Raw genomic sequence first — 57,671 nt, 5'->3', positions numbered from 1 at the left:
AACGATCGAGGGGCGCGAACGCTATCCCATCGTCTTGCGCTACCCCCGTGACCAGCGTGACTCGTTGCAGGCCTTGCAGGATCTGCCGCTGATCGCGCCAGGCGGTGTGCAACTGACCTTGAGCCAGGTGGCGGAGCTGTCAATCAGCCCAGGCCCGCCGATGCTCAAGAGCGATAACGGCCGGTTGGTGGGCTACATCTACGTGGATGTGGCCGATCGCGACTTGGGATCGGTGGTCCAGGACCTGCAAGCCGCGGTGCAGACCCAGGTGAGTTTGCCTGCCGGCTATGGTGTGGCGTGGTCGGGGCAGTACGAGTATCTGCAACGGGCATTGGCACGCCTGCAATGGGTGGTGCCCGCGGCGTTGGCGATCATCTTCCTGGTCATCTGGATGGTGTTTCGCCGGCTTAGCGATGTATCCATCATCCTGCTCAGCTTGCCCTTGGCGTTGGTGGGCGGTTTCTGGTTGATCTGGGGGCTGGGCCATGCGATTTCGGTGGCCAGCATGATCGGATTCATCGCCCTGGGCGGCGTTGCGGCTGAGTTCGGCGTCATCATGCTGCTGTACCTGCGTCATGCCTGGGAGCAGCGCTTGGCCAGCGGTGCGCCGGAAGATGTGTCTACCCTGCAAGAGGCTATCTATGAAGGTGCCGTGCAGCGGGTACGCCCCAAGGCGATGACGGTGGCCGTCATCCTGGCCGGCTTGTTTCCGCTGTTCATCGGTGCCGGTGCCGGCTCGGAAGTCATGCAACGTATCGCCGCGCCGATGCTGGGTGGCATGCTCACCGCACCGGTGCTTTCCATGGTGGTTATTCCCGCAGCGTTCTATCTGGTGCGGCGACGTGGATTGCGCGCGGGCCGGGGCAACCAATGAGCGGCAGACTGAGCACTTGAGGTCCGTCCCCACAAAAAGACGCCAGTCATGGAAGAAGGCATGACTGGCGTCAAAGGGGGAGAGTACCGCCTACGTGCTTATCAGTGCCCGGCGTGCGGGGAAATCTCAAAGCTGGGACGAGTGAGAGGGAAAAGTCCGGTACACGCGGCCCGCCGGTACGTTCGGCCGGCGGGGCTGCTTCAGATCTTGAAGTCATCGAAAGCCACCTGGCTGTCGGGTACACCCAGCCGAGTCAGCAACTCGCGTGTGGCCTTAAGCATGGCCGGCGGTCCGCACAGGTAGAACTCGCAATCGGCCAAGGCCTGATGGGCCTTGAGCAGGCGGTCATGCGCTACCTCATGCACCAAGCCCCGCAATAGCGCATCGTTGTTCTGCGCTTCATCCGACAGTACCAGATGCCAGCTAAAGTTCTCGTGTTGCTGGGCCAGGCGCTCCATCTCCTCGATGTAGGGCGCTTCTTTGAGACTTCGGGCGCCATACCAGAAGTGGATTCGTTCACCGCCCTGCCCCGCCAACAGCGTCCGAATCATCGCGCGCAGCGGGGCCATGCCAGCGCCGCCGCCGATGAACACTTTCTCCCGTCCATGGGGCTTGAGCGCAAAGTCGCCGAAGGGGCCGCTGAAGCAGACCCGGTCCCCGGGCGAGAGCGTGTAGAGGTAGGTTGAGCCCCTGCCAGGAGGATGGCGCTTCTTGTCCGATCGTCCGGGACTGAAGCGGGCCAGCAAGGTCAGTCGCCCCTGTGCCTGATCGACAGGCAAGGCGAGCGAGTACGCCCGACGGACCGGTTCGCGGTTGACCAACTTCTCGGGCAGGTCCACGCCCGCCCACTCCTGATGGTGGTGCTCGGGCCTCACCAGCTTGTGGACCGGTACCTCGTAGTTGGGCACATGCACCTGCAAGTAAGCGCCAGGTTGATATTCCGGCCCGGGGTCCTCATCGGGCTTGAGCACGATCTCGCGCAGGAAAGGCGTCACCGCATTTACCTGCTCCACGGTGGCGCCATACTCGGTCCACAGGCTGGCCCCGCCAGCCACCTCGACATCGGTGTCTTCCGTCACAGCCAGGTTGCAGGCCAGGCGATAGCCCATCTTGACCTTGCTGGCCCCCAGGTGGGCGCGATCGGCCGCGGTGGCTTTGGGCGCCGCGCCGCGGAAGCGCACTTCGCACAGGCCGCAGCTCTGCCCTCCTCCGCAGTTGGACGGCAATTGCACGCCTTCGCGTGCCAGCGAGACGTAGACGTTGTCGCCTGCCGACGCCCGGACGGTACGCAGCCTTGTCCCATCCGGACCGAATACCGACAACTCGCGGGCCGGACGCCAGCGGCGCGGCACGAACTCGCTCCAATGGAAGCTGGCAAACAGCAGCCAGATGCCGGTCAGCGCCAACCACAGACCGCCGATTGCGGCGGTGATCACCAGCGGATTGTTGAAGTTCTTGCGCCCGGTGTAATCCATGATGTGCAGCATCCAGAACACATCGAACAGGCGCCAAGTCTTGTTGCGGTGGTAAAGCACCTCGCCCGTCTGGGCAGACAGGTACACCGTGGTGTCCTCGCCATCGTCGGTATCCACGCGCCACAGTCGGCCTTCGTGATCGCGTACCTCACCACTCCTCTCCAACAGGCGCGGCGCTTTCAACGTGCCAGGGCCGGTATAGGAGGCTTGCGCCAGCCGTGTGGCCCAGGCCGCGTCCAAGGCAATGGGTTGGCCGGACACGGCGTTGGCCAAGGTAATGCCCTGGGTATCGGCCAACTGATAGACCGGGGTATCCAGCAACCAGCCCGAACTGACGCGACTGATCTTCTTGTTTCTAGCCAGGAAGCTGGCCGGCGAGCGGGCATTGGTAGGCCACTCATGGGCCGCATGCTCGTGGGCCTGGAACGCATGGCCTTGCACCTGATCGTGATCCAGCCAGCTCATCATCACGCCACTGGCCATCCAAAGCAGCAACTGCAGGCCGATGATCAAGCCGACCCATTTGTGCAGCGTTCTCATCCAGGGCGTCATGCTGCGGCCCTCCTGCGAAAGCTGTAGAACAGCAACCATGCGCCACTGAGCACGAACACCAAGCCAACCGCCGAGGCCACGCGCAACAAGGTGTTGTTGACGTCCGAACGGGCTTCGTAATCCATGATGTGGAACATCCACAGGAAATCGAACCAGCGCCACAGGCTGTGCCGCCGCGCCAGCAACTCGCCGCTGTAGGGCGAGAAATACAGGGTGGTTTCACCGGCATCGGCGTAGTGCACCGCCCACATGGGAACCGGGCGGGTGGCCACTTCTTGCGGTGCCTGGGTGACCCACTCGACCCGAGCTACGGGTGCCTGGCCCTGATAGACATCTTTCGCCAAGGCGATCGCCATCTGCTGATCGCCCGGGGAGAGCACCTCACCTGTTGTGGCGTCCAGCAAGTACACCTGATCGCGGGCATGGATCTCGTAGACATCCCGCTCAAGCAATCGCTTGAGCTTGACCTGCGTCATGCCCGGGTAGCGCCGCTGCAGTTCCTCACCGGACAAGTGGGTGGGTGCCACCAGCGGCTGCTGATGGGCATGGGCCAAGTGATCGCCATGGATGATATCCAGGGAGATGACCGTCATGTACACGCCACTGATCATCCACAGCAGCGCTTGCACGCCGATGATCAGGCCAATCCATTTGTGGGCCTTGCGTGCCCAGAAAGCCGATTTCATAGTGATCTCGTTCGACAAGAGGACAACGCCTGCTCCCGTCACCAGGACGGGAGCAGGCCAAGCAGGTCTTACCAGTGGTAACCCACGCGGGCGTACCAACGACGACCCAGCAGGTCATATGTCATCGTGTCGGTATTGGCGTCGGCGTAGCTCTGGATGAACGGCGCTTTCTTGTCGTACAGGTTGTCGATGCCGAAGGACACATCGAAGGTCTTGCCCGGTGCGTACTTGAGCTGGACATTGTGGTAAGTCACGCTGGGGGCGTGATCGCCAATGTCGCCGGGGCTGGCATTGATGTCATCGGCCTTGCCAATGTACTGCAGGCTGTAGGAGCCGGACCACGCTTCGCGCTCCATCGTCAGCGAAGTCAATGCGCGCCAGTGGGTAAAGCTGCCACGGCCGCCGGTGATCTTGCCGGCGTACTCGATCACATCCGCCCCTGGGAACGGACGCACGTCGTACTGATCCAGATAGGACACATCCACGCTCAGAGTGGAGTCGAAGCCTGCCACTGCGAATTCATACAGGCCTCCCAGATCGATGCCGCGAACACGCTCGTTGGCCGCATTGACCGGCTGGGACGACAGGAAGTCCACTTCACCGGTGATCGGATTGCGGGTGAAGTTGTCATTGCCGCAGAACGGATGCGCCAGGCCCGGGGTGTTGTAGCAGATCGAGAGCTTGGTTGAGCCATCGATACGCTGGATCGCGTTGTCGATCTTGATGTTGAAGTAGTCCACCGTCAGCGTCAGTCCCGGCAGGAAGCTCGGGGTCCAGACCGCACCCACGGTCAGGGACTTGGCATCTTCCGGCTCCAGGTTAGGATTGCCGCCAGAGGTGGTGAGGATCGTGTTGCCCGGCTGCACGTAACCTGCCGGCACACCGTACGACTGGCAGTTTTGACGCACTACCGAATCAGCCGGCAAGCTACTCCAGCCGCTACAGGGATCGGTCGTGGTCAGGTTGCCTTCGGCCACGCCGCCAAACAACTCGGGGATGTTGGGGATGCGGAAAGCCGTGGCGTAGTTGGCGCGCACTTTCAAGGACGGCACGATCTGCCAATCCAGGCCTACCTTGTAGTTCACGTCTTCCCCGAACAGGTCGTAGTCGGAGTAGCGCACGGCGGCATTGAGCGTCAGGCTCTCGGCGATCACGCTGTCCTGCAGCAGCGGCACGGCAAACTCGGCGAAGGCTTCCTTGGCCGTGTACTCACCGGCGATCGGATCCTGTTGGTTCGTGTTGGCGATGCCCAGCACCGTCAGCGGATCGGGATCACGCCAACCACGCTCTTTGCGGACCTCGATGCCCGAGGCAAAGCCCACCCAGCCGGCCGGCATCTCGAAGAGCTGGCCGCTGATGTTGGCCGTGAAGCTCTTCTGGTCGTTGCCGCCGTTGTCGCGCGTCCTGAAAAGGATGTAGTTGAGGACCTCGGGGGTCAGATCGCCGTAGCCGAGGTAGTCACCGCACGGAATCGCGGCACCGGGGGTGTTGCTGCACAGCGCGGTGTTGAGCGTGTCATCCACCCGGTCCAGATTGGCCACATTGGTCGAGCCATCCACACCGGTGTTGCGGCCCCAGTTCAGCGCGGCCGACCAGTCCCAGTTCATGCCGAGTTGGCCTTCGATGCCCGCGACCACGCGGAAGGTATTGGTTTCCTGGAAGAACTCGCGCGGACCGGCCTCTTCCAGACGGCGGCGCTGCAGCAGCAGGTCCTGTCCGGTCGGATTGGTCGGGTGACTGGCCGCAATGTTGATCGGGCGATAGACACCCAAGCTGCCGGGCGTGGCCAACTGGTCGGACTGGCGGTTGGTGAACATCAACTCGGTGAACACGCGCGTGGTTTCATTCACCGTGCTGTCGCCGAACAGGCTGAAGCTCAAACGCTTGATCGGATTGACGGCATTGAGATAGGGATTGCCGTTGTAGTTATGTTTGGCTGCCGAATACGGTTCATAGAAATCCCCGTCACCATTGGGATCCTGATTGAAGTTCACGCGCGAGCCGTCGGCTAGCAATGCGCGACCACCGATGGTGGCCGAGCTGCCCACACATTCTAGTTGCCCGTCGACCTCACCCAAGCCGCACGGTGCGCGTGAGGCCATGTTGACCGTGCCGGTCTCCGAGTAGTTGATGCCGGCCATCAACGAGCCGCGGTCTGACGTAATGCCCCAGGCGAAATCGAACGACTTTTCTTCGCCATCACTTTCGAAGGTCTGTCCATAACGCACTGCCGCCTCGGCACCGTCGTAGTTCTTCTTGGTGATGATGTTCACCACGCCCGCCACGGCATCGGCACCGTAGATGGCTGAGGCACCATCCTTGAGGACCTCGATCCGCTCGATCAGCGCTACCGGGATGATGTTCAGGTCCACCGAGCTGTTGGCACCGGTGCCACCATTGACCACACGACGACCATTGAGCAGAACCAGCGTGCGGTTAATGCCCAGGCCGCGCAGATTGACCTGAGTAGTGCCGTAGCCGTTCTCGGCCCAGTAGGCGTTGGACTGGCTGCCGGCAAAGCCGGCCGACGCCGGCAGGCGCTGCAGCAGCGTCTCCACCGAAGTGGCGCCGGAGCGCTCGATGGCTTCGGCATCAACCACGCTGACCGGACCAACACCGGAGAGCTGCAGTCGCTTGATGTGGCTGCCGGTGACCTGGACGGTGTCCAGCGTCTTGGCCGACTCGCTCGTCGCGCCCTGTTCAGCCTGCTGAGCCAGAGCCACCGTAGAAAAACCGGCGCACAGAAGGGCACCGACGGATACCGCCAAAGGATTGCGCTTGAAGTACATGGGTTCTCTCTCCCCCGAAGGGCAATGCATGCGTATGACCCTGGTGCCCCAGACGTGGGGGCCTATGCGACATCAGGGCGTGCGTAGACGTCGCCAATCAATGGCGACCAAGCAGCATTAGCCGATGGGAGGTCGGAACAGCCGGGATACCTGTCGTCGCAGCGGCGGCAACTCAGGCGTAGGTAGGTAGGTGCTCGTCAGAGCGTGCTGGGCGGCAAAGATGACCGGCACACGCCCGGCGAAGAAGGTGAGCACACAGCTGCAGTCGCAGGAGGTGGTGCTGCAGTCGCACTGATGATCGTTCTGATCACCCTGCCCGGCTTGCTTGCCACCGGGAAGAATTTTGTTGCAATCGTTACTAATTTTGGCGCGTTCATTAACACGCGCACCGCCATGCACCGAGTGAGTGCCGTTCACTGTACCTGGCGGAGGAATGTGCCGCACGGTCATCCGCGTAGTGGCCTGCGCGCTCAGGATCCCATCCGCGCAGAGCACGAGGATCAGGAACATACGCAGTAGCACGCGAAGCGACGGCATGAGCGTGTGGCGAACCCGCAGGTTGTCTATACCACAGCAATAGCACGAGGAAATTCTTAGTGTCAACTGCTTGTGCAGCACAGCATCGAAAGTGGTTGGACTGGTTGTATAGACATGTAATGCTTGGGTCATGGACGAACCCAAGCCGCACTACCAGAAGCTCAAGCACTTCATCCTGCGTCACATCACCAACGGCGACTGGCCCGCGCGCAGTCGCGTCCCCAGCGAGAACGAACTGACGGCCAAGTTCGGCTTGTCTCGTATGACAGTGAATCGAGCGCTGCGCGAGTTGACCGATGCCGGCGTGCTGACCCGCGTGCAAGGTGTCGGTACGTTCGTCGCCGGACCCAAGGCCGAATCGGCGATGTTCGAGGTGCGCAACATTCGCGAAGAGATTCAGTCACGCGGCCAGACACACTCGGTCCAGGTGCTGATCTGCGAGACGGTCGAAGCGCGTTCCAGTGTGACGACCAACTTCGGCCTGACACCCGGCACGGAGCTGTTCCACAGCCGCTTGCTCCACCACAGCGATGACAAGCCAGTGCAGTTGGAGGATCGCTTCGTGCAACCCAGCGTGGCGCCGGACTACCTGGACATCGATTTCCACACCGAGATTCCGCACCAGTACCTGATGCGCGTTGCGCCGCTGGAGCGCGCCGAACATGTGATCGAAGCCGAGACGGCAAGCAAGCGTCTGGCCGCGCAACTGAAGATCAACGAAGGCGATCCGTTGCTGGTACTGACCCGACGTACGTGGTCGCGCGGACAGGTGGCCAGCTTCGTGCGGTTGATTCACCCGGCGTCTCGTTACCGCTTTGTGGGCACCTTCCAGGTTGGCGCCCCCCTGACTCCCTGAGGATTTGATGGATACCTTGGAACGCTCCGCTTCCCCTGCGCGCACCGTGCGCGCTCCGATCGGCACCCAGCTGCACTGCAAGAGCTGGCTGACCGAAGCGGCCTACCGCATGATCCAGAACAATCTGGACCCCGATGTCGCCGAGCGCCCGGAAGACTTGGTGGTCTACGGCGGCATCGGTCGTGCTGCACGCGACTGGAAAAGCTTTGACCGCATCTTGGAAACGTTGCGATCGCTTGAGGATGACGAATCACTGCTAGTTCAATCCGGCAAGCCCGTCGGCGTGTTCCGCACGCACCCCGATGCGCCACGCGTGTTGATCGCCAACTCCAACCTCGTACCCCATTGGGCGACCTGGGAACACTTCAACGAGCTCGATAAGAAGGGCTTGATGATGTACGGCCAGATGACGGCCGGCAGTTGGATCTACATCGGCAGCCAAGGCATCGTCCAGGGCACGTACGAGACCTTCGTGGAGTTGGGGCGCCAGCACTACGCTGGCAACTGGACGAACAAATGGATCCTCACCGCGGGGTTGGGCGGCATGGGCGGCGCGCAGGCGTTGGCGGCGACCTTGGCCGGGGCCAGCAGCATCGTGATCGAGTGCCAGGAGTCTCGGATCGATTTTCGTATCCGCACGCGCTACGTCGATCACAAGGCCTACTCCATCGATGAAGCCTTGCAGATCATCGAACACAGCCCGACGCCGGTATCGGTGGGCTTGCTGGGTAATGCGGCCGAACTGCTGCCGCAGTTCGTCGCGCGCGCGCGCAATGGAGGTCCCCGCCCTCACGCCGTGACCGATCAGACCTCAGCGCACGACCTGATCAATGGCTACCTGCCCGCCGGATGGACACTCTCACAGTGGGAACAGGCCCGCAGCGGTGACGATGGCCAACGTCGCGAGCTGGCGCAGGCTGCCGCGGCCTCGTGTGCCACGCATGTGCGCGCGATGCTCGATTTCCACGCCATGGGCGTGCCCACGATCGATTACGGCAATAACATCCGCCAGGTGGCGCTGGATCAGGGCGTGGACAATGCCTTTGCCTTCCCCGGATTCGTGCCCGCCTGTATCCGTCCGCTGTTCTGCCGCGGCATGGGCCCGTTCCGATGGGTGGCTTTGAGCGGGGATCCCGAAGACATCTACAAGACCGATGCCAAGGTCAAAGAACTGTTTCCCGACAACACGCATCTTCACCACTGGCTGGACCAGGCCCGTGAGCGCATCGCCTTCCAAGGTTTGCCTGCACGGATCTGTTGGCTTGGGTTGGGCGAGCGCCACAAGGCCGCGCTGGCCTTCAACGAAATGGTGCGCACCGGCGAGCTCAAGGCACCGATCGTCATCGGACGCGATCACCTGGACTGCGGTTCGGTCGCCAGCCCCAACCGTGAAACCGAAGGCATGCGCGATGGCTCCGATGCGGTCTCGGACTGGCCGCTGCTCAACGCGCTGCTAGCCACCAGTGGCGGTGCCACCTGGGTGAGCCTGCATCATGGCGGCGGCGTCGGCATGGGCTTCTCGCAACACTCAGGCGTGGTCATCGTCTGCGATGGCACCGAGCAAGCCGACCGCCGGTTGGCGCGTGTGCTGTGGAACGACCCGGCCACGGGCGTGATGCGCCACGCCGATGCGGGCTACGAGCAAGCACTGGCCTGTGCCCGAGAGCATGGCCTGACCCTGCCGGCCATTTTGGAGTGAATCGCATGCTCACCCTGACACCGGGCCAGTTGTCGTTGGCCCAGCTGCGGCAGATCGCGCAAGGGGCTGATCCCATCGCCCTGGACGCAGATTGCTGGGACAACGTCCGCGCCTCTTCGCAGGCCGTGCAGGCCATCGTGGCCGCTGGCGAGCCGGCCTACGGCATCAACACCGGCTTCGGCAAACTGGCCAAGGTCCACATCCCACGCGAGCAACTGGAACAGTTGCAGACCAATCTGGTGCGCTCGCACGCCGTGGGCATGGGGTCATTGCTCGACGATGCCTGCGTGCGCCTGATCTTCGCCACCAAGATCGCTTCTCTGGCGCGTGGCTACTCGGGTGTGCGCGAGCAGACGCTGACCACCCTGATCGCGATCTACAACGCCCGAATCTGGCCCTGTATTCCCGCCCAGGGTTCGGTCGGTGCATCCGGTGATCTGGCCCCCTTAGCGCATCTGACCTTGGCGGCTATGGGCGAAGGCCAAGTACGCGTCAACGGGCAGATCCTGTCGGCCAGCCAGGCCCTGCAAGACGCCGGGATCGCTCCTATCCGACTGGCGGCCAAGGAAGGGCTGGCATTGCTCAATGGCACCCAAGTGTCCACGGGCATTGCGCTCATGGCGCTGTTTGCCGCCGAACAAGTCTATGCGGCTGCCGTGCTAACGGGCGCGATGAGCGTGGATGCGGCGTGCGGCTCCGATGCCCCTTTCGATCCGCGTATCCATGCCGTGCGTGGCCAGCCCGGCCAGATAGCGGTGGCCGCTCACTACCAGCGACTGTTGGCCGGCAGTGCCATTCGCCAATCGCACCTCCGCAACGACACTCGCGTGCAAGACCCTTACAGCCTTCGGTGTCAGCCTCAGGTCATGGGCGCGGTGCGCGATGTCATGCAGCACGCCGCCCACGTGCTGCTGACCGAAGCCAACGCAGTCTCCGACAATCCGTTGGTATTCACCGACACCGGCGAAGTGATCTCCGGTGGTAACTTCCACGCCGAACCGGTGGCCTTTGCCGCGGACCAGCTGACGATGGCGGTGTCCGAGATTGGCGCGCTGTCGGAACGGCGCATCGCCTTGCTCATCGATGCCACGATCTCCGGCTTACCCGCTTTCCTGGTCGCCAATCCGGGCGTGAACTCCGGCTTCATGATCGCGCACGTGACCGCGGCCGCCCTGGCAAGTGAGAACAAGACCCTCTCCCACCCGGCCAGCGTGGACTCCCTGCCCACCTCGGCCAACCAGGAGGATCACGTCAGCATGGCGACCTTCGCCGCGCGCAAGTCGCGCGAGGTGGCCGACAACGTGCGCAGGATCGTGGCCATCGAGCTGCTCGCCGCTTGCCAAGGCATCGAGTTCAGGCGGCCACTGGCGTCTTCGCCGGCATTGGAAGCGGTGCATGCACAGGTGCGTAGCGAGGTCCCCCGCTACGATGAGGATCGCTATCTGGCCCCGGAAATGCAGGCGATGGAAGCCTTGATCGAGCGTGGCGGTCTGCGCCCGTTCCTGGACTGGCCGCTGCAGGATCTGCGCGCGTGAATCTGGCGTGGCGCGGACGCGTGGACCTGCCGGCGAGCACCGATACACAACGCTGGCACCAGGGCGTGGCCCAGGACCCGCGTCCTGGCGTGCCCGGCATTGCCATGCTGGGCTTTGCCAGCGATGAAGGGGTTCGTCGCAACGCCGGCCGACCGGGCGCTGCACAAGGGCCCGGTGCACTTCGCCACGCCTTGGCCAACCTGCCCGTGCTCCACTGCGTTCCGCTCTACGATGCGGGCGACATCACTTGCATGGATCAGGCATTGGAACTGGCACAGGCCCGCTACTCCCATCGAGCGCAGCAACTGCTGGATCAGGGACATTGGGTGATTGGTCTGGGCGGTGGGCACGAGATCGGCTATGCCAGCTACGCTGCATTGCGTGGTCACCTGGGTGCGTCTAAGGCTCGCATCGGGATCTTCAACTTCGATGCACACTTTGATCTGCGTGAGCAAGGCAGTCCGAGCTCGGGCACGCCCTTCCTGCAGGCACTGGAGCATGCCCGCAGCAGTGGCTCCCCGCTGCAGTATCACTGCATTGGTGTAAGTCGATCCGGCAACACACCGCGTCTATTCGCCACGGCCGAGCGCGAAGGCGCCCATTACCTCACCGATGACGTGCTGTGCACCTGGAACTGGCTGGCACAGGCTGAGGTGCTGCGTGCGTGGTGTGAGGCGGTTGACGTGATCTACCTGACGCTGTGCCTGGACGTGTTGCCGCAGGCTGTGGCCCCGGGCGTGAGTGCCCCCAACCCACGCGGAGTGAGTCTGGAGGTCCTGGAAGCCCTGCTGGATCTGGTCATGGCCTCGGGCAAGGTACGTGTGGTCGACGTGGCGGAACTGTGTCCGCCCTTGGATCCGGATCAGGCCACCGCACGTGTGGCCGCGCGTTTGATCCACCGCATGGTCAGTGCGCACGCTCAATGGGGTGATACCGGCTGGCAAAAGGCAGTGAGCTAGCGGGAGCGCTCAGCCAACAGTTGCTTCATCTGCGCGATCTCCTGTGTCTGCGAGGTGATGATGTCTTGGCAGAGCTTCACCAACTCAGGGTCCTTCAGGCGATTCTCCTCGCACATCAGGATGGCGCCAGCGTGGTGGGGAATCATCGAACGGATGAACTGCTTGTCAGTGACCGCTGCTTGCGTGCGAATTCCCCACCAGCAGAACAGCATGAACGCGAGCGTCAGAGCAGCCAGAATCAGATTGCGTCGACGATCGGGGTACATGCTGGACATGAGCCACAGCTCGATCAGCAGCATGGGAGCGGCCATCAGGCCCGCCATGTAGAACTGGTTGACGTTGTTATAGACGTTGGCCCACTGATCGACCATGGCGTACATCAAGGCGTACATGGCCACGAAAGACAGGCCCATCATCAACAACAGGCGGCCATAGTGGCCTTGATGCCCTTGCTGGGCCTGGTGGGCAGGTGGGTGCGAGGCGTGCGGCTTTGCGTGCCGGGACTGCGGGTCGTGCGCGTTTTCGTGCGTACCGTGCGAAGAGGTCATAACAATCTCCGTGGGAATGGCAGAACGGCAGAAGAACCTGGGAGCCGCTGATGCGGCTCCCAGGCCGACAACACTTACATGCCCTTGCCGGCAGCGAATTCCTGCGGGCTCAGCTTGCCGTCCTTGTTGCTATCGAGCATGCCAAAGTGGGGTGCCAGCCTGTGCTTGGCCAGCTCTTCCTTGGACAACGAGCCGTCCTTGTTGGCATCGAGCTTAGTGAAGTCGGCATCGGCCGCGGCCGGCTTGTGCTGACCATGCTCCTGCTTCTTATGATCCATCGTCTTGTGCTGGCCGTGGTCGGTGGTGGGCGTGGTGGTCTGGCCACCGGCGAAGGCCGCGCCGGCCATCAGGAACAGGGCCATCATCGAGAGGGAGGCATAACGCTTCATTGCAGTACTCCTTGTGGGATATGAGCCATCAGTGACAGGAATGGCCGCGCGCAGGCTCATCGGCGCGGTCAGGGTGAGAGGTGGCAACAACGGTGGAGCCGGACAAACGCAAGGCATTGGTGACCACCGAAACCGAGCTCAGGCTCATGGCCAGGGCCGCCATCATCGGACTGAGCAAAAGGCCGAAGCTGGGGTACAGCAGGCCGGCGGCGATGGGCACGCCGATGGCGTTGTAGACGAAGGCGAAGCCCAGGTTCTGCTTCATGTTGGCCACTGTCGAAGACGAGATGGCACGGGCTTGCACGATGCGCCTCAAATCACCCTTGACCAGGGTGAGCTGGGCGCTGGACATGGCCACATCCGTGCCCGTCCCCATCGCGATGCCCACATCGGCTGCCGCCAGGGCCGGCGCATCGTTGATGCCATCGCCGGCCATGGCCACACGACGCCCTTGGGCTTTGAGTTGCTGGACCAGTTCGGCCTTGTCCTGAGGTTTGACGCCGCCACGCACATCGTCGATGCCCAGCGTGCGCCCCACGGCCTCGGCCGTGGCCTGTGCGTCACCGGAGGCCATCACCACGTGCAGGCCATCGGCACGTAGCAGGTTCAAGGCAGGCAAGGTCGTGGCTTTGATGGGATCAGCCACCGCAATGGCGCCGGCCAACCGCCCATTGACCGCCAGGAACATCACGCTGGCGCCTTCTTTGCGAAGACGCTCGGCGCTGCTCTGCAAGGGGGCTACATCGGCGCCAACCGATGCCATCAGGCTTTGGTTGCCGAGCACGACATCCTGATCGGCCACGCGCCCGCGAACGCCTTGGCCGGTGAGCGAATCAAAATCCTGGGCGGCCACCAGGTTCAAGCCACGTCGTTGGGCTTCAGCCACGATGGCCTCGGCCAGGGGGTGCTCACTGCCCTGCTCCAGGCTGCCGGCCAAACGAAGGATCTGATCGGCGTCGAAACCGGCGTAGGAGAGCGTGTCGCGAAAGGCTGGACGTCCCTCGGTCAACGTACCGGTCTTGTCCACGATCAAGGTGTCGATCAGACGTAGCTGTTCGATCGCCTGAGCGTCGCGGAACAGGACTCCGACCTGCGCAGCGCGGCCGGTGGCGACCATGATCGACATGGGGGTAGCCAAACCCAGGGCACACGGGCACGCAATGATCAGAACCGATACGGCATTGAGGACGGCAAAGGTCCATGACGGTTCGGGTCCAAACAGGCCCCATCCGAAGAAGGTAAGCACCGCCGTGGCCAGCACGGCCAGAACGAACCAGTACGCCACCTTGTCCGCCATACGCTGCATCGGCGCGCGAGAGCGCTGGGCCTGGGCCACCAACTGCACAATCTGCGACAGTACCGTCCCGGATCCGACTTTGTCCGCCCGGATGACCAGGGCGCCCGTCCCGTTGAGCGTGGCGCCTATGACGTGGTCACCGACAGTCTTCTCCACCGGAATGGGTTCACCGGTCAGCATCGACTCATCGACACTGGTGCGACCTTCAATGACTTCCCCATCGACCGGCACCTTCTCGCCCGGTCGTACGCGAAGCAGATCACCCACATGCACGTGATCCAGCGCAACGTCCTCTTCGCCCCCATCGGGCTTGACGCGGCGTGCCGTCTTGGGCGCCAACCCCAGCAGCGACTTGATGGCTGCCGAGGTTTTGGAGCGCGCCCGCAGTTCCAGCAGCTGGCCGAGCAGCGTGAGCGAGACGATGACCGCCGCTGCTTCGAAGTAGACCCCCACCCGTCCATGCTCGCGGAAAGAGTCCGGAAACAGGCCCGGCGTCACGGTGGCCACCACGCTGTAGCCAAACGCGGCGGCCACGCCGATGCCGATCAGCGTCCACATGTTGGGGCTGCGATTGCCGATGGACTGTAGGCAGCGAACAAAGAAAGGCCACCCCGCCCAGAGCACCACCGGGGCGCTCAGCACGAGCTCAATCCAGGTGCGCGCCTGCGTGGACAAGCCGGGCAGACGATGTCCCAGCATGGCCAAGACCAGGACGATCAACGTCAAAGGCAACGTCCACCAGAAGCGTCGGGTGAAATCGCGTAACTCCGGATTGTCGTCCTCCTCCAGCGACGGCATCTCCGGCTCCAGTGCCATGCCGCAGATCGGACAGGTGCCGGGACCTGGCTGACGAATCTGCGGATGCATCGGACAGGTATAGACCGTGGCATGGGTATCGCGGGGGGGAGCCACCGCTGCTGGGGCGGTCATTTCAACTTGCTGGGCAGCACCGTCCGTATAACGGTCGGGATTAGTGATGAACCGCTCTCGGCATCTGGCTGAGCAGAAGTGATACTTCGTTCCGCCATGCAGAGCGTGGTACGGCGTTCTAGCCGCGGAGACCTGCATACCGCATACCGGATCACGCACCGAGTCTGGACCATCGCTGGCACCCTGCGGCATCGCCTTGCCGGCTTCATCGTGGGAATGAGGGGACATGGATCACTCTGGGCTGGAAGAAGGGATCGCGAGCAAACTGTCAGCTGCGTTGACCGTGCAGGACGTAAGGCTGCGTGGTGCCATCGGGCAGTACAAATTCCACCGTATAGGGTTGAACACGTCCGTCGGGCATCTCCATGCCAGGAGAACCGGCAGGCATCCCCGGTAGCACTAATCCACGGCCTACCGGGCGCTCACGCAACAGGCGCAGGATGTCTTGCACCGGCACATGACCTTCGACGATGTAGCCATCGATCTCGGCGGTATGGCACGAGCCGCGTCCATAAGGAACGCCCAAGCGCGCCTTGATCGGGTTCAGGTCTTCGCTGTTGTGCACCTCAACCGTAAAACCTGCTTTCTCCAGATGCTCCACCCACAGTTGGCAGCAACCGCAGGTCGCACTCTTATGTACTTTGACCAACGGCAACGGACGCTGCGGTTGAGTGACCTGCTGCGCAGCCGCCGATGTCGGAGATTGGGCGTCCGATGCCGCCTCTGAATTGACAGCCGATTCGGGGCGCGCGCATGCGGTCAGCGACAAGGCCGTGGCCAGCAGAAAGAGACAGCTGCGTGAAGTGTTCATCATGCTTCCTTAAGAGATGCCCGAGCGCCGAGGCGCTCGGGCGTGGAGCCGGGGCAGCTCCATGAAGGGATCAATGCTGGTGATCGTGGCCGTCATCGGCCTTGGGAGCTGGCTCGGCTGGTTTGGCTGGCATGGAGCCGTGCTGATCGTGCTCGCCCTCGGACTTGGCCTGCGCAGGTTGCTTTGCCGGCTCGGCCGCATGCACGTGCGTCTTGCCGTCGGCATGCACATGCGTGGTGCCTTCCTTAGGCTTGCTCATGTCCATGCCCATGCCACCTGCTTCATGCCCCTGGCCATGGCCATGGCCATCACCCATCTCTTCGCTATCACCGCCGCCATGGTGATCTGCACCCGCTTCCTCGCCATGCGAGTGCCCGCCGGTCTCACCGCCACCGTGTGAATGGCCATCACTGCTGGCTACCAACGCCTGGTAGCCGGCCTTGTCCAGCTTGGGCAGCTTCTGCAGGAAGGCCGACATGTTCCAGATGAACTCATCGTCCATGCTGCCGCCCCACGCAGGCATGCCGCTGGCCTTGATGCCGTGCTTGATCACCCAGAACGCCTCAGCTGGACCCACCGGGTGCTTGCTTAGGTTTGGTGGCGCGGGGTACAGACCCTTGCTCATCTCGGTGGCCGCCGCATCTGGCGAAAGATGACAGGTCACACACATAGCGTTGTAGTTGCCCGCACCCTGGCGGATACGCTCAGGATCATCCAGGTTCGTGGGTACCTGAAGCTTGGCGGCGCGCACCTCAATGGAACGCTCACGCGCCGTTTCAAGTAGCGCATACACCGGGCGACTATGCGGATCATCAGCGGCCACGTTGTACACGCCCAGAGAGACCGCGGCGGTTGCGACCACCGCAACCAATGCCACGCCGGCGCCGAGCCATACCCACATCTTCTTGTTGGATTTCATTGTCAGTTCCCCTTAGAACCAGGTACGAAGGCCGATGACCAAGCGCGTGTCTTCAAAAGACTCGCCATGCTCGCGTCGCATGTCTGCGGTATTGCCAAACGCACGCTCGTACACCACGCCGATGTAGGGAGCGAACTTTCGGGTGAACTCATAACGAAGTCGCAGGCCCGCCTCAGCGGTACTCAGACCCGAACCTATTCCGCGCAATGGATCGTTCTTGCCATACGCCGTGACCTCCACCAGCGGCTGCAGGATCAGCCGATTGGTCAGCAGCAGTTCGTACTCGGCCTCGACATTGGCAGCAGTCTGGCCGCCTTCGCCGAGATAGGCTGTGGCGGATACTTCGAACTTCATCGGTGCCAAGCCCTGTACGCCGATAGCGGCGAAGTTCTGCGAAGCCCCCGGCTTGAAGTCATGGCGCACACCGGCCACCACATCCCACCACGTGGAGATACTGCGGCCGTAGAGCACTTCCAGATCAGCCGACTCGGTCTGACCATCTGTGCGTTCGCCTTCACTGCGGAACCAGACGCGATTGAGGTCCGTACCGATCCAACCCTGACCCTCCCAACCCAGCCCAGTGCCCGGATCGGCATCCCAGGCTTCCAGGCGATTGAGCAGTACGTAGCTCTTGATCGAATTGTCATGCACCGGATGCGCGTGTGCGGGCGCGATGGCCGCCTGACGATCAGCCTCGGTCACCGCAGGAATCGGGGTGCGCGGCTGCGTTGGTGCGACAGGCCCATGTCCCATCTGACTGTGGTCCATGCCCTCCATCGATTGCATGCCAGCTTCTGGCGTAGCGGATGCGGGCGAACCGTGGCCCATCTGCGAATGGTCCATCCCCTGCATCGCAGGCGTGGACGTGCTGGAGGCGTCGGACGCAGCGGGCTGTGCCATCTGACTGTGATCCATGCCCTGCATCGGCTGCGTCTGCGCTTTGGGCGCTGCAGGTGTACTCGCGGGCGAGCTGTGCCCCATCTGCGAGTGGTCCATGCCCTGCATGGCAGGCTCGGCTGCTTGAGCCGGCGGCGCGGCATGGCCCATCGCCGCATGATCGATAGTCGCTTCGCTGGTCTTGGCCGGTGTTGTAGGTTTGGGGGCTGGCGCAGGCTTTGATGTCGGCGCCTGATGTGCAGAGTGATCCTGAGCCTGGGTCTGCGCGCCCTGCTCCATCGGCATGGAGCCGTGCTGCATGGATTGGGCGCTGGCCGCATTGGCCAGGGCCAGCGAGATAGCCAGGGTCAGCGCAGTCAGGGTGGTATTGCGTCTATTGATGTTCATTCGTCGACCCTCACCGTGCGCATCATTCCGGCTTCCATGTGATAGAGCAGGTGGCAATGGAACGCCCAGCTGCCCAACGCATCGGCACGCACGCGATACGTACGTCGGCTGCCTGGCGGCATGTCCACCGTGTGCTTGCGCACCATGAAGTTGCCGCTATCGTCTTCCACATCGCTCCACATGCCGTGCAAATGGATCGGGTGGGTCATCATCGTGTCGTTGACCAATACGATGCGCATGCGCTCGCCGTAGTTCAGCCGTAGCGGCTCGACATCGGAAAACTTCTGACCATTGAAACCCCAGGAGAATTTCTCCATGTGTCCGGTCAGATGCAGCTCGATCTCGCGACCGGGGTCGCGTCCGTCAGGGTCTTCAAAGGTGCTCTTGAGCATGGAATACGTCAGTACATGACGGCCGTTATCGCGCAGGCCATTGCCCGGATCGTCCAAGCGCGAAGTCACGCTCATGGCTTGGTTGTCCAACAGCGGATTGTTGGTCTCGCTGGCAGGGTGTGATTGCATGCCCCCATGCTGCATGCCGGCCATGGCACCATCGCCGGCGGCGGGCATCGCGTGACCCGCATGGGCCGAGGCCTCATTGCCGCTGGCAGGTGGGGTCATGCCGGGCATGCCCATGGCTGCACCACAGCCGCCTTCCATGCCCTTGCTGCCGCCAGACATATCCATCGATCCATGATCCATGCCCATGTCTGCCATCGTCAGCAGCGGCCGGGGATCCACAGACGGAAGAGGCGCGCGTAGTCCTTCGCGCACGGCGAGCGTGCCGCTGACGTAGCCGGTGCGACCGGAGTCCTGGGCAAAGATGGTGAATGCGTCCTGCCCGGAGGGCTCCACGATCACATCGAAGGTTTCTGCTACTGCAATGCGGAACTCGTCGACCGAAACCGGATGGACGTACAAGCCATCCGCCGCGACCACGGTCATCTTCAACCCCGGAATACGCACATCGAAGTACGTCATGGCAGAGCCATTGATGAAACGCAGACGCACCTTCTCGCCACTGCGGAACAACCCGGTCCAGTTGCCCAGAGAGGTCGTGCCGTTCATCAGGTAGGTGTAGGTGTTGGCGTTGACGTCGGACAGATCCGTGGGCGTCATTCGCATCACGCCCCACATCTTGCGATCTTCCAACGTGGCCGACAGACCATTGCGCTTCACATCGCGCGCGAAATCGCCGACCGTGCGCTTGTAGTAGTTGTCATGGCCCGGCATCTTCTTCAAACGATCGAACAGGGCCGTCGGGTCCAGGTCTGTCCAATCGCTCAGCATCACGACGTAGTCGCGATCGAAGCTGAAAGGCTCTGGCTCCAGTGGATCGATCACGATCGGTCCATAAAGCCCAGCTTGTTCCTGGAAACCTGAGTGGCTGTGGTACCAGTAGGTTCCGCCCTGATGCAGGGTGAACCTATAGTGGTAGGTCTCACCACGTCCGATGCCGTCAAAGCTCAGGCCCGGCACGCCGTCCATGTTGGCCGGCAGAATGATGCCGTGCCAATGGATGGAAGTATCCGTGCCATGGAGGGAGTTGGCCGGCAATGCATTGGAGACACGCAGGTTGACCGTGGTGCCTTCCCGCCACCGCAGCAACGGCGCCGGAACGGACCCGTTGACCGTGATCGCGGTGCGGGTCTTGCCGGTGAAGTTCATCGGCGTCTCGCCGATGGTCAGGTCAAACTCGGTGCCCGACAATACGTTGGCTTGTCCGGGGCCCTTGAGCGCCCAACTGGCTTTGGGCCAGAACCCCAATCCTGCGACTGCGCCTCCCAAGGCCAAGCCTTGGACAAATCGCCGCCGCGAAGGCAGCAGCGGTCCACCATGTGGACCACGAAAATCATCATGCGACATGTAAATGCTCCAAGCGTCGTGTTGCCACCGGCAGGCGGTGGTACAGAGCGGGTGGCTGGCCTATACAGGCATGCAAGCCACACCAACGGCGCCATTGCGGCGCCTAGGGACGCTTAGCCGATCGGTGGTCGGATCAGATGAGGCAAGGCAGGCGCCGGATGCCCCAAGGGCAGCGGCATGACATCCAGGCCCAAGGCCAGTTGTACCGAAACATGCAGGCGCGCAGGCAATGCGCTCGCGCACGCGTGCACGCAGGCGCACCGGCACGCAGACGACTTGCAACAGTCGGGGCCGGCATGATCGCCGTGCCCAGTGCCAGCCTTTTCAATCGATGTGGCATCGGGATGATGCTCAGCACTGTGATGGGCGACGCAGTCTTCGTCGACTTGCACCGCGGCAGCGACTTCGCTGGCCTGCTCTTCCATCACCGGATTCATACTGACCGACGCAAACGCCGACCACGCCCCGTTAAGCACGAGCATGGCGATCAGGATCAGTCGCAGTAGAAGTGAGGAGGCTGACACGGGCGACATGGTAAATCACTTTAGACAAGGCGCGCGTGTATCGGTCGTGAACAAAATCTCAGGCAGGCCTGAGATGCCGCGCCCCGTTAGTCGCGCTAGCCGCGCCCACTGGTGTTCCATCCGGGGGCGCTCCAAAGGGCCGGGTTGAAGCGAAGTGCTGCCCATAAAGCGAGCGACCGTACGGCCTACTTCTCGGATGTGCTCTCGATCAGCTTCACCAGCTCGCGCTTCTGCTGCTTGCTGAGCGAGCCCCAGCGTAGGAGCAACTTCGCCAGCAGATCATCATCGGTGTACAGCAACGCGGCGGGGATCCCCAACGCTTGAGCCAACCGCTCAGCGGTCTCCAGCTTCGGCTCGTGCTTGCCACGCTCGTACTGGTTGATTCGGGGGCTGGCCACGTGAGGATCCAGACCGGCCCGGATGCCCAACTCCTTCTGCGACAAGCCCGTGTGCAGGCGGGCTTGTCTGAGGCGTCGAGCGAAGGTCGGTGTTGAGTCGACTGACAAAGTCACGCGCGCACCCCATGGAGACCCCATAAGGATGGCGGATGTACCCTGCCTTGCATACTAAGATATTCTTAGCTTTGAGGCAACCGGCGACCCCGGTAGCGCTGCCATCGCCAGGAGCCACGCCGCTCCCTCACCCCCGGAACCCGCATGCCCGGAACCTCGTCAATGACGCCATCTGGGGTCGCCAGCATCGAGGCGTTGGGGCTTCGTGGCACCCTTTTCCTTGCCGCGCTGCTGGCCGCGCAGCTACGACGCATACCGGTGGCGCCCACACGCCGCTCCACCTTGCTGGTGCTGGACGCCTTGCGAGACTTGGCCCTGATCCAAGTTCCCTGGCCAGCGGATCGATGGCAGATCCGACCCGATGCCGAGGTCACGCCCATCGAAGATCTGCAATGGGCTTTCGCCTGGTCTACCCACGAGCGCAGGCACCTGCTCCCGGTGCTGGAAGACCAACTCGGTGATATGGCACACGATGTAGAACTGGCGGACGCAAAACTAGAGCTGTGGGATGAACTTGCACTCTGGGAGACCGAGCAGTTTCTAGAGCAGCAATTGCTCAAACATCACTTCGACCCAGGCTGGGCACGTGATGTGGGGTTCGTGTTTCAATCCGGACCGCGGGGTCTGCCGATCGCGCAGTGGCGCTATTGTTGCTGGGCAGCGGTACGCCAAGGCGCGTCGGTGGCAATGCGTCTTGGCGTGCACGACAGCGCCCATGTGCGCGAGGCCATCTTTCAAGAGGTCAAGAAGCGCTTGCGCTACCTGATGACCAGTTCGCCCCAGCAAGGCATGTTCAAGCCCTACCATCTCTGGCACCGGAGTCCTCAGTAGCCAAGCTGTTCGTAGACTGGGTCGTACCTATGGAATGGGCGTACTGGACTGGGGAGCGCTATCCCGGCCGCTAGCAGGCAAACGAGTAGCCTCGTTAGTCCGCTCCCCCACCCTGCGTACTGCTGCGCCGGGTTCTCTTCACCGTATTTTGTGCCGGCGTCAGTTGATTCAGCAGGGGCTCCAGCGCTTCAAGACGCGCGTTGGCACGCAACGCATCGGCTTCAGCGCTCTGGCGGCGCTCGCGCTCCTGCGCAAGGGTGTCTTGGACTTGAGCTAGCTCGCTGCGCAGGGCATCCAAGGCCTTGACGTCAGTCTTCCAGCGCTCCTGCAGTGCCATGTGGTCCGTTGCGGTCTGGCGCAACGCCACGATCTCGCTGTGTTGGCCTTCGTGGACCTGCCTCAACTGGACAAGCTCACGCTCAATCCGCCCATGGCGCTCCAGCCATTGGCCATTGTCGCGGTTAAGCACCAACAGCTCCTGATTCTTCGCGCCCAAGGCTTCATTGGCCTGACGTAAGGCTACTTGCAGCTCTTGGATCTGATGCTCGTGACGGCGAAGCTCTTGCTCGCGCTGCTCTTTGGTTGAAGCGCGGTAGTGCTCGAGCGCTTCCCGGGCGTGGGCATGCTTGTCCTCCAGAGAACGCGTATGCGCCTCGTAATCAGCCAGCCGCACCGTCATGCCGGCGATGCGCTCATTCAACTGGGCGATTTCCGCGACCTTGTCGCGCAGATTCTGCTGAAGTAGGGCGTGAGCGGCTTGCTCTTGCGTCAAGCTGGTCTCAGTGCGCTGCAGCTGACTGCCCAGGGCAGCGGCTTCCTGTTGGGCGGTGGAAAGCGCTTGTTGCTGACGCTGGAGTTCGGCCCCATGGCGTTCTCGCTCCCTGGTGAGGATCGCTTCTGCCTCCTCTTGAAGTCGCGCAGCCAGGCGCGCGACCAAGTCTTGCAAGGCCTCACTCACGGCCACCGCACGTGACGGACCGCCGCCCTCCTCCTCTTCCAGTTCACGCAAGTAGCGATGGATCGTGGTCTTGGAGCCCGTGTTGCCCAGAGCCACCCGAACCGCGTCCACGGAAGGCTTCTTGCCTTGGGCCAGCAGCGCGTCACGCGCTTTCTGGACATCCCCTTTGTAGAGTCCTGCGCGCGCCATGATGCTGTTCTCCAATTATTTCGTAATGTATTACATACCATGTAATTACATACTAATAAAGAGTGCAGGCGGCCGTTCGGCGGCGGCTTTGCTCAGGCGGGATAATATTGAATTATCCCGCGTGATCGGCCACCAGCCGCCTCCGGGGTGTCTCACCCGTACGAAATCCGCCCCACTGGCCCGGTTTAGTATGAACGCCATGCCGGCGTGTCCGGATGGCTCCGGGCGCCGTGCTCGCGCTGCAGTCGTACAGGGATGAACCATGCCGATCGAACGAGTCGTCATCGAGAACTTCAAGGCGTTTGGCCACCTGGATTTGCCGCTCAACCCCCACATGAACCTGATCGTGGGCAACAACGAGGTCGGCAAGTCCACGCTATTGGAAGCTATTCATGCTGTCGTGACCGGCCAATTGCACGGACGAGGCATCGCCTACGAAATCACCCCCTACCTGTTCCACCAACCGGCTGTCGACGAGTATCTGGCACGTCTGCGGGATGGACAGCCTGGTTCGCCTCCGCGGATCGTGATCGAGGCTTACCTCGGACGGGATGCCACCCTGGCTTCATTGCGGGGTACCAACAACTCCCTCGGCGCTGACATGGCCGGCATTCGGCTGCTGATCGAACTCAACGAAGACTATCGCCCCGAGTTCGATGCCTATTTGCGCGAGCACCAGGGGGGCAGCTTGCCGGTGGAGTACTACACCGTCCGCTGGTATTCCTTCGCCAACAATGGCGTCACCGCCCGCAGCATCCCATTCGACTCCACGATAATCGATACCACCAGTGCCAAGACCTTTTCAGGCACGGATCGCTACATCGGCAGCATCATCGACCAGGTGCTTTCTCCGGCTCAGCGCGTGGCCTTGTCGCTGAGTTATCGCCGCATGCGGCAGAGCTTTTCCCAGGAAACGGACGTGGCGGCCATCAACACGTTCCTGGCCGAAAATGCGGGCGATGTCAGCAATAAGACGCTGACCGTGGGTGTGGACACCTCGGCGCGGTCGACGTGGGAGGCCAGTCTGTCTCCCTACCTGGACGATCTTCCTTTCACCCACGCCGGCAAAGGCGAACAGAGTGCGGTCAAAATGAAACTGGCCATGCGCGCGGCCGGTGCTGCGCACGTGCTGCTGGTAGAAGAGCCCGAGAATCATCTGTCCTTCTCCAGTATGACCCAACTGATCGACAAGATCGCAGCTCTGTCCACCGCCCAGCAAGTCATCATTGCAACGCATAGCAGCTTCGTGTTGAACAAGCTCGGCGTGGACAACGTGATCCTCTTCAGTGCACGCGGACACATAAAACTGGACCAACTGCCGACCGATACGCACGACTACTTCATGAAGCTGCCGGGTCATGACACCCTGCGGTTGATCCTGGCCAAGCAGGCGATCCTTGTCGAGGGCCCCTCGGACGAGTTGATCGTCCAGCGAGCCTTCAAGGATCACCACGGCGTGTCGCCGTTGGCCCGTGGCGTGGACGTGATCTCGGTCAACTCCCTGGCCTTCAAGCGATTTCTGCAGATCGCCCAACGCCTGGATATCCCAACCGCTGTCGTTACCGACAACGACGGCGACGTAGCCCTGCTGCAGGAACGCTACGCTGATTTCCTGAACTACATCTACTATGACTCCGATGAGGACGCACCCTCGCTGGAGCAACAATTGATCAAGGCAAATACGCTGGCGCAATTGAATCTGGTGTTGGATAAAACGTTCGCCGATGAGGCGGCGCTGTTGAAGTTCATGAAGGGCAACAAGACCGATACAGCGTTGGCCATCTTCAATAGTCCCCACTCGATCGTGTTTCCGGACTATGTCCAGCGTGCCATCGCCTAATCAGGTACTGCTCTCGGCGGCCGGTTCGGGCAAGACGACGATGTTGGTGCGCCAGTCCCTGGCGCGCCCGCAACGCCGGATCGCCATCCTGACCTACACGCTTGAGAACCTGGAAGAGATCAGGCGCGCGTTTGAACGGCAGGCTGGCGCCGTGCCGGCGCACGTGTCGCTCTACAGTTGGTACAGCTTTCTGCTGCGCGAGTGCATTCGGCCCTATCAGGCGGCGCTGTGTGCCCAGCCCCGCGTGGAGTCCATCCTCTTCGTTGAGGGCAGGACCAACAATCGTGCTCCCCGTAGTCAGGTGGCTCGTCACTATCTGGCCGGCGATCGAATATATTCCGATCGCGCCGCTGACTTTGCCGTGCGCTGCGATGAGCTTACCCAAGGCCGTGTCATCGAGCGTTTGGCGGCCATGTACGACGAGCTCTACATCGATGAGGTCCAGGACTTGGCCGGCTACGACCTGGACCTGGTCGAGCGCCTGCTCTCCAGCGGCATCGAGATCACGCTGGTGGGTGATACCCGCCAGGCGACCTACGCCACCAACCATTCTCCGCGTCACCAGCAATACAGTGGTGTGGCCATGATGGGGCTTTTCCAAGCCTGGCAGGCGCGGAACTTGTGTCAGATCCAGCATCGGGTGATCAGCCACCGCTGTGCGCAGTCGCTGTGTGATCTGGCCGATGCGCTGTATCCGCAGATGCCGCGCACCGAGTCAGGAAATAGCGAGCTGACCGGGCATGAGGGCATTTATGTGGTGGCACCCACTCTGGTGCAAAAATATGTACTGCAGTTCGCGCCCACCGTCCTGCGTTACGACCGGCGGGAAGCCTGCGATGGCTATCCTGCGGTCAACTTTGGACAAGCCAAGGGACGGACATACTCCCGCGTGCTGATCTATCCCAATGGCCCCCTGGCCCAGTTCCTGCGCACCGCTGACGCCTCCCGTATCACCTCACCGGCGAAGTACTACGTGGCGTTCACGCGGGCCCGGCAAAGCGTGGCCTTTGTCCTGGCAGGCGCCTGCGCCTGGCCAGGGCACCAAGTCTATGAGTCCCGAGACTAGTCGGGTGCTGCTCCCACGCTGCCGGCGCGCCCGGTGGGCTGCACAAGGCGTTGGTGTTCGGCCTGGCCTTTGGCCTGCTGGCGCTCTCTGGCGCACTGCTATGGCGAGCACGCGCTCCTCCGTGCCCAGCCGACCCCAGGCTGGCCGCCACCTGCACGCGATTGCGACGGATCAGCGTTTGGGTTGTGGGGCGTAGCAGCGCTCAGCACGACCTTGGGAACGGTGTTTGCCTTCGGTTGGATTGGTTGAGGGTTCGGAGGGCGGCAATGCCGCCCTCCGCTTTACCTCTTTTCGATAGGCCCACGGGTCGGTTGCGCCGGTGCCGGCCCGGGATCGTTGAATGTCAGGTGTAGTTCTGTTACGCCGAACTGAGTGGCGAGAATCTGGCCCACGACGGCCTGCACTGTGGCCAGGTCCACCGCCGATGAGGCCACTGTCACCGTGGCCTGAATGCCCAGCCCGGATGCGGCAGGCATCCACCGCAGATCGTCGACCGCCTTCACCCCGGGATCGGCGAACATCGCCGCACGCACAATTTCCAGGTCAGGCTTGGGCATGATGCTGCCTCATGCGAGCGCCGTGGTCGGGAGAACGGGCCGGTCGCGCTCTCGGTGTAACCACCGGTACAGCACGGGCAAAACAAACAGGGTCAAGGCGGTCGAGGACAAGATGCCACCGATCACCACGGTCGCCAGGGGCCGCTGGACTTCCGAACCCGCACCGACATTGAGAGCCATCGGCAAGAAGCCCAAAGAAGCCACCAGCGCGGTCATCAGCACCGGACGCAGCCTGCCGAGCGCACCATCGCGCACGGCCTCATCCAGCGGATCGCCTTGTTCGCGCAGGCGTCGGATGAAGGCAATTATGACCAAGCCGTTCAACACCGCCACGCCCGATAGGGCGATGAAGCCCACGCCGGCGGAGATGGACAACGGAATTCCGCGCAGCGCCAGCGCGATGACGCCGCCGGTCAGCGCCAGCGGTACCCCGCTGAACACGATCGCAGCGTCCTTTGCCGACCCAAAGGCCATGAACAGCAGAGCAAATATGAGAGCCAAGGTGACCGGAACGACTACGGAAAGGCGCTGGCTGGCGGAGATCAATTGCTCGAACGTGCCTCCATAGGCCACCCAGTAGCCTTCCGGCATCTTCACTTCCTCGCCGATTTTGGTGCGCAAATCTCCCACGAAACTTCCCAGATCGCGTTCGCGCACATTGGCCGTGATGACCACGCGTCGCTTGCCGTTCTCGCGGTTCACCTGGTTCGGTCCACGCTCGACTTGGATGGTAGCGACCTCACGTAACGGCACGGTCCGAGGGCTACCGCCACGCCATGTCGCCTCACGGCTGGACTCATCGGGACTATTGTCCTCGGGCAACGGAATCGGCAGGTCTGCCAGCACCGCCGGATCTGAGCGCAATGTTTCGGGTAGCCGGACCACGAGAGCGAAGCGACGATCGCCTTCAATGAACTGGCCCGCTACCTGACCACCGATAGCGGTGGCCACCGTCTCCTGCACATCTCCTGGATTCAATCCATACCGTGCCAGCGCTACCGGGTCTGGGGTTACCGTGAGCAACGGCAGTCCGCTCACTTGCTCAGACTTCACGTCCTCAGCACCAGGCACTTCACGCATTGCCCGCTCGATGCGGCCAGCAAGTCGTGCGAGCTGATCCAGATCATCGCCATAGACCTTGATCGCCACGTCCGAGCGGACGCCGGAGATCAGTTCGTTCGTGCGCATCTGGATGGGCTGGGTGAACTCATAGTTGCTACCGGGGATTTTCTTGGCGGCTTGCTCCAGTTCTTCGATCAACTCTGCCTTGGGCTTGCGGGGATCTGGCCACTGATCCCGCGGCTTGAGCATGAGGAACGTGTCGGCCATCGAGGGGGGCATCGGATCGGTGGCTACCTCGGCGGTACCGATCTTGGAGAAAATGTTGGCCACCTCGGGAAACTGCGCCAATCGCTTCTCCAATGTTTCCTGCATCGCCACCGATTGCTCCAGACTCGTGCCTGGAATCCGCATCGGCTGCAGCGTGATGTCGCCCTCATCCAGGCTGGGCACGAACTCCGATCCCAGCCGCGTGGCCAGGATGCCGCACGCGACCACCAGTACCGTGGCGCCGCCCAGTACGGCCAATCGACGGCGTAGCGCCCAATCCAGCAGCGGCGTGTAGCGAGCTCGTGACCAGCGCATCAGTCGGTTATCGTGCTCGGCCACGCGTCCACGCAGGAAGGTTGCAATGGCCGCTGGCACGAACGTCAGCGACAGCATCATCGCGCCGGTCAGCGCCAGGACGACGGTAATGGCCATGGGGTGGAACATCTTCCCCTCGACGCCGGAGAGGGCAAAGATCGGCAGATAGACGGCCGCGATAATGCCCAGGCCGAACAGGCTCGGTCGAATGACTTCCGCCGTTGCCGAAGCCGTCAGGTCATATCGCTCTTGATCGTTGAGTTGCCTGCCCAGCGCATTCTGCGCCTCGCCGAAACGACGCAGGCAGTTCTCGATGATGATGACCGCACCATCCACGATAAGCCCGAAGTCCAACGCGCCCAGGCTCATCAGATTGCCCGATACGTTGCCTCGCACCATGCCGATGATGGTGAACAGCATGGCCAGCGGGATCACAGCTGCGGTGATCAACGACGCCCGGACATTGCCCAGTAACAGGAACAACACCACCACCACCAGAAGCGCGCCTTCGATCAGGTTCTTGGCAACGGTCCCTATGGTGCGATCTACCAACGCCGTGCGGTCATACACCGCCTTGGCGTGCACACCTTCGGGCAGACTGGCGTTGGCAGCCTCCAGCTTGGCCACAGCGGCCCGAGAAACGTCGCGACTGTTGGCGCCAAACAGCATAAAGGCCGTACCGACGACCACCTCATGCCCGTTCTGCGTGGCCGCGCCGGTGCGCAGCTCCTTGCCTTCGCCAACGGTGGCGACATCGCGCACGCGGATCGGGACGCCATCACGACGATCCAGCACGATGCTGCCGACCGCGTCCACATCCCGTAGCTGGCCCGGTACGCGCACCAGGAACTGCTGCCCGTTGCGCTCGATGTAGCCGGCTCCCACGTTCTGGTTGTTGCGCATCACCGCGCCAACAACGTCTTGGAGCGTGAATCCCAGGGCTACCAGTTGCGCTGGATCGGGAGTGATGTGGATCTGCCGTTCAAAGCCACCGATGGTGTTGACCTCGGTCACCCCAGGCGTGGTGCGCAGTTGCGGGCGGATCACCCAATCCTGCAGCGTCCGCAGGTCCGTGGCCGTGTACGGGGAGCCATCGGGCTTGCGGGCATCGGGCTCGGCTTCCACCGTGTACATGAAGATCTCACCTAGACCGGTAGAGATCGGCCCCATCTCAGGATCTAGCCCCTCAGGAAGCTGAGACGTGATTTGCTGCAGGCGCTCGGCGACCTGCTGGCGCGCGAAGTACAGGTCCGTCCCATCCTTGAAGACGACCGTCACCTGCGATAACCCATAGCGAGACAACGAGCGGCTGTAGTCCAACTGGGGCAAGCCGGCCATCGCCGTTTCAATGGGGAATGTCACCCGTTGCTCGGCTTCCAGCGGCGAGTAACCTGGCGCCTGGGTGTTGATCTGGACCTGGACGTTGGTGATGTCGGGCGTGGCGTCAATGGACAGCTGACGATAGCTCCACACGCCGAGCGCAATAAGCGCTGCGGTCAGTACCAGCATCAGCCAGCGATGGCGAATGGAAAAATGGATGAGGCGTTCGAGCATGGCGGGCCTCACTCTTCTTCTTCGACGGTGGACTTCTCGATGTCGGCCTTGACCAGGAAGCTCTGGGCCACCACCACCTGCTCACCGGCCTTCAGGCCTTCTAAGACTTCCACCCGTTCGGCGTCGCGTCGGCCTAGCTTCACCGGGCGCGTGTGATAGACCTCGCCCTGTTGCACGTACACCACGTCCCGATCTTCGGCGGTCTGCAGCGCGGTCACGGGGACTACCAGATCCGCTTCTGCGCGATCAACGGTAATGCGTGCTTTAACGGCGGAACCTGGCCGCCAGCGTCCATCGGCATTGCGCAAGCTCGCGCGTGCGATCGTGCTTTGGCTGGCCGTGGCGGTGCCGGGCAGCACGCGTTCCAAGGTCGTCTGCTCGGAAACGCTATCACTCAATCGGCTCACGGTCACCGGCACACCAGCTTCGATGTGCCCGGCGTCCCGTCCGAAGATATGCAGATCTACCCACAAGGTGGACAGATCTGCGATCTCGAACAAGGGCGCGCCTTCGGCGGCAGACGTGCCGACCGAGGCGGTCCGCGCCATCACCACGCCGCTTATGGGGGCGGTAACGGAATAGGTCGTCAGGCTCAAGTTGCTCTCCACCGTCGCGAGCACCTGTCCTGCCTTGACCTGGTCGCCCACGCCTACGCGAACGGCACGCACAGGACCGGGGAAACGTGCAGTCACCAGGGCGATGCGACCTTCGACCGGCGTAAGCAGCCCTTGGACTTCCTGCTCATCGGCGATCTGGCCAGGACCCACGCGGGCGGCGCGGATGCCGGCGGACTGTGCCGTTTGGGCCTCGATCGTGGTCTGTTGGGGCAGTTCTTCGTGCTCGCCTTGTTCTTCGGCCTCATGGCCTTCTTCGGCCTCGCCACGGGCATTGGGTGCCGGGCCACTACAAGCCGTCAGGGCCAATGTCAGGGCCAGCGCGATCCAGGGGAAACGGCTCATGGGGTCAACTCTCCGGAGGTGGCGGCAGCGGCAGAGGCAACCATGGCCTGGCCGGTGAGCCGTTGGATTTCGATGAGGGCACGTTGCGCATCGAGCGCGACGTCCAGTTGTTGCTGCAGAGCTGCGGTCCTTTCGGACTGCAGCTGCGCCCATTCCAGATAGCTGATGGCCCCAGCGCGATATGCACGCTCGGCCGCTTGCTCAGCCTTGGTCAGCTTGGGCAGCACATCGTCTTGAAGACGGGCCACTTCGTCACGGGCGACGGTGTAACGGCCGTGGGCTTCGACCAGGGTGGAATACAACGCCATTCCCTGCGCCTCACGTTCGATCGAAAGCACTTCCAACTCCGCCTCAGCGGCACGAATCTCTGGTTGCGCCCGGCTTCGAGCACCCAAAGGCAGCGAGATGCCCCCCACGAGCGCGGTGTCGCTTGTGTCCTGCATCCGACGCACGCCGACTTGCCAAGCCAGATCCGACGTGCCTGCTGTGCGAGCCAGATTCAAACGTGCTTCGGCAATGCGCCGCTCGTCGACAAACTGGGCCAGCTCGGGAGAACGCTGCAGTTCTGAGGAAAGGGTTTCCAGAGAACCGATCGCCGGTAGTGCGAGCGGGTTGCCAGCGACCGGCGCCGACACGGGTTCACGCTCCCCCCAGAGGGCGGCCAGATGCTGGCGTGCAGCGCTGGCTTGCTGGGAGGCCCTTGCTTGGGCCAGCTCGGCTCTTGCCAAGGCAGCCTGTGCAGTCAACAGCACCGACTCGGGTGAGGCGCCGGCCTGCACACGTTGACGAGCAGCGGCCACGGTACGCTGGCGCTGTTGGATATCGACTTGGGCAATCTTGGCGGCCTTGTCCGCTGCAACCAATGCCAGATAGCGCCGCGCCGTTTCAGCCAACAGATCCAGCCGACGAGCTTCCCGCTGAACAGCCAGCGCATCGATGCGGCTCTGCGCCAGGGCCCTGCGCGCATCCAGTTTCCCGCCTCGCTCCAGCACCGAGCTCAGACTCACGGTGAACTCGGCGCTGTCCAAGCCTCTCGCATCTCCGGTACCCAGGGCATTCTCCACCTCGGCACCCAATGTCCAAGGCGGGCGCTGATTGGCGCCCTCGTGCTCGGCCGCCAGTACCGCGGTACGTGCCTGCACCAGGCGCAGGTCTGGATGGGCTTGGGCAACGCGGTCGAATGCGTCGTCCAATGTCATGGGGTCGACCGCCCAGGCAGGTATCCCTGCACCCAGCAGCAACCAAGCGGCCAGCGCCGCACGTCGCACTTGCATAGCAACACTCCAGAAGTTCAGACCAAGGGTTAAGGACTGGCCTACGCCAGCGCTTGGCCCGCAATAGGCGGTCGGAACGGATCGACCAATGGCCCTGTGGGCACCGTCTCCACCGCGTGTGGCTCTACGGCCTGCTGCTGCGGAGCAGGAGGTGGCGCCCAAGTCATCGCCGGAGCGGCGACTGCGTGCGCGCAGCAATGCGCGAGTTGATGCAACTGATGGAGCGATTTGCCCAAGGCGCTCTCATCAGCGGCCGCGTGGGACGTCATCAGCACTGCGTGAGCGCCGGACCACGTATGGGCTGCCTCGTGCATTTCGCCCACCGCCGTAAGCACCGGGTGCCATATGGCACCCAGTGCCAGGCTCAGCGCCAGCAGCCAGCGGAACGCGGGCAGAGCTCGCACACGCATCTTCACGCGGTCGGCTTGCCCACTTGCGTGCTGGCCCGACGTGCGTCACGCAGGATCTCGATGGCTTCCTTGATCACGTACAAACCGATAAGGGTGCCAATCACATAGTCGGGATAGGGATTGGCCAGCCACCACACCAGTACGCCCGCAAGAATGACGCCGATGTTGGCCACCACGTCGGCTCGGGTAAACAGCCACGTTGCTCGCAGATGGACCTCCCCGGACTTCAGCGGCGAGAGCATGCGCAACACGATGACGTTGACTACAAGCGATAGCAGCGCGGTGCCGATCATCCATCCGCTGAGTGGTTCGGCGCCCTGTAGTACCCGTCGTCCGACCTCCACCAGCACGCCAATACCCAGCACCAGCAGAATGCTGCCACTGAGCCAAGCGGCATTGGCCTTGAAGCGGGCCGTGCGTCCGATGGCCACCAATCCAATGGCGTACGCGGTGGCATCAGACAGCATATCCAGCGCGTCAGCCAGCAGACCTGTGGAATGGGCAATCCAGCCGGCGATGCCACCAATGACGGCCATGGCCGCGTTGAGGACCAAGGCAATCCACAGTACACGTCGCTCCTGGGCGTTCTTGGCCTCGTGATGGCAGCCACAGTCACTCATCGGGTGTTCTCCATGTAATTACGCAGTTCTGAAGGAATCGGCATCGTGCGCAAGGCGTTTACCCGAGCGCCACCGGTATTGCCTTTAGGCATCCACACCCATGTCAGGGTCGCAGCGGCCATCAGGCGCAGCAGTTGTCCAGCCATTTCGCGCATGTCGTGGGCTTGCCACGCCCATCTTGCGAACGCCCAATGACTACGCACGTGCAAGCGCGTGCGGTGCTGCGAGAGCACGTGGGCCAATTCGTACCGTTTGTAGGCCGTCGTGAGATCGCCTTGTTGTAGCGCTTGATCGCCTGGCCAAAGATATTGCGCAAAGGCCGTATCCCGTTGATCTGGAGCCTCGTTAAACGGCCAGCACATCTGCGCCCAATAGCTGGCAGGCATCGTTTCCTCGCGCAACCCGACCTCGCCGGCGCGCAGCGTTTCAGGGCGATCAAGGAAGGTGCCGCACAGACGATCCCAGATCATGAAGAACTCGCCGAAGTTGACCTGGGCATCTTCATAGTCACGCTTGTGATGCCACCGATGTACTTCGGCCACGCCTAGCCAGCGACGTAGCGGGCCAACGCGGTAGTCCAAGTTGGCGTGTTGGAAAGCCAGTTGAACACTCATCAGTGTCAGCCACGCACTGATCACCAGCGGCGGCGCACCCAAGGCGACAGTCAACCCCAAGCCCGGGCCGGCCATCAGCAGTGCACTCAACGGGTGACGACGTTCTCCATTGAGCCAATACAAGCGCTCAGCGCTGTGGTGGATAGCGTGCAGTTTCCATGCCCATCGCACCCGATGACTGAAGCGGTGCATGGCATACAGGCCCAAGTCGATCACCAGCCCCGCCAGCAGCATCTGCCCGATCAGGGGCCACTGGGTCGGCCATAGGCTGCCGGCGGGCAGCAGGCCGCGAAAGGCATGCAATCCATAGGCGGTGCCGGCCAGCAGGCCAAAGTTGACGGCGCCATGCATCAAGTCGGCTTTGAGGTCGCCTTGGCTATGGCGCCAAGACGGCTCGTAGGGCTGCAGCCACTCCAGCAGCGCCACCATGGCAATGCCCGCGGTCGCCAGGATCGCCAAGGTTGGCCAAGCCGGCAGGCCATCGGCCAATACTGCGGCCGTGCCGGCCAGAACCGCGCCCATCAGGGCGGGATACGCGGCATACCGGATCAGGCGTGAGCGCAACATGGAGAGCTCCGGACACGGGTAGAGGCGCGCGGGCGGGAGGCTGGCGGCTGGACAGGGGGCAAGGTAAAGTCCGTAGCTACTACAGAGTCAAGTCGCCACATGAAGATCAGTCAGGCCGCCGAGGCCAGTGGGTGCCATCTGGAAACCATCCGCTATTACGAGCGGATCGGCCTGTTACCCCAACCTGGTCGCACCGGCAGCGGGTATCGCGTTTACGAGCCTGCCGATATCGAGCGTTTGCGCTTCATTACCCGCGGCCGGGATCTGGGTTTCAGTCTGGAAGAGATCCGCAGCCTGCTGCAGTTGTCCGGGGACGACCAGATGTCCTGCATGGACGTAGATCGGCTGGCACGCAGTCATTTGGCTGATATCCAGGCCCGGATGGAGGATCTGCGCAGGATGGCCCGGGAACTGGAGCGGGTGATCGCCAGTTGCCATGGCGGACAACGTGCCGAGTGCACGATCCTCTCTACGCTGCGACAACCGGCCGGTTGCGCGTCGGCGGAGTGCTGCCAGGCGTGAGCGATGTGGACCGCTACCTCGAAGCGGCCACGCGTCAGAACACGCAGCGCAGCTATGCCTCGGCGCTGCGCCACTTCGAGGTCGAATGGGGTGGCCATCTGCCGGCGACGCCCGATAGCGTGGCCCGCTATCTGGCCGAGCAGGCCCCCAAGGCAGCAATCAACACGCTGAAGCAACGACTGGCAGCACTGGCGCATTGGCACGCCGAGCACGGGTTCGTCGATCCCACGCGTACGCCGCTGGTACGCAAGGTCCTCAAGGGCATTCAGACGCTACACCCCCGAATCGAAAAGCAGGCCACGCCGTTGCAGCTGGCCCAGCTGACCCAAGTAGTCGGGTGGCTGGACCAAGCCACGCTGGCGGCCCAGGAGCGCGCCGACCACGCGTATGCCTTGCGTGCCATGCGCGACAAGGCGCTGGTGTTACTGGGCTTTTGGCGAGGATTCCGCGGCGATGAGTTGATCCGGCTGCAGATTGAGTACTTGGAACTGGTACCCGAGCAGGGAATGATCTGCTTCCTGCCGCGCAGCAAGGGCGACAGACAGTCGGCAGGCAATACGTACAAGGTGCCCGCTCTGTCGCGCTTGTGCGCGGTCAGTGCCACGCAGGCCTGGGTGCAGGCAGCCGCGCTAACTCAAGGCCCGCTGTTCCGGCGTGTCGATCAATGGGGCAACGTCGGCAGCCAAGGGTTGCATCCGAACAGCCTGATCCCCTTGCTGCGCGACCTGTTTCAGTCCGCAGGTCTGGAGGCCGTGGGAGGCTACAGCAGCCATTCCCTTCGCCGGGGCTTTGCGGGCTGGGCCAATGACAACGGCTGGGACGTGAAAGCCCTGATGGAGTACGTCGGATGGCGAGACGTGCACTCGGCCATGCGTTACATCCAGGGCCGCGATCCGTTCGCCCGCCAACGCGTTGAAGCCGGCCTCCAGGCCGCGCCGCCCCCCGCGCTCGCCTCGGCGGCGCTGCCAGCGCCGGCCGCGACCGTGAGCCTGACGCTGCGCCTGCTAGTGAGCCCGTTTGCGCCCCGAGGCAGGGGCGCTGGCCGCGCTCGGGCACGCATTGAGGCGATGTGCCTATCCCCGTTTCAAGCCCATCGGCTTGATGCCGAGGGAAGCGAGTACCGACTCACGATGCCGGTGGTCGACGCCGCGGACATGGACGAGAGGATGGCCATGCTGCTGGATGAGATGCATCGCGTTGCCGATAACCACCACTGCTTTCTGGAAGCCTCCGTGCGCGCCGAGGACGGGCGTCACTGGGATTGACCTCAACCCTGACCAGGGCACTGCATGGCGACGCTGCACGAGACCGCGTATCCGCGCCTGAAACCTGATCCCACGGCCAAGGAACTGGACGAGATTTACACGCCCAGCGGCGGCGAAGTGCGCCTCGCACGTAGCATGGCGACCCAGCCAACCACTCAGTTGGCTGTGCTCATTCACCTGAAGATGTTCCAGCGGCTGGGCTACTTCGTGATCCTAGCCGATGTCCCAGAACGGATTCGGCAACATATTGCCCAGGCAGCCGGGCTGCGCCGGGCGCTATCCATCCGAGACTTGAATCGCTACGACGTCTCCGGCGCTAAACGCGCCCATATGGCGCGCCTGCGAAAGTTCCTGCGCGTTCGTCCGCTGGATGTCAGCGGGAGGGAATGGCTGGCAACGGTGGCCCAGGCCGCCGCTCAAACCAAGCATGTCATCGCCGACATCATCAACGTGCTGCTGGAGGAGCTGGTTCACCATCGCTTTGAGCTGCCGGGCTTCAGTACGCTGGAGAAGATTGCGGTTCAGGCCCGCGAGCAGGTGCATGAGCAGTATTACCGCAGCATCAATGAGGCCTTGACCGCGCCAGCCAAGAGCTTGATCAAGGAACTGTTGGCCGCACCGGCCAATGCCACATATACCGGCTGGAATGCGCTAAAGCGCGAGCCCAAACGGCCCACCAATAAGGAAGTGCGCTTTTATCTGCAACATATCCAACGCCTGCAACATCTGGCCCAGCAGTTGCCGGCCGTGGATATTCCGGTTCCGAAGCTGAAGCAGTTCCGCGCCATGGCGCGTGCGCTCGATGCCAGCGAACTGGCCGAACTCAAGCCGGCCAAGCGCTATGCCTTGGCGACGATCTTCATTCGGTCCCAGTACGCCAAGACATTGGACGATGCGGCCGACCTGTACATCCGGCTGATGCAGAACCTGGAGAACACGGCCCAGCAAAGACTGTTGGCCTACCAAGTAGAGCACGGCAAGCGTGCTGATACGCTTATCGCGCAGCTCAAGGAGATCCTGCAGGCTTATCAGATCGACGGAACGGACACACAGCGTGTGGATGCCATCGGACTGAGTCTGGTGGCGGACATTTCCACACTGCTGGCCGAATGCGATGAACATATGGCGTACGCAGGCCGCAACTACCTGCCATTCCTGATCCAGCCTTACAGCGTTGTCCGCCCGTTGCTGTTCAACTGCCTGGAGATCATGCAACTGCGCTCCACCAGCCAGGACGCGGGCATGGAACGCATGATCGCTGCTCTGCTGTCGCTCCGCGGTCAGCGGCGGGACATGATTGAGGCCAGCTCGATCGGTCTGGATGTTGAAAAGGATCTGGGCTGGTTGTCAGTCAACTGGCGCAGGCACGTCTTCGGCCGCAAAGCGGACTCGCTGGGTGGAGTTACCAGCATCTTGTGGACAGGTCTAGCATCCATGCGATCAGCGGGAGGCAAGCATCATGTCTTCGAAGAAGGTTCCAAGCCGGACTCGGCGGGCTTATCAGTTCATTGAGTCGCATCGGAATGAGTTCAGCGTTCAGATGATGTGTCGGCTGCTTGGAGTTGCTCGTGCTGGCTACTACGCTTGGCTCGATCATCCGGTGTCCGATCGAGCCCAGGAAGATGCGCGCCTGCTACGTCTCATACGATCATCTTTCACCGCAAGTCACGGGATCTATGGCGCCCCCAGGGTGCTGCAGGATCTACGCGAACGCGGTGAGAAATGCAGCAAGCACAGGGTTGCACGCCTCATGCGCGAGAACGGCCTCCAGGCGTTACACGGCTACCGCATACGTCATATCCCGGTTGCAAAGCCGCACGCATTGATCCCTAACGTGCTGCAGCGTCAGTTCACGGTGTCGAGGCCCAACGAGGCCTGGGTTACGGACATCACCTACATCCGTACCTGGCAAGGATGGCTCTATTTGGCCGTCGTCGTGGACCTCTTCTCGCGCAAGGTCGTAGGCTGGGCCGTCAAGCCGACGATTCATCGAGAGCTGGTCCTAGAAGCCGTCTTGAAGGCCGTTCGTGCTCGGCGCCCAAGAAAGACCCTGATCCACTCGGATCAGGGAACGCAGTATGGAAGCGACGCGTGGCGACGCTTCTGCAAGGCCAACCATCTTGAGCCAAGCATGAGCAGGCGGGCGAACTGCTGGGATAACGCAGTTGCCGAGTCTTTCTTCGGAAGCTTGAAGAAGGAGCGCATCAAGAAGCGCATCTACGCGGACCGCCAAACGGCAGCCTTGGACGTATCCGAGTACATCGAAGGCTTCTACAATCCGATCCGTCGGCACAGCTACCTCGGTGGCGTTAGTCCCATCGAGTTCGAAGCGGCACATCGGTCCCGCCGCTCAGGTGTCCACTAAATCCTGGTAACTCCAGTGGTGGGATTCACCCTGACACAATCCGATGACTATCCGCGCATCAGACCCCGCCAGGACACGCGCGCCGACCGGGTCGCGGTGATGATCGACTTCGACGCTGACGGCCGTACCGCTTACAGCTTCGGCGTGGACCTCTCCGGTTCGGTCCAGGATGGCGTGGTAACCAACGAGAACCAGCCTGCCACCGACTGGGACACCGACTGGACCTAGGCGGTCAGCGAGCACGACGCCGGCTGGTAGGTCGAGCTGCTACTGCCGTGGACGGTAGCGTCGATGCGCGGCGCGGATGCACCCACCCGCGACATTGCCGTCCACTTCAGCCGCACGCTGGGGGCCACGGGCGAACAGGTCGCTTACCCCGCCGTCTCGCCCGAGCGAGCGCGCTTCGTCTCCGCCTTCGAACGCGTGAACCTGGCGCAGTACCGCAAGGCGCTGCTGCACGTATGGCCGTACGCGACCGTCACCCACGACCGTCTCGAGGGCGACCACCGCCACAAAGGAGTCTATGGGTGAGGGGCTAGACGCTGGACTAGCTCACACGCCCTGACATCTCTTTGCACCCCAACAACGCGCCCCTTGATCTGGGTCAATGGCAGGGCTCTGAGTGCTCCCTAGGATGGTCACTGCCGAATCCCGTTCGGATGTCACGTCCTGCCATGACCATCCCTTTCACCACGAATGTAACTGACGCGCCATGATGACGTGGCTCGGAGATCTTGCGCTGTCCGGCACCCGGCTTGCCATTGACCGGATCGACGATCGTATGGTCGTACTGTTTTCCCATCGGCAGAGACTGGCCGCCTGGGCCGGGAAGATCAAGGCGCGTACCGGCAGGCGTCGCCTGGACACGACACGCGAAGCGCAGGTGATCACGCGTGCCCGGGACACGGCGCAGCGCTGCGGGCTTGATCCCGACAGCAGCGAACGCCTTATGTCATTGCTCATTGCACATGCGCATCAGCGGCAATGCGACGCGGCATTCCAACCGTACCCATCGCAGGCACTCTTCATGTCTACAGCTGAATTTTCGTATGTCACCGATTCACTGCTTGGAGCGCTTCCGCCTCCGCGCTACTGGCGGCCCCTAGCGAAGCACATTCCCGTCTCGTGGCAGCACATCGCGGTGCCTCGACTGCTCACGCGGGCGCTCACGTCATCCGACGCATTGCATAGCCTGCAACCTATTGCCGGTCGCCACATCGGCATCAAGGTGAACGACTTGGGGTTGAGCTGGGTGCTGAGCCTGGATGGCGAACGTCTCGTGTGGAGCGATTCCGAGGCGGAAGCCATGGTCACCGGCTCCGCGACCGACCTTCTGCTGCTGGCCAGCCGTATGGAGGATGCCGACACGCTCTTCTTCCAGCGCCGGCTGATGCTGACCGGGGACACGGAACTCGGCCTGCTGCTGCGCAACCTGCTTGACCGCATGCCTTGGGAAAGCTTTCCGCTGGGCTCGCGCATCCTGCTGCAGCGGGGCGCCCGGCTGCTGCAGCGCGCACGCAGCGCCCACCGGTCCCGCAAGGTGGCGGCATGAACGCGGCCGTCCGCCCGGCGTGGTCGCCCGACCTGGAGGAGCGCTACGCCGATGTGATGGAACGTGCAGGCAGTGGCGTGCCCTGCCTGGAATGGCCGTTCCATCTTCCCTGGATCGACGCCATCGCCAAGCTAAAACGCGAGCGCGGCGCGGTGATCATGGCGCACAGCTACCAGTCGCCGGAAATCTTCCACGGCGTGGCCGACATCACCGGCGACTCGCTGGCCCTGGCGCAGGCCGCCGCCACCGTGGACAGCGACGTGGTGGTCATGTGCGGCGTGCATTTCATGGCCGAGACCGCGAAGATCCTCGCACCGCAGCGGACGGTGCTCATCCCCGATCCCGAGGCCGGCTGCTCGCTGGCCAGCTCGATCACCGCCGAAGACGTCCGCGCCCTGCGCGCGCGCCATCCCGGTGCGCCCGTGGTCACCTACGTCAATACCAGCGCCGCGGTGAAGGCCGAGTCCGACGCCTGTTGCACCTCGGCCAACGCGCTGCAGGTGGTCGAATCGATGGGGGCCGACAAGGTGATCTTCCTGCCCGACCAGTTCCTCGGCCGTCATGTCGCTTCGATGACGTCCGTGCAACTGGTGCTGTGGGAGGGCCGTTGCGAAGTGCACGAGCGGTTCACGGCGCAACAGGCCAGGCATGCGCGCGCACGATTCGACGCGCGGGTCATCGCCCACCCGGAGTGTCCGCCGGAGGTGCTGGAGGAAGCCGATTTCGTCGGCTCCACCACCGCCATGGGCCGCTGGCTGGAACGCGAACGCCCTGCCCGGGTCGCCCTGATCACCGAGTGCTCGATGGGCGACAACCTGCGCACGCGCTTCCCGGACATCGAGTTCGTGAAACCGTGCAACCTGTGTCCGCACATGAAGCGGATCACGCTGCCCGGGATCTTCGACTGCCTGCGCGACCTGCGGCACCGGGTGGAGATCGACGCTGAGACCTCGCGCCGCGCGCGCGCCGCACTCGAGCGGATGCTCGCGGTGGGCAGGCGGGAGCGGGTGTGAACCTGCCCGCCAACCGCCTGGTCGTGGTCGGCACCGGGGTCGCCGGCCTGGTCACCGCGCTGTCCGCCGCGCCCAGGCCGGTGCTGCTGGTGGGCGGCTCGCCCCCCGGGAGCGGCGGCTGCACCGCGCTGGCGCAGGGCGGTATCGCAGCGGCCATGGCCTTCGACGACTCCGCGGCGGACCACGCGCGGGACACACTGGCGGCCGGCGCCCACCACAACGACCACGATGCCGTCCACTACCTGGTCGGTGACGCCGGCCGGGCCGTGCGCTGGCTTCAGGCGCAGGGCGTGGTCTTCGATCGCGACGGTGACGGGCTGCAGCTGGGGCGCGAGGGTGGCCACGGCTGTTCCCGCATCGTGCACGCCGGTGGCGATGCAAGCGGCCAGGCGCTGTTGCAGGCGCTGGCGGATGCGGCACGCCGGGCGCCCCACATCACCTGGCGGGCACCGGCCTGGCTGGACGCCATCAGGCTATGCGACGGCCGGGTGTCGGGCGTGGCGCTGATCGAAGCGCGGACGCCGCCACAGGAACTCGAATGCGCCGAGCTGGTGCTGGCCACCGGCGGCTGCGGCGCGCTGTTCGCGGCGACCACCAATCCGGCCAGCGCCGACGGCAACGGCCTGGCGCTCGCGCTGGCCTGTGGGGCGCGCCTGCGCGACGCGGAGTTCGTGCAGTTCCATCCCACGGCCATGGACGTGGAACAGGAAGGCGCGCTGCCGCTGATCACCGAAGCCCTGCGCGGTGCCGGCGCGCGGCTGGTGGATGACCAGGGACGCGCGGTGATGGATGGCCACCACGCCATGGGGGACCTGGCGCCGCGCGACCACGTCGCGCGCAGGGTGTGGGAATGCCAGCAGACAGGCACGCGGGTCTGGTTGGACGCCACCCCCCTGAAAGGCGACTGGGCGCAGCGGTTTCCCACGGTCTTGGCCCTGTGCGGACGGCACGGCATCGATCCGCGCCACCAGCGCATTCCGGTGACGCCGGCCGCGCACTTCCACATGGGCGGCATCGCCGTGGACCTGGACGGCAGCAGCGACGTGCCGGGCCTGTACGCCGTCGGCGAAGTGGCCTGCAACGGCGTGCACGGCGCCAACCGGCTGGCGAGCAATTCGTTGCTGGAGGGGGTGGTGTTCGGGCGCCGGCTGGGCCGCCGCCTCGCCGACATCCGCCTGCATGCCCCCGTGCACGGGCACCCGCGCTGGGTCGATCGCGGCCAGGCCGCGGACATGCCCGTACTTCGCGAACTCCGGCGACTCGCGGGCTCGGCCCTGGGCCCGGTACGCCAGCGCGCGCGCATGCGCGATGCCCTGGACCACCTCGCCGTCCACCCGGGGCTTGGCCACACGTGGCAGGGAAAGCTCGTGGTCCGTTTCCTGCAGGCGGCCCTGCAACGCCGGAAGAGCCTGGGTGCGCACTTCTGCGTCGATGACGCCGGCTGACCCCTGCCCGCCTCCACGCAAACTCCCGACAACCCGGCCTTCAGTCGAGGGCCGGTCCCGCCAGCGACGCCTTGCCCGGGCGCCCGAGCCAGTAACCGTTCCGCGCCCCCAGACGGGGCGGCGGCACCGGCGAGCGCAGCATCGCGTGGAAGTGCGCGACCACCGCGGCCATGTCCTCGCGCTGCGGCGACAGGCGCAGGATGCCGACACCGCATTCGGCCAGCTCATCGCGTTCGGGCGCCATGTCGACGGTTTCCATGCCCTGCACCTGGATGCCGTTGATCACCATGAAGGGCTCGCCCTCGCGGGTGTCCAGCGGCAGCCCGTCCGGATGTTCGATGCAGCGGAATCCGCACTGGTCCTTGGGCACGTCCGCGGCGCGCGCGGTGAAACACCGTGCCGAATAGGCCAGCGGCAAGCGGCCCCATGCCATCACCTCCAGCTCCGGCATCGGTTGGCCTTCGGCGTCCATGGCCGCGCGCAACGCCTTCAGCAGTTCCCGCCCCTGCTCGACGCCGGGCACCCAGCGCCGCAGCCCGTCTTCCATCAAGAGCTGCAATGCATGGTGGTTGTAGACGTTCAGGGTCGGCCCGCCGACGAAGCCGATGCCGCGCTCGCGACACACCTGCACGGCGGACAGGTCGTTCGCCTCGAGCAGGAAGCGGCCGTTGTCGGCCAGGCGCTGCACCACGCCCAGTTCGGACTCGGCCTCGATCAACGCCAGCGACGACAGGACCACGTCCTTGCCGCTGTCGGCGAGTTCTTCCGCCAGCGCCAGCCAGTCGCGCGTGCGCAGTTCCCGCCGCTTGCTGCAGATGGTTTCGCCCAGGTAGACGATGTCGACGGGCCAGCCGGCGGCGTCGCGATAGAAGGACAGCACGCGCTCGCGCGGCCAGAAATACTGCAACGGGCCAAGGCTCAGTTTCATCGGTTCAGTGCCATGCACGGTGGTAGGGTCCCAGCGTGGTCTGCCGCCCTTCCGCGTGGGACGCCAGGGTGTCCTGCCATTGCGGACGGGCTTGCCATCCCTGCGGTGCGCGCCGTTGCTGGTCGATCGCTTCGCGCCAGACGCGGGTGACCGATCCCACGTACGCGGCGCCACGCTGGCGGCCCTCGATCTTCAACGCCGCCACTCCCGCCTGCGCCAGGCGCGGCAGCAGCTCCAGGGTATTCAGGCTGGTGGGTTCCTCCAGCGCATGGAAGACCTCCCCGCCCACGTCGAAGCGCCCCTTGCACACCGTCGGGTAGCCCGCCGGCTCGGCGGGTGCGAACCGATCGATCAGCACGCCATTCAGGCGCACGCTGCGCCCCGCCTCGCCTTCTTCCCAGCGCACGAACGAGGCAGGAGAACAGACCCCGTGGCGGTTGGGCGATGCGCCGGTGACGTAACTGGACAGCTGGCAGCGGCCCTCGACCATGATGCACAGGCTGCCGAACGCGAACACCTCCAGCGGCACCGGCGACACCGTGCACAACCGCTCGACCTGCTGGATGGACAGCACGCGCGGCAACACCGCCCGCGAGATGCCGAACCGCTGGTGCGCATAGCGCAGCGCGGCGGCGGTGGTGGCCGATCCCTGCACAGACAGATGACGCGGCAGGTCCGGGTGGCGGGTGCTCGCGTAGTGCAGCACGGCCATTTCCGCGGCGATGATCGCGTCCATGCCCAGCCCGGCGGCTTGATCGACGGCGCGCTGCCAGTGGGACAGGCGCGCGCTGTCGGGATAGGTGTTCAGGGCGACGTAGACCTTGCGCCCGCGCGCATGCGCATAGGCGATGCCCTGGCGCAGCTCCTCCTCATCGAAGTTCAGGCCGGGAAACGCGCGCGCATTGGTCTGGTCGCGGAAGCCGACATAGACCGCGTCGGCACCGGCGTCGATCGCGGTGCGCAGGGCCGGCAGGTTGCCGGCGGGACAGACGAGTTGCATCAGTGCCTCCTGGATGTGTCGGGGCCTCGCGCCCATGCCGGTGCGGCGTGGGCGTCCATGCCGGACCGGGCAAGGCGGATCTGCTCCCACAGCGCGTCCACGCGCTTCTCCACGCCGGGATCGGATACGATGGGGCGCCCCCATTCGCGATCGCTTTCGCCCTGCCATTTCCGGGTCGCGTCTAGGCCCAGCTTGGATCCCAGTCCGGCCACCGGCGAGGCGAAGTCGAGATAGTCGATGGGCGTGTTCTCCACCAGCAGGCTGTCGCGCGCCGGGTCGACGCGGGTGGAGATGGCCCAGATCACCTGGGTCCAGTCGCGCACGTCGATGTCCTCGTCGGTGACGACGACGAACTTGGTGTAGGTGAACTGCCTCAGGTACGACCACACGCCCATCATCACGCGCCGCGCATGGCCCGCGTACTGCTTGCGGATGCTGACCACCGCCACGCGGTAGGAACACGCCTCCGGCGGCAGGTGGAAGTCGACGATCTCGGGGAACACTTTGCGCAGGATCGGGACGAAGACCTCGTTGAGGGCCATCGACAGCACGGACGGCTCGTCCAATGGCGCACGTCCCATGTAGCTGCCGTGGTAGATGGCGTCCGAGCGCATGCGCATGCGCTCGATCGTCATCACCGGGAAGCGGCCCTGCGCGTTGTAGTAGCCGGTGTGGTCGCCGAACGGCCCCTCCAGCGCGGTGTCGTCCGGATGGATGAAGCCCTCCAGCAGCACCTCGGCGCCCGCGGGGGCGTCCAGTCCGGTCAGTTCGCTGTGCCAGACGCGCGTGCGCGATGCGCGCAACAGGCCGGCGAACTCGTATTCGGACAGCGTGTCGGGCACGGGCGCCACCGCTGCGAGCAGGGTGGCCGGGTCCGCGCCTATCGCCACCAGCACCGGGAACGGACGTTCCGGTTGCGCGGCCTGCCAATCCGCATGGTCCAGCGCACCGCCGCGATGCGGCAGCCATCGCATGATCACGCGATCGCGGTCGATCACCTGCTGGCGGTAGATGGCCACATTCTGCCTCGCTTGGCGGGTGCCACGGGTGATCACCAGGCCGAAAGTGATCAGCGGCGCCGCGTCGCCGGGCCAGCACCGCTGGATCGGCAGGCGGCCAAGATCGATGTCGCCGCCTTCCAGCACATGCTCGTTGAACGCTGCGTCGGTCACCGCCCTGGGCGCGACATGCGCCAGCTGCGCCAGTTCCGGCCACTGTGCCAGCGCATCGCGAAGGCTGCCGGGCCAGCGCGGCTCCTTGATCGACGCGAGCAGTCCACCCAGTTCGCGCAGCGAAGCGATGGGCCGGCCAGCCATCGCCATTTCAATCCTGCGCCGGTGTCCGAACAGATTGCCCAGCAGCGGATGCGCCGAGCCCGTGTTGCGCATCAGCAGGGCAGGCCCCTGCTCGCGCAGCGCCCGCTGGCACAGCGCGGTGCTCTCCAGTTCGACGCTCACCGGTGCGTCGACATGCTGCAGCTCTCCTCTGTCACCCAGATGTTGCAGGAAGTGGCGCAGATCGTGGAAAGCCATGGCATCCGTTCGTGGTCGGAAGCGTCGCATTCTGGCGACGCCGCTGCGCCTGCCGCTTGACCTGGATCAAGCCCGCGTCATTCGCCGCCGGGACTCAGCGCGTGTACTGCACCTGCAGCCAGAACTTGCGGGTATCCGTCGTGCCCGATCCGGGAGCGCTTTCATAAGCGGCGTATTTCAGTGTCGCCACCCACCCGGTTGCCGCAGGAATCGCCCGGCTGTACGCGGCGTCCCATTCGTTGCCGAAGCGTCGGCCGCCGCGGTCGCTGCGGAAATCGTGATAGGCCACCTGCAGCTTCCCGCCCGCGACCGGCCGGTTCGCCGTGAAGTAGGCGTCGCGCAGGCCGTCCGCCGGCGTGGTGAGGAACACGTCGGCCCATCCCTGGAAGGCATGCTTGGTGGCCAGCGGCGTCTGGAATGCCCGGTTGCCCACACCCGGCCCGCGCCCTGCACCCAGCACTTCCTGCCCCAGCGTCCACTGCGTGCCGGCCCATGGGTGGCCGGCTTCGATCAGCCGGTAACGGCTGTCCAGATGCCAGGGATTGCCGGCGAGCGACGATTGCCACGCGTGTTCGAGCGTGTACGCGGTGCCGCCCAGCACGCCCTGCATCCGCACGCCGGTCGTCCTGCTGGACAGCGTTCCCAGCGGTGCCGTGGCGTTCACCGCGATGTTGTCCAGGCCAAGCCGGTAGTGGTAGGCCGCCATGGTCAAGGAGGTCCCGAAGACATGTCGGGCGTTGACCAGGTGGCTGTGGCCTTCAATGTCGGCCGGCGCTGTCCTGCCCGGCGTGGCGGGGCCGTCGGGACCGAAGACGGTATCGATGTTGTCGATGTAGGCGTAGGTGAGCGTGGAGGCCGGGGTCGGCTTGAACTCGACCACACCGCCATCGTAGGTCTGTTCGTTCTGCCGCCAGCCCACGCCGCCCACGAAGCGCTGGTTGTCCAGGTTGATGCGCTGGCGGCCTGCCGTGACGCTTCCTTTCGCAAAGCGGCTCCTTGCCAGCAACTGGTTGACCGACGTGCCCTGCGGGTCGGCGACGGCGGCGTAGGCGCCCTGGCGATTGCGCGTGTCGTTGTAGTGGTCCGCCCCCAGCGGACGCACGTCGTCGACCTCCAGGAGCCCGCTCAGGCCGTGCCATGTCGCGGTCATGTAACCGAGCCGCGTGCGCAGTGTGTGGGCGCTCGCGTTCTGCAAGGGGCCATCCTGCTCGACATGCTCGAAGCGATAGCGGGCGTCCAGGATGAGGCGCCCTTCGCTCCCTTCCGCAGGGGTGGCGACGGCGGCCGCGGTGGCGGCCGAAAGCGCGACCAGCAACGCCGCGCGCATGGCAAGCGGAGGCAGCGCGGGGCCTCCCTGTCCGCAACCTTCACTAAGCGGAAACGAGGAGCCATCCGGCGCGGGGACGCGTCGGACCGGAAGGGAAGAACGTTGCCTCTCGATGTGCATGGTAGGGAGTGCTCGTGGTGAGTGCGGGAACAAAGTCCGGGACCGTCGGGCGACGCGCGCCGGCGTCTTGCCGCCGACGGGTGTCGCGATGATTCATCGCAACACGTGGCCCTGGCCGCGCCGAAGACTAGTCATGCGCGGCGGTGATGGTCTTGACCTGTGTCAACCGCATCGAAGGGCGCTGCTTCACCTGCGGCATGTCGTCGCGGGTCCGGCGGTAACGGCCGGATCCGCTTGTTGACCGCCGGTTGATCCAGATCAGAGAGGGCACGGCCAAAGCCGCCTAGGCTTCGGCCATGACACAGACTCCCCAAGCCTGGCCCGCGGCCCCTGTCCATGCGCAAGCGCAGTCGGACCGCCACATGCTGGCCGCCTGCTTCCTCGGGCCTTACGGCGAGAACGACACACTGCTGGAGAAGCTGGTGGTGGAGTTCCTGCGGGACCATGTCCATTGGCGTCGGAACTTTCATCCGGAAGACCCGCCGGCGATTCCGACCTCGGCCGCCCAGCATCCGCAATACCAGGCGTTCGAGGCCAGAATGAGGCGTGAACTGCATCAGCTGTCGGCCGCGCTCAAGCAATCGGTGCCCTTCCACAGCCCTCGCTACATCGGGCACATGGCCTCCGACCTCCTGCTGCCGGGCCTGGCGGCGCAGATCCTCACCCTGCCCTACAACCCCAACAACGTCAGCGAGGACGCAGCGCCGATTACCGTGCAGCTGGAGGTCCAGGTGGGACTGCAGCTGGCCCGCATGCTGGGCTTTGTCTCGGATCCCTCACGGCCGGATTGCGCGCTCGGACACCTGACCTCGGGTGGAACGCTGGCCAACTACCAAGCGTTGCGCCTGGCGCTCGCACTCAAGGCATTCCCGGTGGCAATGCTTGCAGCAGGGGTGCCCGACATCGACCTGCCCAGGGACGTCTCGCAGGCGTTCAACCTGGCTCCGTCTTCCGCAATCGAACTGCTAGAACGCTGGCGACACTGGCTTTCCCGCCAGAACAAGCCGGATCATCAACATTGGCGCACGCGCGTGAATGCGCAGCGCATCGAGCATCTTGGGATGGTGAGCTTCTTCGCCCGTCACCGCGACCTGCGTCCGCCCTGCGTGCTTGCGCCGATTACGGCCCATTATTCGTGGAGCAAGGGACTGAAATTGATCGGACTCGGCAGGGAGCAGCTTCGCTTACTGCCTGTCAACGGCATGCGCCTGGATCCAGCAGCGCTTCAGGAAGCACTGGAACGCTGCGAATGCGATGGCCAACCGGTTCTAATGACTGTCGCCGTGCTGGGAAGCACGGAGTACGGCACCATCGATCCCATCGATGAGGTAGTAGTCGCACGCGAACGCTCCAGCAAGCACGGCTTAGGCTTCAGCGTCCATGTGGATGCAGCCTGGGGTGGCTATCTGGCCACGCTATTCCGGCAGCCCGACGGCGGACTGCGTCCTTTGCAGGAGATCCAACAGGAGTACCGCGATTTTCCGCGGCCGGAAGTGCACGCCGCGTTCTCGGCCTTGTCCCAGGTCGACTCCGTCACCATCGATCCCCACAAGCTCGGTTACCTCCCCTATGGCACGGGCGCTTTCATCTGTCGCGACCATCGCGCGGTGGAACTTCTGTCCGAACATGCGGACTACGTTTTCCGGGAAGGTGGTCCGGACGACTACATGACACGCTACCGACAACTAGGCCAGTTCGTTCCAGAGGGTTCCAAATCCGGCGCTGCCGCCGCTGCCGTCTACGTTACACACCGTGTGCTGCCGCTGGACCACGCCCACTTCGGCCTCATGCCACGGCAAACGGTGCTGGCTGCGGAAGCATTCCTGGTACGGGCCCAGCGCTTTGCGGAGGAGATGGCCACGACCATCAAGGCATGCGTACCGTTCCATCCGGACAGCAACCTAGTCTGCCTTGCGCTTAACCCGTCGGGCAATGACGACATCGCGAGAGCCAACAGCTTCGTCCGGAATCTCCACGATCAGCTGCGCTGCGACCCCCAGCAGCCATTGCAGATCAAGCAGTTCTTTGCCTCGATCACCACGCTCCAGCGCACGATGATCGGCGATGTCGAAATGCACCGCATCCTCGAGAACCTTGGTGTCGACCCGGCCACGATGACGGACGACACCGACGCGGACCGGCTGGTGATATTGCGACACACGCTGATGAATCCGTACCTGCTCGATCACGAGAACGGGATCAGCTACATCGATCACTACTTCGACTACCTGACCCTGCACCTGCGGCAAAGCACTTGGCTGCAACATGCAGAGTGATGGATCCTTTACCCGAGCCCCGCGACGCTCAACGCATCCTGCACGCAGGATGCGTTTGCCCGCTGAAGCTCTCTCGTGCATCCGCTCAATGAATAGTGGCGCCCAGGCATGACATGCGGAACACATTGCGACCCGCAGCTAGTGGTGACGGAAATCGAAGGTCCGGATTCCCGCACCAAGTCGCGATAGGTCCGACCTGCCCGCGGGCGTCATGCCAAGTCCTTGTTCGCGGCACTCTCCCACGTCGCCACCCAAACCAGCAAGATCTTCGGCCAGCTGATACGGATCCACGTCCGGAAATGCTTCCGGACGCCACGGTGCGGCACTCGTCTACATAGTAGCCCCAGGCAGCGCCTTCCTTGCGCCAATGCGTGCCTGCCCCTGCATGCGCCTGGAACAGTCTCTTTCTCACGTGGCCGGTGACCCTAAGGCCACCGGCACAGAAGCATTAGTGATTAGGTAGATCGGGCCCATCGATGGCGCCTGCCACCTTTGCAGGTTTCGGGGATACCCAAAGCCTGAAGACGAACCATGCCAGTGATACGGCGCCCACGCTGAAGATCACGTCGCCAGGCACGCGCATCCACACCAGCATATCCACGATCGGCTTTTGCATGAACTCGGCGGACCTTGCGTAGGCATAACCGTGCTCAATGGCCGCCAGTAGCTGCAACGTGCCCAATGGCAGCAGCGTGAGCAGGGCCATCAGGGCCAGGCCAATGTTGAGACACCAGAAGGCGGTCTTGAGGGCACCGGTGTTCCAGATCATCTGGCCGCGTAAGCCTCGCAGGCAGAACAGCACCAACGCGATGCCCAACATGCCGTAGACACCGAACAGCGCCGTGTGGCCGTGAAGTGGCGTGAGATTCAGGCCCTGCATGTAGTAAAGCGACAGCGGCGGGTTGATGAGGAACCCAAACAGGCCGGCACCCACCAGGTTCCAGAACGAAACCGCGATGAAGAACAGGATCGGCCAACGGTAACGTGCCATCCAAGGCGTGGCATGGCCCATCCGATACGTGTGGTAAGCCTCGAAGCCCAAGTAGGCCAGTGGCACCACTTCCAGCGCACTGAAGCTCGCACCCAAGGCGACCACCGCGGTCGGTGTGCCCACGAAGTAAAGATGATGGAGGGTGCCCAAAACGCCACCGGACATGAAGATGATGGTGGCGAACATGACCGCCGTGGTGGCGGACTTGGGCCCCACCAAACCGAGCTTGACGAAGATCAGCGCCATCACCGCCGCGGCAAAGACTTCGAAGAAGCCCTCCACCCAAAGGTGGACCAGCCACCAGCGCCAATACTCCACTTCAGAAATGTGGGTGTGCTCGTTCCACATCAGCGCCGAGGCGAAGAACAGTCCGATGCAGACGGTGGACAGGAAAAGCAGACCCACTACCGTGCGCGTCTCGGTGCGCGGCCCACGCAGGACGGGCCAGAGGGCGCGGCCGACCAGCACCAACCACAACAGCAGGCCGATGAAGAGATACCACTGCCAGAAACGCCCCATGTCGGCGTATTCCCAGCCTTGGTGACCGAACCAGAAGTTGTGCTCCAACCCCAGCTTCTGCATCACGGCCAACCATTGTCCCGTAAAGGAACCGACGACGATGATCAGCAATGAGAAGAAGAGGAAGTTCACTCCGAATCGCTGGAACCGCGGCTCGTGGCCAGACATGGCGGGGGCGATGTAAAGGCCTGTCGCCAGCCACGCCACCGCGATCCAGAGCACTGCCAGCTGGGTGTGCCATGTTCGGGTGATCGAATACGGAAGGATGTCCGACAGCGCGTAACCATAGGCCACCTGCCCTTCCACCTGATAATGGGCCGTAATGGCCCCCAACAGGATCTGCAACAAAAACAGCGCCAGCACTACCCAGAAGTATTTCGCGGTGGCCCGCATGGACGGGGTGATCCGGAGCGTGGCCAGTGGATCCACCGCGGGCAGCGCTGGCTCGTCCTCGTCACGGGTTCTTGCGTGGTGCCATCCCAGCAGAGCGATACCTGCGATCAGGAACAGCACACTGAAGGCCGACCACACCCACAACGACGGCGGAGGGCGATTGCCGATGAGTGGCTCGCTGGGCCAGTTGTTGGTGTAGGTCACGCGCTGGGGGGTCACTCCGGCCTGGTCTGGACCCACGGTCTCGCCGGTCGAACCGGGTCGTTCGGTGCTGGCGCCCCAGGCTGTCCACCAAAAGAAGCCAGTCAGCGCGCGCCGATGGGCTTCGTCGGGCACGGTGTTGTTCTTCATCGCGTAGGCTTCGCGCAGCTCCGCCGTTTCTGGCGCGTTGCCAAACAAGCTCACGTAATGGTCCGCCACTTTGCCCATGGCCTCGGCTCGCACCGCGGGCACGGTGATGGTTTTCGTCTTGGGTTCAAACGTGTTGGGTCGTATCAAGGCTTCAAGGCGTGCGCGCAGCATCCCTTGCTGCTCGGCAGGCAATACCCTGTAGGAAGGCGCCCCCTCCAGCGCTGCCCACGAGTCGAGAATGGCCATCGCCTCGCGATGAAGCCAATCCGCGCTCCAGTCAGGCGCGACATAGCCACCATGGCCCCATATGGAGCCAAGCTGCATGCCACCCATGGATTGCCAGACTTGGCGGCCACGCTCGATGTCGGCGCGCGTGTAGAGCACACGGCCATCTTCAGCGACCACACGCTCGGGCATCGGTGGTGCACTGCGGAAAATCTCAGTGCCAGCCCACAACAACACTGCAAATGAGACAACCAGCAGGGTTCCCAACCCCAACCAAAGTTTCTTCGTGGCGTCCACGCTTCACTCCTTCGTTGCCGATGCCGTTCGGTATGGTGTCCAGCTTAGGTCAATTCATTGTGAAGTTATCGCATCAATACATGTTTAGACTGAGATCCAATCGAAGGAACAGGCACATGATCCACTACTACTTGCAGATCAAATCGGCGCACGTGTTCTTGGGCCTGCTCGTAGCGGCCTTCTTCCTTCTTTCGTTTACAACGTCGTCCATCACGCAGCTCAGATCCATACAAACCCCGGTAAAATACCTGACCTGGACAGTGGACGTTTCGCTATTGACGGCGGCGATGATGCTGTTGACCATCCTTCCGGGCGCTATGTATGCCAATGCATGGCTGCTCGTCAAGTTGGTGGCGCTGGCGGGCTTCGTGGGTTGCAGGCACGCGATGACGACCGAACGGCCACCGCTTCTACCCCGCTGGAGCTGGCTGTTGGCCGGTGGTGCGTTGCTGGCGTATGCCTACAGTGTGGCGCGTGCGCATCACCCTCTCGGCATCTTCGCGAACTTCATCACGTGACGACACCCTCCCCTGCATCCTGCCAGCAGACAACGGAGCCCCACCCATGCTCCACAAATCCGAAATTGATGCCAGGCTGCGTGCGATCAAGGCGGAAATCCCCCGCCTGCGCCAGAACATGAACGCGTTTTACCGCGCCTTCGAGGATCGTGCGGATCGTTTGTGCTGCGAAGTAGAACCCGAGTGCCAGCAATACGTGCTCGACAACTTTACGCCATGGTGGAACGTGCTGGAATCAATGCCTGACGGCTGGATTCCGCTTCCCGGCATTTCTACGGGCGTCACCAGCAGTTGGCGGGTCAACAGGGCGCCGCGCTCTGCTGCTCGCAGCGCGGCATCCACGTTCCTTGTCAGCCGGGGATCGTGGCTGACCCGCATCGTGATCAGTTCCAGCGCATTGATCACGACGCCGAGCGGATTGTTGAAATCGTGTGCGAGTCCCATGGTCAGCTTGCCGATGGCTTCCATCTTCTGCGCCTGTAGCAGGGCCGCCTCGGCCTCGCGCAGGCGTTGCTGTGCCTGTACTCGCTCGGTGATGTCGCGGGTCACCTTCGCGTAGCCGACCAGTTCATCGCCCACCCAGATCGGGTCGATGACGACGCTGGCGAAGAACCGGGTGCCATCCTTGCGTAGACGCCAGCCTTCCGCAGAAAAGCGACCGTCATTCCGGGCCGCATCCAGACCACGTTGCGGCAAACCCGCGGCCACACCTTCGGGCGTACAGAAGCGCGAGAAGTGGGTGCCGACGATCTCCTGGGGCGAATAGCCCTTGATGCGCTGCCCGCCCGGATTCCACGTCTTAACGTATCCATTGGGGTCGAGCATATAGATCGCGTAGTCCGTGACGCTGTCGAGCAACAGACGGAACTGGGTCGCCTCATCCGACAACGGGCAGCGTGGTGCCAGCATTGGCTCGTCAAGCTGATCCATGACGATCGACGGTAAGTATGCGGACGTGAATGCGATGTAGGTATGCGGCACCGCACAAGGAACTATCGCGGCCCGCGTTCCTCCCGCGAACGCGCCCGGTGGTCGCTGACCAGCGAACTGACGACGATGCCCGCACCAAGCGCCACACCCAGCAGGAACAGCAGCAATGCGACGACGGGATAGCCCCACAGGGTATGCGCGGACGGCACGCGCATCATCATCGCCGAAGCCAGGATCAGCGCCGCTGTGATGACGCCCACCGAGATGCGGTTAGCGATCTTCTGGAGATTCTCCATCAACCGCGATTCCTCCAGACCGGTCAGACGCATCTGCAGGCGATTCTCGGCTACCAACGAGAGAATGTCCGACACCTTTCGGGGACCGTCGCGCAGCAGCGCCTGCACTTCCATCATCTCGCTGGCCAGGCTCGGCGATGACAGCGATTTACGCAGGCGCGCGCGCATCACGTGCTGCAGCTGGTCTTCCACCACGCGTTGCGTATCGAGTGCTGGCGCCAACAGGTGGCAGGCCGTATCGAGATTCAACAGTGTCTTGCCAAGCAGACTCAATTCCGGCGGAGGCCGCAGTCCGCATTGCATGGCGATGCGCACCAGGTCGAGCACCACCCGTCCCTCGGACATCGACGATTGGTGCGCGCCGTAGCGCGCGATCAGCTGTCCCACTTCCCGCAGGAACTTCGGCTCGTCGTAGTCTTCCAGGCGGATGCCCAGTGCGATGCACTCCTCGGCGACCTGCTCGCCGCGCCCGTCCACAGCGGCGAAGAGCAGCTTGAGCAGGCGATCGCGCTGGCGCGGCGGCACGTTGGCGACCATGCCGAGATCGAACACGGCCAGGCGACCGTCCTCGGTCACCCTCAGGTTGCCCGGGTGCGGGTCCGCGTGGATCTCGCCATGCACGAACATCTGGTCCAGATAGCCGCGCAGCAGATCCTCCGCCAGCGGGGTCATGTCCTGCTCGGTGCGTCGCAGTCCGGAAATCTCGTCCACCCGACGTCCGTCGGCCAGCTCCATGGTCAACACACGCTTGGCCGTGTAATCCCATACGGGGGCCGGCACCCACAACTGCCGGAACGGCGCCAAGTGCTCGCGGAAACGCTCCAGGTTCTCCGCCTCGGCGACATAGTCCAGCTCGGCCGTCAGCGAGCGGGAAAACTCCCCAAGCCACTCGGAGAAACGCACGTGGCGTCCGATATCGGTGAAGCGATCCGCGGTGCCGGTGATGCCACGCAACAGTTCCAGGTCCGCCATCAGCTGCTGCGCCACGCCGGGCCGCTGCACCTTGACCGCGACCTCGCGTCCATCGCGCAGTCGCGCCCGGTGGACCTGCGCCAAGGACGCACACCCCAGCGGCACCTCCTCGAAGCTGGCATAGGCCCTATTGACCCTAACACCCAGCGCGTCTTCCACCTGCTCCCGGATCACGTCGAAGGGAACCGGCGTGACATCCTCCTGCATGCGCTCCAGCGCGGACGCATAGGCCGGCGGCACCAGGTCCGGACGCGTGGACAGCATCTGGCCCAGCTTCACGAACGTCGGGCCGAGCGCCTCGAGCTCATCGGCGAACTGTTCGGGACTTCCATCATCGTCGCCGCCCTCGTCGAGCATCGTGGGCTCCAGCGAGAGGCCGTTGAATACGCCCGATTTCCTGTAACGGAACAGGAAGCGCAGGATCGCGGCCCGGCGCGGCAGTTTGCCTTCGACGGCCGAGGAGGTAGCTGGGGTCATGGCGTCTCCACGCGTTCTTTCTTGCAGGCGATGTTTTTCGCCTGCATGCGGTGATCGTGGAGTGAACGGACGACACCACGTCCCCGCAAGGATGATGGAGGTCGCGGAGGCGCGTTCTAGTGCCCCTAAGCCATTAACCGCTATGCGACCGCGGCAGACAGCGCCTTCAGCACGTCATCCACGCACGCAGGGTTGGTGATCCAGGCGGCACCGGCATGAAGCGAGGGAGCGATGTCGGGCTCATAGCCAGTCAGGAGCACGATCGGCACGCCGAGCGACACCAGCGCGTCCGCCCATCTCAAGCACGGCCTACCATCCAGGTCCAGATCCAGTAGCGCGACCGTGGGCGGTTTCGTCATCGAAGCGTGGAACGCGGGGTAGGCGCTCGCGAACGGGCCAAGCACGCTGCCGCCCTCGCCCGTCACCAACACCACCCTTACGCTGCTTTCACTCGGCACGTCGTAGAATCAGGCCAACGGAGCTCGCTGGAGCGTGAGGCCCCCTTCTCACTCTTGGATCGGGAAGATCGCCGTGGGTACTGCGATGCCGATCGACGATGACCGCGGCAAGCGTGGAGAGATGGCACAGCTTGCTGTCGAAGAAGGTTCTGGTCGTAGCCTCCCTACGATGCGTTTCCTATGAGAGGAGCTGAGATCCTTCTGCCTCTTTTCGGCGGAGTGCAGGGCGCATCAGCCAACATAGCGACGCCCCGTTGGCAATCAGCATTCGAGATCAACCTGTGGCTTTCGCACTAGAGGCCTTCGCGAAGCGCTCAAGGGGTTGTCCAATATCAGCGATCGATTCAAGAGTGTCAGGTAATGAGTCGACCTTGATCACGCGGGAAGATGACGCCGCGGCATTGGACCTCAAGAGCTTCCTGTAGACGAATGCACTTTCGTGGCGCCTAGCGGGCGGCAGCGCCGCAGCAGTCTTAGCGTGGCGACGGCGCCACCGCGAGCATTCGTAGGCCCGAGGACTATTCCTAGCATTGATCCACCGCTCGACAAACCGCTTTGCCTGAGCGACGCTCGCCGCCTTGGAGTGGAACTCCTTCTGCCACCACTTCAGCTTCGTGGTGCCGTCAGCCTTGATGGCCGCTACGCACGCGTAGTTCTGATAGAGGTTGGCTCCGCCGTCTGCGTTGTCTGACCAGCGGTAGGATTGGGGAAGCGCCATAGAGCGATCTTCGGCCCGTTGTTTCCCAGAAGCTGAGACGGCGCGAACCGTCCGCCTAGAGCTCCCGCACCGTCAGTTCTCCCGATAGGATCGGCCGTGCCACGATGTAGTAGTCGTCCCGGTCGAATTGGCCCGCGTCGCCCTTGATCCGCCTAGCCTCCCGCAAGGATCCGGCGCTCCCAAGGTAGTTCCAATGGTCAATGACATGGAGTTGGCGAAGCTTCCCGTCGCGCTCCTCGATCGCCACTCTGCCCTTGTAGGGCCACCTGGCAACTTCGATCCCCCTGAGCGCCGTCAGCAGGCGTTCGTCGTGGTCGCTTCCGGCCTCCTTCCCGGCGCAGGCTCCGCGGCAGCGGCCGATTGAATGGCGGAAGCAGGGGCGGCCGGCCGGCGTCCGTTCTAGGCCAATGCGCGCGCAACAGAGCTCGTGTTCGTCCGCCAAAGCTCTAAGCCTTTCCATAGCGGCCATCTTGCTGCCGAAAAGGCCATAAAGGTTCGTCCGGAGACGAAAGTTGGGCTCGTTGGAGAACGCGTAACGCACCCCTCCCAGATCCAGCGCTATCGAGCAGATCCGATGAGTCCGCCTCAGCTTCTTGTTGTAGAGCGGCTGCAGCGTCTTGATCTGGTGAGCTTCCAGGAGCTGGGCGCCCAAGTCGCCCGCAGTTCGGACATGGGTGATTCGGCGCGTCTGGGACAGCATGCGGGCCTCGCCGGGCTCTCGCAGGTGGCTGAGCACCCGTGTCCGGAGATCGACACTCTTGCCGATGTAGAGGGGGACGGACTGCTCTTCCCCGTGAAACTGATACACGCCAGGCGCCTTAGGCAGCTCAGCCGCCAATTCCCGCAGGTGGCTGGGGTACTCGTAGGGGAACTTCTCGCGTTCTTGGCGACGAAACAACATGACGTGCGTAGCGTGTGGGGCACCGGCCAGCTGCGATCGTCTGGCGAGAGCGTCGCAGCAATTGCGACGGTAGCGAAGCCTAGCTGTGATCTCTCGGTAGGTTGTTCATCCGGGGCATCTCTGGAAGATGGGGGTTGCGAAGCCAACCCAGCCCCC

The 57,671-nt window shown here is 63.4% G+C and carries 46 protein-coding genes and 2 pseudogenes (1 of these 48 running past the window's edge); 19 read left to right on the top strand and 29 right to left on the bottom strand.

What is annotated here, in order from left to right; genetic code table 11:
* Window positions 1-874, top strand: partial view of a CusA/CzcA family heavy metal efflux RND transporter gene (locus tag Q0907_RS17780; RefSeq protein WP_185896198.1) — the end only. It extends 2,267 nt beyond the left edge of the window; the window shows 874 of its 3,141 coding nt (coding positions 2,268-3,141); the start codon falls outside the window, past its left edge; it ends in the stop codon at window positions 872-874.
* Between the two features lie 200 nt (window positions 875-1,074).
* Here Q0907_RS17780 and Q0907_RS17775 read toward each other — a convergent pair whose 3' ends face one another.
* From Q0907_RS17775 to Q0907_RS17760, 4 genes are all read right to left on the bottom strand, one after another.
* Window positions 1,075-2,901, bottom strand: a complete 1,827-nt coding sequence (locus Q0907_RS17775; protein WP_299347227.1) for a PepSY domain-containing protein — start codon at window positions 2,899-2,901, stop codon at window positions 1,075-1,077.
* The gene (locus Q0907_RS17770) at window positions 2,898-3,605 is read right to left on the bottom strand and encodes a PepSY domain-containing protein (RefSeq protein ID WP_213605120.1); all 708 of its coding nucleotides are present in this window, start codon (window positions 3,603-3,605) and stop codon (window positions 2,898-2,900) included. Before Q0907_RS17770 ends, Q0907_RS17775 begins: the two co-directional genes overlap by 4 nt.
* Before the next feature lie 50 nt (window positions 3,606-3,655).
* Window positions 3,656-6,376: a TonB-dependent receptor gene (locus tag Q0907_RS17765; protein WP_299347223.1), complete on the bottom strand. Its 2,721-nt coding sequence runs from the start codon at window positions 6,374-6,376 to the stop codon at window positions 3,656-3,658.
* 117 nt (window positions 6,377-6,493) lie between these two features.
* A complete protein-coding gene (locus tag Q0907_RS17760; protein WP_299347221.1) occupies window positions 6,494-7,045 on the bottom strand; it encodes a CopL family metal-binding regulatory protein in 552 nt (183 codons plus the stop codon).
* On the opposite strand from Q0907_RS17760, the gene hutC reads away from it, so the two are divergent.
* Genes hutC through hutG form a run of 4 tightly spaced genes read left to right on the top strand, consistent with a single transcriptional unit; the run spans window position 7,044 to window position 11,962 of the window.
* Window positions 7,044-7,769, top strand: coding sequence for a histidine utilization repressor (hutC, locus tag Q0907_RS17755; RefSeq protein WP_046932594.1), 726 nt, complete (start codon window positions 7,044-7,046; stop codon window positions 7,767-7,769). The genes Q0907_RS17760 and hutC overlap by 2 nt on opposite strands.
* A gap of 16 nt (window positions 7,770-7,785) precedes the next feature.
* Entirely contained in the window at window positions 7,786-9,468 is a 1,683-nt protein-coding gene (hutU, locus tag Q0907_RS17750) for a urocanate hydratase (protein ID WP_221893589.1), read from the top strand.
* Window positions 9,465-11,003, top strand: coding sequence for a histidine ammonia-lyase (hutH, locus tag Q0907_RS17745; protein WP_221893556.1), 1,539 nt, complete (start codon window positions 9,465-9,467; stop codon window positions 11,001-11,003). Before hutU ends, hutH begins: the two co-directional genes overlap by 4 nt.
* Window positions 11,000-11,962 carry a formimidoylglutamase gene (gene hutG / locus Q0907_RS17740; protein WP_299347217.1) on the top strand — a complete coding sequence of 321 codons (963 nt, stop codon included), beginning with the start codon at window positions 11,000-11,002 and terminating at the stop codon, window positions 11,960-11,962. Before hutH ends, hutG begins: the two co-directional genes overlap by 4 nt.
* Here the strand turns inward: hutG and Q0907_RS17735 are convergent.
* The 9 genes from Q0907_RS17735 to Q0907_RS17695 all read right to left on the bottom strand — a co-directional run bounded on the left by Q0907_RS17735 (window position 11,959) and on the right by Q0907_RS17695 (window position 21,065).
* Window positions 11,959-12,510 (bottom strand): DUF305 domain-containing protein, encoded by a 552-nt coding sequence (locus Q0907_RS17735; protein ID WP_056878747.1) that lies wholly within the window; start codon window positions 12,508-12,510, stop codon window positions 11,959-11,961. The genes hutG and Q0907_RS17735 overlap by 4 nt on opposite strands.
* 74 nt (window positions 12,511-12,584) lie before the next feature.
* Window positions 12,585-12,899: a hypothetical protein gene (locus Q0907_RS17730; protein ID WP_299347213.1), complete on the bottom strand. Its 315-nt coding sequence runs from the start codon at window positions 12,897-12,899 to the stop codon at window positions 12,585-12,587.
* 28 nt (window positions 12,900-12,927) lie between these two features.
* A complete protein-coding gene (locus Q0907_RS17725) occupies window positions 12,928-15,318 on the bottom strand; it encodes a heavy metal translocating P-type ATPase (RefSeq protein WP_052760929.1) in 2,391 nt (796 codons plus the stop codon).
* Between the two features lie 76 nt (window positions 15,319-15,394).
* Window positions 15,395-15,937, bottom strand: a complete 543-nt coding sequence (locus Q0907_RS17720; protein WP_080955570.1) for a DUF411 domain-containing protein — start codon at window positions 15,935-15,937, stop codon at window positions 15,395-15,397.
* A gap of 70 nt (window positions 15,938-16,007) precedes the next feature.
* A complete protein-coding gene (locus Q0907_RS17715) occupies window positions 16,008-16,856 on the bottom strand; it encodes a cytochrome c (protein ID WP_228903386.1) in 849 nt (282 codons plus the stop codon).
* A gap of 12 nt (window positions 16,857-16,868) precedes the next feature.
* Window positions 16,869-18,140: a copper resistance protein B gene (locus Q0907_RS17710; RefSeq protein ID WP_046934796.1), complete on the bottom strand. Its 1,272-nt coding sequence runs from the start codon at window positions 18,138-18,140 to the stop codon at window positions 16,869-16,871.
* Entirely contained in the window at window positions 18,137-20,005 is a 1,869-nt protein-coding gene (locus Q0907_RS17705; RefSeq protein ID WP_046934797.1) for a copper resistance system multicopper oxidase, read from the bottom strand. The genes Q0907_RS17710 and Q0907_RS17705 overlap by 4 nt, the downstream gene beginning before the upstream one ends.
* Before the next feature lie 113 nt (window positions 20,006-20,118).
* Window positions 20,119-20,538, bottom strand: coding sequence for a transcriptional regulator CopL (gene copL / locus Q0907_RS17700; RefSeq protein ID WP_046934798.1), 420 nt, complete (start codon window positions 20,536-20,538; stop codon window positions 20,119-20,121).
* Window positions 20,539-20,714: 176 nt separating this feature from the next.
* Window positions 20,715-21,065, bottom strand: a complete 351-nt coding sequence (locus tag Q0907_RS17695) for a helix-turn-helix transcriptional regulator (RefSeq protein ID WP_299347207.1) — start codon at window positions 21,063-21,065, stop codon at window positions 20,715-20,717.
* Window positions 21,066-21,185: 120 nt separating this feature from the next.
* On the opposite strand from Q0907_RS17695, the gene Q0907_RS17690 reads away from it, so the two are divergent.
* Entirely contained in the window at window positions 21,186-21,872 is a 687-nt protein-coding gene (locus Q0907_RS17690; protein WP_299347205.1) for a hypothetical protein, read from the top strand.
* Window positions 21,873-21,966: 94 nt separating this feature from the next.
* Here Q0907_RS17690 and Q0907_RS17685 read toward each other — a convergent pair whose 3' ends face one another.
* Window positions 21,967-23,019 (bottom strand): DNA-binding protein, encoded by a 1,053-nt coding sequence (locus Q0907_RS17685; RefSeq protein WP_054668669.1) that lies wholly within the window; start codon window positions 23,017-23,019, stop codon window positions 21,967-21,969.
* Between the two features lie 262 nt (window positions 23,020-23,281).
* On the opposite strand from Q0907_RS17685, the gene Q0907_RS17680 reads away from it, so the two are divergent.
* Window positions 23,282-24,859 carry an AAA family ATPase gene (locus Q0907_RS17680; protein ID WP_046932181.1) on the top strand — a complete coding sequence of 526 codons (1,578 nt, stop codon included), beginning with the start codon at window positions 23,282-23,284 and terminating at the stop codon, window positions 24,857-24,859.
* The gene (locus tag Q0907_RS17675; RefSeq protein WP_343229827.1) at window positions 24,837-25,925 is read left to right on the top strand and encodes a UvrD-helicase domain-containing protein; all 1,089 of its coding nucleotides are present in this window, start codon (window positions 24,837-24,839) and stop codon (window positions 25,923-25,925) included. Before Q0907_RS17680 ends, Q0907_RS17675 begins: the two co-directional genes overlap by 23 nt.
* 281 nt (window positions 25,926-26,206) lie before the next feature.
* Here the strand turns inward: Q0907_RS17675 and Q0907_RS17670 are convergent, their stop codons facing one another.
* The 6 genes from Q0907_RS17670 to Q0907_RS17645 form a co-directional block, all read right to left on the bottom strand.
* A complete protein-coding gene (locus Q0907_RS17670; protein ID WP_046935218.1) occupies window positions 26,207-26,482 on the bottom strand; it encodes a hypothetical protein in 276 nt (91 codons plus the stop codon).
* Between the two features lie 9 nt (window positions 26,483-26,491).
* On the bottom strand, window positions 26,492-29,680 hold the full coding sequence (locus Q0907_RS17665; protein WP_299347203.1) for a CusA/CzcA family heavy metal efflux RND transporter: 3,189 nt from the start codon (window positions 29,678-29,680) through the stop codon (window positions 26,492-26,494).
* A gap of 8 nt (window positions 29,681-29,688) precedes the next feature.
* Window positions 29,689-30,639, bottom strand: a complete 951-nt coding sequence (locus Q0907_RS17660) for an efflux RND transporter periplasmic adaptor subunit (RefSeq protein WP_080948168.1) — start codon at window positions 30,637-30,639, stop codon at window positions 29,689-29,691.
* Window positions 30,636-31,913 carry a TolC family protein gene (locus tag Q0907_RS17655; protein WP_056878741.1) on the bottom strand — a complete coding sequence of 426 codons (1,278 nt, stop codon included), beginning with the start codon at window positions 31,911-31,913 and terminating at the stop codon, window positions 30,636-30,638. The genes Q0907_RS17660 and Q0907_RS17655 overlap by 4 nt, the downstream gene beginning before the upstream one ends.
* A gap of 412 nt (window positions 31,914-32,325) precedes the next feature.
* A complete protein-coding gene (locus Q0907_RS17650) occupies window positions 32,326-32,943 on the bottom strand; it encodes a cation diffusion facilitator family transporter (RefSeq protein WP_046932167.1) in 618 nt (205 codons plus the stop codon).
* On the bottom strand, window positions 32,940-34,124 hold the full coding sequence (locus Q0907_RS17645) for a DUF3703 domain-containing protein (RefSeq protein ID WP_299347198.1): 1,185 nt from the start codon (window positions 34,122-34,124) through the stop codon (window positions 32,940-32,942). The genes Q0907_RS17650 and Q0907_RS17645 overlap by 4 nt, the downstream gene beginning before the upstream one ends.
* A 99-nt stretch (window positions 34,125-34,223) precedes the next feature.
* Between Q0907_RS17645 and Q0907_RS17640 the strand changes: the two genes are divergently transcribed.
* The 9 genes and pseudogenes from Q0907_RS17640 to Q0907_RS17600 all read left to right on the top strand — a co-directional run bounded on the left by Q0907_RS17640 (window position 34,224) and on the right by Q0907_RS17600 (window position 42,286).
* Window positions 34,224-34,646, top strand: a complete 423-nt coding sequence (locus Q0907_RS17640; RefSeq protein ID WP_046932166.1) for a helix-turn-helix domain-containing protein — start codon at window positions 34,224-34,226, stop codon at window positions 34,644-34,646.
* The gene (locus Q0907_RS17635; protein WP_299347195.1) at window positions 34,643-35,911 is read left to right on the top strand and encodes a site-specific integrase; all 1,269 of its coding nucleotides are present in this window, start codon (window positions 34,643-34,645) and stop codon (window positions 35,909-35,911) included. The genes Q0907_RS17640 and Q0907_RS17635 overlap by 4 nt, the downstream gene beginning before the upstream one ends.
* Before the next feature lie 24 nt (window positions 35,912-35,935).
* Window positions 35,936-37,282 (top strand): annotated as a pseudogene (locus tag Q0907_RS17630) (DUF4158 domain-containing protein); the annotation flags it as partial.
* A 127-nt stretch (window positions 37,283-37,409) separates the two neighbouring features.
* Window positions 37,410-38,276: pseudogene (locus Q0907_RS17625) on the top strand (IS3 family transposase); the annotation flags it as partial.
* A gap of 15 nt (window positions 38,277-38,291) precedes the next feature.
* On the top strand, window positions 38,292-38,504 hold the full coding sequence (locus Q0907_RS17620) for a hypothetical protein (protein WP_299347193.1): 213 nt from the start codon (window positions 38,292-38,294) through the stop codon (window positions 38,502-38,504).
* Window positions 38,505-38,567: 63 nt separating this feature from the next.
* Window positions 38,568-38,807, top strand: coding sequence for a hypothetical protein (locus Q0907_RS17615; RefSeq protein ID WP_245123382.1), 240 nt, complete (start codon window positions 38,568-38,570; stop codon window positions 38,805-38,807).
* 181 nt (window positions 38,808-38,988) lie between these two features.
* Window positions 38,989-39,828: a chorismate mutase gene (locus Q0907_RS17610; protein WP_299347188.1), complete on the top strand. Its 840-nt coding sequence runs from the start codon at window positions 38,989-38,991 to the stop codon at window positions 39,826-39,828.
* Window positions 39,825-40,841 (top strand): quinolinate synthase NadA, encoded by a 1,017-nt coding sequence (gene nadA, locus Q0907_RS17605; RefSeq protein ID WP_299347186.1) that lies wholly within the window; start codon window positions 39,825-39,827, stop codon window positions 40,839-40,841. Before Q0907_RS17610 ends, nadA begins: the two co-directional genes overlap by 4 nt.
* On the top strand, window positions 40,838-42,286 hold the full coding sequence (locus tag Q0907_RS17600) for an FAD-binding protein (RefSeq protein WP_299347185.1): 1,449 nt from the start codon (window positions 40,838-40,840) through the stop codon (window positions 42,284-42,286). Before nadA ends, Q0907_RS17600 begins: the two co-directional genes overlap by 4 nt.
* Window positions 42,287-42,326: 40 nt before the next feature.
* Here Q0907_RS17600 and Q0907_RS17595 read toward each other — a convergent pair whose 3' ends face one another.
* The 4 genes from Q0907_RS17595 to Q0907_RS17580 form a co-directional block, all read right to left on the bottom strand.
* Window positions 42,327-43,214 (bottom strand): U32 family peptidase, encoded by an 888-nt coding sequence (locus Q0907_RS17595; RefSeq protein ID WP_299347183.1) that lies wholly within the window; start codon window positions 43,212-43,214, stop codon window positions 42,327-42,329.
* A 4-nt stretch (window positions 43,215-43,218) separates the two neighbouring features.
* Window positions 43,219-44,214 carry a peptidase U32 family protein gene (locus Q0907_RS17590; protein ID WP_299347182.1) on the bottom strand — a complete coding sequence of 332 codons (996 nt, stop codon included), beginning with the start codon at window positions 44,212-44,214 and terminating at the stop codon, window positions 43,219-43,221.
* Window positions 44,214-45,746 carry a UbiD family decarboxylase gene (locus tag Q0907_RS17585; RefSeq protein ID WP_299347180.1) on the bottom strand — a complete coding sequence of 511 codons (1,533 nt, stop codon included), beginning with the start codon at window positions 45,744-45,746 and terminating at the stop codon, window positions 44,214-44,216. The genes Q0907_RS17590 and Q0907_RS17585 overlap by 1 nt, the downstream gene beginning before the upstream one ends.
* A gap of 94 nt (window positions 45,747-45,840) precedes the next feature.
* The gene (locus tag Q0907_RS17580; RefSeq protein WP_299347178.1) at window positions 45,841-47,073 is read right to left on the bottom strand and encodes a hypothetical protein; all 1,233 of its coding nucleotides are present in this window, start codon (window positions 47,071-47,073) and stop codon (window positions 45,841-45,843) included.
* 482 nt (window positions 47,074-47,555) lie between these two features.
* Between Q0907_RS17580 and Q0907_RS17575 the strand changes: the two genes are divergently transcribed.
* Window positions 47,556-49,469 carry a pyridoxal-dependent decarboxylase gene (locus Q0907_RS17575; RefSeq protein ID WP_299347176.1) on the top strand — a complete coding sequence of 638 codons (1,914 nt, stop codon included), beginning with the start codon at window positions 47,556-47,558 and terminating at the stop codon, window positions 49,467-49,469.
* A gap of 448 nt (window positions 49,470-49,917) precedes the next feature.
* Here Q0907_RS17575 and Q0907_RS17570 read toward each other — a convergent pair whose 3' ends face one another.
* A complete protein-coding gene (locus Q0907_RS17570; RefSeq protein ID WP_299347174.1) occupies window positions 49,918-52,245 on the bottom strand; it encodes a nitric-oxide reductase large subunit in 2,328 nt (775 codons plus the stop codon).
* A gap of 116 nt (window positions 52,246-52,361) precedes the next feature.
* Here Q0907_RS17570 and Q0907_RS17565 point away from each other — a divergent pair, with 116 nt between their 5' ends.
* Window positions 52,362-52,763 carry a SirB2 family protein gene (locus Q0907_RS17565; RefSeq protein ID WP_185896110.1) on the top strand — a complete coding sequence of 134 codons (402 nt, stop codon included), beginning with the start codon at window positions 52,362-52,364 and terminating at the stop codon, window positions 52,761-52,763.
* Window positions 52,764-52,892: 129 nt separating this feature from the next.
* Here the strand turns inward: Q0907_RS17565 and Q0907_RS17560 are convergent, their stop codons facing one another.
* From Q0907_RS17560 to Q0907_RS17545, 4 genes are all read right to left on the bottom strand, one after another.
* The gene (locus Q0907_RS17560) at window positions 52,893-53,693 is read right to left on the bottom strand and encodes a PAS domain S-box protein (protein ID WP_299347172.1); all 801 of its coding nucleotides are present in this window, start codon (window positions 53,691-53,693) and stop codon (window positions 52,893-52,895) included.
* 62 nt (window positions 53,694-53,755) lie between these two features.
* Entirely contained in the window at window positions 53,756-55,438 is a 1,683-nt protein-coding gene (locus tag Q0907_RS17555; RefSeq protein WP_185896108.1) for an AarF/UbiB family protein, read from the bottom strand.
* A gap of 140 nt (window positions 55,439-55,578) precedes the next feature.
* On the bottom strand, window positions 55,579-55,797 hold the full coding sequence (locus Q0907_RS17550) for a hypothetical protein (RefSeq protein WP_299347169.1): 219 nt from the start codon (window positions 55,795-55,797) through the stop codon (window positions 55,579-55,581).
* Window positions 55,798-56,669: 872 nt separating this feature from the next.
* Window positions 56,670-57,515 (bottom strand): endonuclease, encoded by an 846-nt coding sequence (locus Q0907_RS17545; protein WP_185896106.1) that lies wholly within the window; start codon window positions 57,513-57,515, stop codon window positions 56,670-56,672.
* Window positions 57,516-57,671 lie beyond the last annotated feature (156 nt).

The sequence above is a fragment of the uncultured Pseudoxanthomonas sp. genome, from assembly GCF_947498795.1.
Classification (GTDB): domain Bacteria; phylum Pseudomonadota; class Gammaproteobacteria; order Xanthomonadales; family Xanthomonadaceae; genus Pseudoxanthomonas_A.
This window is presented reverse-complemented; position numbering and strand designations above follow the sequence as displayed.

Bases quoted from the DNA above. Each gene is read 5' to 3' on its own strand.
- Q0907_RS17775 (WP_299347227.1), bottom strand. From the start codon at position 2,901: ATGACGCCCTGGATGAGAACGCTGCACAAATGGGTCGGCTTGATCATC.
- Q0907_RS17765 (WP_299347223.1), bottom strand. From the start codon at position 6,376: ATGTACTTCAAGCGCAATCCTTTGGCGGTATCCGTCGGTGCCCTTCTG.
- hutC (WP_046932594.1), top strand. From the start codon at position 7,044: ATGGACGAACCCAAGCCGCACTACCAGAAGCTCAAGCACTTCATCCTG.
- Q0907_RS17760 (WP_299347221.1), bottom strand. From the start codon at position 7,045: ATGACCCAAGCATTACATGTCTATACAACCAGTCCAACCACTTTCGAT.
- Q0907_RS17735 (WP_056878747.1), bottom strand. From the start codon at position 12,510: ATGACCTCTTCGCACGGTACGCACGAAAACGCGCACGACCCGCAGTCC.
- Q0907_RS17730 (WP_299347213.1), bottom strand. From the start codon at position 12,899: ATGAAGCGTTATGCCTCCCTCTCGATGATGGCCCTGTTCCTGATGGCC.
- Q0907_RS17725 (WP_052760929.1), bottom strand. From the start codon at position 15,318: ATGCCGCAGGGTGCCAGCGATGGTCCAGACTCGGTGCGTGATCCGGTA.
- Q0907_RS17720 (WP_080955570.1), bottom strand. From the start codon at position 15,937: ATGAACACTTCACGCAGCTGTCTCTTTCTGCTGGCCACGGCCTTGTCG.
- Q0907_RS17715 (WP_228903386.1), bottom strand. From the start codon at position 16,856: ATGAAATCCAACAAGAAGATGTGGGTATGGCTCGGCGCCGGCGTGGCA.
- Q0907_RS17710 (WP_046934796.1), bottom strand. From the start codon at position 18,140: ATGAACATCAATAGACGCAATACCACCCTGACTGCGCTGACCCTGGCT.
- Q0907_RS17705 (WP_046934797.1), bottom strand. From the start codon at position 20,005: ATGTCGCATGATGATTTTCGTGGTCCACATGGTGGACCGCTGCTGCCT.
- copL (WP_046934798.1), bottom strand. From the start codon at position 20,538: ATGTCGCCCGTGTCAGCCTCCTCACTTCTACTGCGACTGATCCTGATC.
- Q0907_RS17695 (WP_299347207.1), bottom strand. From the start codon at position 21,065: ATGGGGTCTCCATGGGGTGCGCGCGTGACTTTGTCAGTCGACTCAACA.
- Q0907_RS17690 (WP_299347205.1), top strand. From the start codon at position 21,186: ATGCCCGGAACCTCGTCAATGACGCCATCTGGGGTCGCCAGCATCGAG.
- Q0907_RS17685 (WP_054668669.1), bottom strand. From the start codon at position 23,019: ATGGCGCGCGCAGGACTCTACAAAGGGGATGTCCAGAAAGCGCGTGAC.
- Q0907_RS17680 (WP_046932181.1), top strand. From the start codon at position 23,282: ATGCCGATCGAACGAGTCGTCATCGAGAACTTCAAGGCGTTTGGCCAC.
- Q0907_RS17675 (WP_343229827.1), top strand. From the start codon at position 24,837: ATGTCCAGCGTGCCATCGCCTAATCAGGTACTGCTCTCGGCGGCCGGT.
- Q0907_RS17670 (WP_046935218.1), bottom strand. From the start codon at position 26,482: ATGCCCAAGCCTGACCTGGAAATTGTGCGTGCGGCGATGTTCGCCGAT.
- Q0907_RS17665 (WP_299347203.1), bottom strand. From the start codon at position 29,680: ATGCTCGAACGCCTCATCCATTTTTCCATTCGCCATCGCTGGCTGATG.
- Q0907_RS17660 (WP_080948168.1), bottom strand. From the start codon at position 30,639: ATGAGCCGTTTCCCCTGGATCGCGCTGGCCCTGACATTGGCCCTGACG.
- Q0907_RS17655 (WP_056878741.1), bottom strand. From the start codon at position 31,913: ATGCAAGTGCGACGTGCGGCGCTGGCCGCTTGGTTGCTGCTGGGTGCA.
- Q0907_RS17650 (WP_046932167.1), bottom strand. From the start codon at position 32,943: ATGAGTGACTGTGGCTGCCATCACGAGGCCAAGAACGCCCAGGAGCGA.
- Q0907_RS17645 (WP_299347198.1), bottom strand. From the start codon at position 34,124: ATGTTGCGCTCACGCCTGATCCGGTATGCCGCGTATCCCGCCCTGATG.
- Q0907_RS17640 (WP_046932166.1), top strand. From the start codon at position 34,224: ATGAAGATCAGTCAGGCCGCCGAGGCCAGTGGGTGCCATCTGGAAACC.
- Q0907_RS17615 (WP_245123382.1), top strand. From the start codon at position 38,568: ATGCGCGGCGCGGATGCACCCACCCGCGACATTGCCGTCCACTTCAGC.
- Q0907_RS17610 (WP_299347188.1), top strand. From the start codon at position 38,989: ATGATGACGTGGCTCGGAGATCTTGCGCTGTCCGGCACCCGGCTTGCC.
- nadA (WP_299347186.1), top strand. From the start codon at position 39,825: ATGAACGCGGCCGTCCGCCCGGCGTGGTCGCCCGACCTGGAGGAGCGC.
- Q0907_RS17595 (WP_299347183.1), bottom strand. From the start codon at position 43,214: ATGAAACTGAGCCTTGGCCCGTTGCAGTATTTCTGGCCGCGCGAGCGC.
- Q0907_RS17590 (WP_299347182.1), bottom strand. From the start codon at position 44,214: ATGCAACTCGTCTGTCCCGCCGGCAACCTGCCGGCCCTGCGCACCGCG.
- Q0907_RS17585 (WP_299347180.1), bottom strand. From the start codon at position 45,746: ATGGCTTTCCACGATCTGCGCCACTTCCTGCAACATCTGGGTGACAGA.
- Q0907_RS17580 (WP_299347178.1), bottom strand. From the start codon at position 47,073: ATGCGCGCGGCGTTGCTGGTCGCGCTTTCGGCCGCCACCGCGGCCGCC.
- Q0907_RS17575 (WP_299347176.1), top strand. From the start codon at position 47,556: ATGCTGGCCGCCTGCTTCCTCGGGCCTTACGGCGAGAACGACACACTG.
- Q0907_RS17565 (WP_185896110.1), top strand. From the start codon at position 52,362: ATGATCCACTACTACTTGCAGATCAAATCGGCGCACGTGTTCTTGGGC.
- Q0907_RS17560 (WP_299347172.1), bottom strand. From the start codon at position 53,693: ATGGATCAGCTTGACGAGCCAATGCTGGCACCACGCTGCCCGTTGTCG.
- Q0907_RS17555 (WP_185896108.1), bottom strand. From the start codon at position 55,438: ATGACCCCAGCTACCTCCTCGGCCGTCGAAGGCAAACTGCCGCGCCGG.
- Q0907_RS17550 (WP_299347169.1), bottom strand. From the start codon at position 55,797: ATGACGAAACCGCCCACGGTCGCGCTACTGGATCTGGACCTGGATGGT.
- Q0907_RS17545 (WP_185896106.1), bottom strand. From the start codon at position 57,515: ATGTTGTTTCGTCGCCAAGAACGCGAGAAGTTCCCCTACGAGTACCCC.